Below are 56,509 nucleotides of genomic sequence, written 5' to 3' on the forward strand. Positions count from 1 at the left end.
TGACAGCAGCGCCCGCACTGCCGCTTGAGCTGCGAGGACCAGATACGGGCGGTCTGATTGCCGGCCGCTATCAGCTCCGGGAACGCCTGGGCCGGGGAGCAGCTGCCGAAGTGTTTCGTGCGGTTGACCTGGGCGGAGGTCCTGACGCCGCAGTTAAGATCGCGGCGGCCAACGGCCGGAAGCAGCACCAGCGGATCCGCACCGAAGCGGGCATGCTGGCGGCGCTCAACCACCCCTCCATCGTGCGGCTTCTTGCCCAGGGCGTCATGCCTGAGGCCGGTCCTTATTCCGGGCGTCCCTTCCTTGTGGAGGAGCTGGCTTTGGGTTCAAGCCTGGCGGAAGCCATCCGGGTACAGAGCCCCCAGCCCGGGGATGTCGCACTCTGGGCGCGCGGCCTTTTCGAGGCGCTCGCCCACATTCATTCCAGGGGCCTGGTGCACCGGGATATCAAGCCGGCCAACCTGATGCTGAGTGGCCTCCGGAGAAGCCCGGTCCGGATCATCGATTTTGGCATCGCCGCCGCAACGGGGTCGGCACCGGAGCCCGGAATTTCTTCCGGTACCGTGCATTACATGAGCCCGGAGCAGGCATCCGGCGGAGCGGCCCACCCCTCCTGGGATCTCTACGCCATGGGGTTGGTCCTGCTGGAGCTTCTTACCGGGTCCAAGGCATTTCCGGGCACTGCGATCGAATCCCTCGTGGCCCGGACCCTGCGGTCCCCGGAGGTCCCGGACCACCTCGGCGGCTGGGCCGTTCTGTTGCGTTCCCTGACGGCCATGGATCCGAGGGAACGGCCGACGGCGGCAGGCGCGGCAGCGCTGGCGGCGCGCCTTGTCCCCGCCCCGGTGGTCAGCAAGGCCAGTCCATGCAGGACGATGCAGGTTTTTCCGCACCGACGGCACCGGCAGCAGGCCTAGAAAGCCGAAACGTCCCGTCCAGTCGGATCCTCTGCGGTGGGATCCGCCAGGGCAAGCCCGCCCACCGGGCTTCCGTCCCAGTGGATCAGGTTCCAGCCCGTATGGAGGTTGCCCTCCACTGCCACGATCCCGGTATTGGCCAAAGTATGGCGGGCGGCGAATTCGTGGTCCGCGCCATCGGCCCGGCGCCCCGCCCAGGTGCGGATGGCGGCACCATGGCTGACTACCGCCACGGTGCCGTGCTGTCGCTGTTCGGCCCGCTCCACCACGTGCGTGATGGCAGCGTCGAACCGTTCAAAGAAGGCGTGGCCGTTCGGTCCTGCCGGCATGCGGCGTTCCAGGTCGCCGGCAGCCCACGAGATGACCGTTTCCATGTAGCGCTTGTGGGCTTCGTGGTCTGTGAGCTTCTCCAGCGATCCCGCCTCGATTTCGTGCAACCCGTCCAGCACCTCAACGTCAAGGGTGTGCAGGCGCGCCAGCGGGGCGGCGGTGATCTGGGTCCTGATCAGGGTGGAGGCATAGAGAGCGCCGATGCGCTCGTGGGCCAGCGCCCGCGCCATGGCCTCTGCCTGGCGCTCGCCGAGTTCGGTGAGTCCGGGGCCGGGGTGGTCGGTATCCAGCTGGCCCAGCACATTGCCGGGGGTTTCGCCGTGGCGGATCAGGAGCAACTTCATGTTTCCAGTTTCCCACCCCCGAAGGTCGCACGCGTACGGCGGAACAAGGCGTTGCGCTGCCGGGGCGCAGGAAGGCGCCGGGCCCCTGGGGAGCCCGGCGCCGTCGTCCGTTCCTGTCCTGCCGCTGGCTTTACTTCAGGTGGTCCACCAGCTGGTCCGCGATGCCGGTGTACTTGCCGGGCGTGAGGGCCAGCAGCCGGGCCTCGGCCTCCGGGGAAAGGCCCAGGCCCTGCACGAACTCCTGCATGCGCGCCGAGTCCACGCGCTGGCCGCGGGTGAGGTCCTTGAGGCGCTCGTAGGGGTTCTCCATGCCTTCGACGCCGGCGATCGCCTCAGCGCGCATGACCATTTGGATTGCCTCGCCCAGGACCTCCCAGTTGGTGTCCAGGTCCGCTGCCAGAACGTCCTCAGCGACGTCCAGGCGCTCCAGGCCCTTGGCCACGTTGGAGATGGCCAGGAGGGAGTGGCCGAATGCCACGCCGATGTTGCGCTGGCTGGAGGAGTCGGTCAGGTCGCGCTGCCAGCGTGAGGTGACCAGGGTGGAACCAAGGACATCCAGCAGGCCGGAGGAGATCTCCAGGTTGGCCTCGGCATTCTCGAAGCGGATGGGGTTGACCTTGTGCGGCATGGTGGAGGAGCCCGTTGCGCCCGCCACGGGGATCTGTGCGAAGTAGCCGATGGAAATGTAGCTCCAGATGTCCGTGCAGACGTTGTGCAGGATGCGGTTGAAGCGGGCCACGTCGGCGTAGAGTTCAGCCTGCCAGTCGTGGCTTTCGATCTGCGTGGTCAGGGGGTTCCAGGTCAGGCCCAGTCCCTCCACGAATGACTTGGACACCTGCTGCCAGTCGGCGCCCGGGACCGAGGCCACGTGGGCCGCGTAGGTGCCGGTGGCACCGTTGATCTTGCCCAGGAACTCTGTCTTTGCGACCCGGTCCAGCTGGCGGGTCAGGCGGTGGGCAATGACTGCCAGCTCCTTGCCCAGGGTGGTGGGGGTGGCGGGCTGGCCGTGGGTGCGGGACAACATGGGGACGGCGCGGTTCTCTTCCGCCATTTTGCTGATCTGACCTACCAAGGCGCGGGCCGCCGGCAGCCACACGTCCTCCACAGCTCCCTTGATGCCGAGTGCGTAGGAAAGGTTGTTGATGTCCTCGGAGGTGCAGCCGAAGTGGACCATGGCGGTCAGGTTTTCGATGCCGATCCCGGGCAGGCGGCGGCCGATGTAGTACTCCACGGCCTTCACATCGTGGACGGTGACGGCTTCGATTTCGGCGAGTTCAGCCACGGAACCGGCGTCGAATTCGGTGACGATGGCGCGAAGCTGGTCCTGCTGCGCCGGGCTCAGGGGCCCGGCGCCGGGAAGGACGTTGTTGCTGGTCAGGTGGATGAGCCATTCAACTTCGACAGCCACGCGGTCGCGGTTCAGGGCGGCCTCGGACAAGTAGTCAACGAGGGGTGCGACGGCGGACTGGTAGCGGCCGTCCAGGGGTCCGAGCGCGATTTTTTCCGGTGACGCGGCGAGGGCCAGGCGTCCAGATGGCGTACGGGTATCGGCTGTGGCGGCAGTTTCAGGCATGTGCTGATTCTTTCATGAAGTCCGGCGACGCCTTAAGCGGGCCATCCACGTTACTTGTCCACATAGCCGACGACGGCGCTTACCTGGGGAGGGCCGCCTCCCTAGCGTTGGAAGCGGCAAGGTTGTGGCGAATCATCCGGCCCGGGAGGCCGCGACGGGAAGCTGGCATGGGAGACGATGTGACGGACGGGATATGGGGCAACGGGCTGGGTGTGAGCCTTGAAGTCCAGGCGCTGGGCAGAAGGGTGGCGCAGTGCTCTGACAGGGCGGAAGAGGTGCTTGCGGGATTCCACGAGATCCAGTTGGTGAACTGGGAATCGCCCGCTGGCCAGGCTTACCGCAACTCCGTGGGCTTGCAGGCCGCGGCCGTGCGAAGGGCCCTGGACCGGATCCGGGAGGCTTCAGCCGCGGTGGATGCCCATGCGCGTGCGGCGCTTACTTCCGAGTGTTCACCCGACGGACGGTTCTGATGGCGGATCCCACCCCCTCCGGTCCAGGGGATCCCATCCATGTTTCACCACCGCGCCCGGACGGGATTCTGACGGTCTCCGGGGGTGTGGGCGGCATTACCGTTCAATTGGAGGAGCTGGACGTGGGCGCCGGAAAGCTCGATGCACTCGCCCACCGGCTCGCCGCCATCGAGGCTGAGCTTTTCGGCGCCTGGCAGGGACTTGGTTCCTACCAGAACCGGCCGCGCGGCACGGGAACGGCCGCGCTCATTGCTGTGGGGGAGGCAAGGGATGCGTGCCAAAGAGTCCGGCTGGAGTTGCAGCGGATCGGCAGCCAGGTTCGCAGTTGCAGGCGGGATTACGACATGGCCGAAGCGGTTGCCCATATGCAGTGGATGCTTGGCGTGCCGGATCCGCAGGTGGAACTTCAGAAGCACGTGGACTTCTGGCGCACAGGATTCCTCAACGGTGATGCCACTGAAATGCTGCTGACAAATGCCGTTACCGTCCTCCCTGTGACCAGGTCCGCGGTTGAAGCGGCCATCCCGGGGCTGCGTACGGGCCCGGTCAAAACCAGGCAGGAGGAAAGCCTGCGCATCGATCTCGATGCCACACCCGCCGGGTTGTTGGAGCGGGTCAGGCTGCTTGAGGAACGCGGCAGCGGCTTCATCGAGGTTATTGAGGTGGAGAACAAGGGTGGGAAGGCTTACGTGGTGGCCGTTCCCGGAACGCAGGTAAAGGAAGAAGACGGCGGAACCAATCCCTTTGATCTGGGCGGCATCGTCGATGGCATGGGTAATGATTCCGCGCAGGTGAACGCCGCTGTCCTTCAGGCGCTGCATGCTGCCGGTGCGGAACCGGGAGCGGACGTAGTGGCGGTGGGTTACAGCCAAGGTGGCATCCACGCCATGAATCTGGCGGGTGACGAGGACTTCCTGAAGGAGTACCGCCTGAAATACGTACTGACCGCCGGCTCGCCGATCTCACGAATAATTCCTCCGGACGATGTCAGTACGCTCCACCTGGAACACCGCACGGACTGGGTGCCCGGCAGTGACGGCCTGCCGAACCGGGACACCAGGAACCAGGTCACCGTAACCGTGACCAACGATCTGTATGTGCGCGGGGGAGAAGATGCCGGCCTGGGACCCGGGCACCGGCTCGGCGGATATGAGGAGGCCGGCCGTCTGGTGGCGGCGAGCAAGGACCCGTCCCTGGCGCAGTCCGCGGGGGTGCTGGGCGCAGTGTTGGGAGCCGGCGGAGCTGCCACTGCCACCCGCTTCTCCTTGACGAAGAGGCCGCCGCCCCCTCCAGCCATGGACCGCAGGGATCCCTTTTCCAGCCGGCCGCAACCGGGCGCCAAGTAGGAGCGTGCAGCCAGGCAGGGTCATGAGATCTGGGCGGCGTGCAGTTCAGCGTACGCATCACCGCGCGACCTGGCGGGCGTTGGGGCTGGTTGTGGAGCGGGCTGGGAAGCCGGTGCCGGTGCGGCGGCGGGGCACCGGTAGTTGTAGTCGAGGTCGCCTTCCGTGAACTGGGTCAGCGTGACCATCCCTCCGGAAGTGAGGGGCGCAGCCGCACAATACTCCCGGGCCGTCGATGTGGACACGGCACCCGCCAGCCAGTTCTTGAGCCTGTGCAGGTTGCTGCCGGGACCCACTTCGCCCACAATTTCGCCGAACTGATACCCAGTCGAGTAAATACCCACTTCTGCGCCCGCGCTCTCCAGGTATGCGGTCATGCCTTCCAGCTCGGCAGCATTGGCGGCCTTGTCCCAAAGCCAGCTGTTTCCGGTTTCAACATCCAGCCACCACATGCGCCGCACCACGCCGTCGCCGGCTTCCTTCAGGATCGCGACGTCATTGACGGCCATGGCATACCCGTGGACGAACGCGCAGGCCGGAGCCTCCGTGCCATCGCACACGCCGTAGGGGTTGCTGACGTCCACGCCACGATGGTTGTTGTCTGTTGGCCACCATTGGGATGCCACAGGCCCCGTTGCGGCGGTGTTAACGTACACCGCTGCCGGAGTTCCCCCTGCGGCATCTGAACTCCGGTCCGCCCAGGCCAGTTGGGCAGCCAGGCATGGGTTGACTGTGTCAGGCCGGCCGCCGTTCACACCAATAACCGCAAAAGCCGGGGGTGCGGGGAGGTCAACACCGCACTGGGGCCAGGAAATGTCGTTGCCCAGAGCAGGGGCGTTCTGCAGTGCGGACCCTGTCTCGGCGTCTGCGTGTACCGGGCCGGGCTGCCATGCGAAAAGCAAGCAGGCGGCGAGCAGGATCCTTCTGGGCTTCATTCTTCGGCCCCCGTCTTTCGGAACTGGCAGCAACAGGCCCTCCGGGGCCCGATTTGCAGCCTAAGCGGACCGCCCCCCAGGGGTCATCGGTGGCCGGTACTAAAGTTTTGAAGGCTCCCCGGCGAAAAGGCACCTGTTGCGTACCTGTTTTCGCCCGCCCCGACTACTTGGCGGTCAAATCCCGGACAGGGAGTCAGCGCCGGCCGCCCGGCAGCAAACCCGCCACCAGTGAGACCAGGGAGATGATGATCGCGGCCAGGACCGCAGTCCAGAAGAACGAATCGATGGTGAGTTGCACCGGCGTGTAGGTGCTGATCCATGCCGTCAGGTACAGCATGGCGGCATTGATGACGATCGCGAACAGGCCAAGCGTCAGGATGGTGATGGGAAGCGCCAGCAGTCTCACCAGTGGCCGCACGAAGGCGTTCACCACGCCGAAGATGAGGCCAATAAAGAGGTAGGCCAGGACAATCCCGATGGTTTCCGTGTCCTGCGAAACGCCGGTCCTGGCCACGGCATCGGATGCCGCGGTGCTCGAGATGTCCATTCCCGGCAGGATCCAGCTGGCCACCCAAAGAGCCGCGGCGTTGACGATGACCCGGAGGATAAGTGAACCCATGCCACCATGCTTCCATACGGTCCTGTAATGCGGCGGGGAGCGAACCCCTGAATTTCAGGGGTTCCCTCCCCGGATTCCCGCAGGGGCTTGGACGTAGGCTAGGAGCCATGACTTCATCTGAGACCAGGGCCGGCGGCATCGCACCCCGCCCGGTGCTGGACCGGCTGCCCCGCTATGCTGCAGGAAAGCCGCCGGCCACCGTCAGTGGACTGGCCAGCTACAAGCTGTCCTCCAACGAAAATCCCCTTCCGCCGATTCCTGCCGTGCTCGACGCCATCGCCAGCCAGACGGACTTCAACCGCTACCCGGATCCGCTGAGCAGCAAGCTCCGCGCCGCGCTCGCAGAATTCCTTGGCGTACCGGCCGAGGACATTGTCACCGGAGCGGGAAGCCTGGGTGCCTTGAACCAGATCCTTGCGGCCTTTGCGGGCCAGAACGAGGACGGCAAGGCGGACGAAGTCATCTATGCATGGCGCTCCTTTGAGGCGTACCCCATCAGCGTGGGCCTGGCAGGGGCCGAGAGTGTGCGCATCCCCGTGACCGCGGACGGTCGGCATGACCTGGAAGCGATGGCGGCCGCCGTGACTGCACGCACCAAGGTCGTCCTTCTCTGCACGCCCAACAACCCCACCGGCCCTGCCTTAACTGCAGCTGAAACCGAAGCCTTTATCCGGTCCGTTCCCGGGGACGTCGTGGTGGTCATTGACGAGGCGTACCAGGAGTTCGTCCGGGCGGAGGACGCCGTGGACGGGCTTGGGCTCTACCGCAAATACCCCAACGTGGTTGTGCTCCGGACCTTTTCCAAAGCACACGGCCTGGCCGGCCTCCGCGTTGGTTACAGCGTCTCGGGCCCCGAACTGACCCAGTACCTTCGGGTTGCCGCCACACCATTCGCCGTCTCCCAGATAGCCGAAAAAGCAGCAATTGTTTCCCTTGAGAATTACGCCCAAGTTGTCGAAAGGGTACAAAAACTCGTGGACGAGCGGGCGCGGGTAACGGCCGGTCTGCGCGAGCTCGGATGGGCCGTCCCCAACGCCCAAGGCAACTTCGTTTGGCTCGCACTTGGTGCTGAGAGTGCCGCCTTCGCTGAGCTGGCCGGGACGCGCGCCCTCTCGGTGCGGGCATTCCCCGGCGAGGGCGTCAGGGTCAGCATCGGGGAACCCGAGGCCAACACCCGCTTCCTCCAGCTGTGTGCCGACTATACAAAGGCGCCGTCAACTTCCTAGCACTTAACATGTAGCCCTCCCGCTACTTACCGAAGATAAAGTTAGGATCAGTAAGCCAATGTATATGCCGTAAAGGGAATGTATTCCTTTAGCGGCATATATCCCAGCGACATTTTGCATTGCATCCGCATGCGGCAAGCAAGGAGACGGTATGGGCACTCATCTGCCTTCCACCGAGTTCGATGGAACAGCGGTAGACGACCAGCGTGAGGCGGAAGCCGAGGCGGTCCTCGGCGCGCCCGCAGAGCCGATGGTCCAACTGCTGGGTCCCGACGGAGTGATGGGGCGGGATCCCGTGTTCTCCGAATATGCCGATCGGATCGACGCCGGGAAGCTGCGCGGGTTCTACGCGGACATGGCAGCCATCCGGCGCTTCGACGTCGAGGCCACCGCACTCCAGCGCCAGGGCCAACTGGCGCTGTGGGTACCGCTGACGGGGCAGGAAGCGGCCCAGATCGGCTCGGGGCGTGCCAGCCAGCCGCAGGACTACATCTTTCCCACCTACCGCGAGCACGGCGTCGCCCTGACGCGGAACGTTGACCTGGCGGAACTGCTTCGCCAGTTCCGTGGAGTTTCCAACGGAGGATGGAACCCCAAGGACACCAACTTCCACCTCTACACCCTTGTTCTTGCCGCGCAGACTCCGCATGCCGTGGGCTACGCCATGGGCCTGCAGCGGGACCAGAAGCTGGCTGCGGCCAACGCAGCCCCGGACCAGCCGCAGGAACCCAAGGCCGCCGTCATGGTCTACTTTGGCGACGGCGCCAGTTCTGAAGGCGACGTCCACGAATCCATGGTCTTCGCCTCGTCCTACAACGCGCCGGTGGTGTTCTTCTGCCAAAACAACCACTGGGCCATTTCGGTGCCCAGCACCGTGCAGACCCGGGTGCCGCTGGCCGACCGTGCCAAGGGCTACGGTTTCCCGGGAATCCGGGTGGACGGAAACGACGTCGTCGCGGTCCACGCCGTCACCGAATGGGCCCTCGAACGTGCCCGGCAGGGCCGGGGACCCGTGCTGATCGAGGCCTTCACCTACCGGGTGGGGGCGCACACTACCGCGGACGACCCCACGAAATACCGGGGCTCGGATGAGGAGGATCAATGGCGCGCCAAAGACCCCCTCGAACGCCTCGAAAAGTACCTCCGCTCCCAGGACCTGGCCGATGACGCCTTCTTCGCGAAGGTCAAGGCCGACGGCGACGAGCTCGCCGCGTACGTCCGCCGCACCGCCCATGACCTTGAAAGCCCGGATATCCGGACGGCGTTCGCCAACACCTATGCCGAAGCCCATCCGCTGGTGGCAGAGGAACTGGCCTGGTTCGAGGAGTACAGCGCAGGATTTGCCGACCAGCCACCCGCCGGCGGGGCAGGTAGCCACCAGGCAGCGACAGACGGGGCAGCCAACTGATGACCACCATGACCATTGCCAAGGCCATCAACGAAGGCCTCCGTGCGACGCTCGGCAACAATCCCCGCACGCTCCTCATGGGTGAGGACATCGGCCCCCTGGGCGGCGTCTACCGGGTCACTGACGGCCTGATCGCCGAGTTCGGCCCCGACCGGGTGGTGGATACCCCGCTGGCGGAATCGGGGATCGTGGGGACGGCCATCGGGCTTGCCCTCAGCGGCTACCTTCCGGTGTGCGAGATCCAGTTCGACGGCTTCGTTTTTCCGGGCTTCAACCAGATCACCACCCAGCTGGCCAAGATGCACTCGCGAAGCAACGGCAACCTCACCGTGCCCGTCGTCATCCGCATCCCGTACGGCGGCGGCATCGGCTCGATCGAGCACCACTCCGAATCCCCGGAGGCGCTCTTCGCGCATACCGCCGGTTTGCGGATCATCACCCCGTCCAACGCGCACGACGCCTACTGGATGATCCAGCAGGCGGTGGACTGCCAGGATCCCGTGATTGTCTTCGAACCGAAGCGCCGCTACTGGCTCAAGGGCGACGTGGACACGGAGTCGCCCGGCGCTTCGGCGGACCCGTTCAAGGCCCATGTCCTGCGGGAGGGCACGGACGCCACCATCGTCGCGTACGGTCCCCTGGTTCCGGTTGCCCTCGCCGCGGCCAATGCCGCAGCGGAAGACGGCAGGAAGGTTGAGGTCATCGACCTGCGGTCAATTTCGCCGATCGACTTCGACACCGTCACCGCCTCCGTCCGGAAGACCGGACGCCTGATCGTGGCACACGAGGCCCCAACGTTCGGCGGGATCGGCGGCGAGATCGCCGCACGCATCAGCGAACGCGCCTTCCATTCGCTCGAGGCACCCGTGATCCGCGTCGGCGGATTCCACATGCCGTACCCCGTTGCCAAGGTGGAGGAAGACTATCTTCCGGACATCGACCGCATCCTGGAGGCGCTGGACCGCGCCCTCTCCTACTGAGGACACCATGACCCTGAACAAGTTCAACCTGCCCGACGTCGGCGAGGGCCTCACGGAGGCGGAGATCGTCTCGTGGAAGGTCAAGCCGGGTGACGCCGTCGCCATCAATGACGTCCTTTGTGAAATCGAAACCGCCAAGTCCATCGTGGAACTGCCCTCCCCGTTTGCCGGAACGGTCACCGAACTGCTCGTGGAGGAAGGGGTGACCGTCGACGTCGGCACCGCCATCATCAGCGTCAGCGACCAGGTTTCCGGTGATCCCACGCCCGCGGACGTCCGCGCGCCTGAAGTCCGGGCCCCTGAGGCACCGGCGCAGCCGCTCTACGGCAAGCTTCCGGAGGATGCGGCACAGGGCGCCACGCACGACGGCGGCGCCGGCGGCAGTGCGCTGCCCGGCGGTCCGCTGGTGGGCTCCGGTCCCAAGGCCGACGCCGTCAAGCGCCGCCCCCGGAAGGCAGCCCCGGCCGCCGCTGTAACGTTCAACGCTCCCGCAGTTGAACCTGTCCAGCCCCACACGCCCGCCGCCGTGTCCGGCAACGAACCTGCCGCCGTCGACGCCCGGCAAACCTTTGGCGGCACCATCACGGGCCTGGTCAACCGGGTGCTGGCCAAGCCCCCGGTCCGCAAGATCGCCCGCGACCTGGGCATCGACCTGGCGGACGTGGTTGCCACGGGTTCGCGCGGCGAGGTGACGCGCGAGGACCTGGTCAGCTACCAGGCCCAGCGGGACGCGGAACTGGATAAGGCAGACGGCTTCTGGGGCAAGGCCGGAAAGCCGCAGGACCAGCGCGTGGAGCGCATCCCGGTTAAGGGCGTCCGCAAGGCCACGGCCAAGGCAATGGTGGAGTCGGCATTCGCAGCGCCGCATGTCAGCATCTTCGTGGATGTCGACGCGAGCCGCACCATGGAGTTCGTCAAGCGGCTCAAGGCCTCCCGGGACTTCGAGGGAATCAAGGTCTCGCCGCTTCTCATCCTGGCCAAGGCCGTCATCTGGGCTGCCGCCCGGAACCCCAGCGTGAATGCGTCATGGGTGGACAACGAAGGCTCCGATACCGCGGAAATCCACGTCAAGCACTTCATGAACCTGGGCATCGCCGCAGCCACCCCCCGCGGCCTGATGGTCCCCAACATCAAGAACGCGCAGGACCTGTCGCTGAAGGAGCTGGCCCTGGCGCTGAACAACCTGGCCACCACCGCCAGGGCCGGGAAGACCCAGCCGGCGCAGATGCAGGGCGGCACGCTCACCATCACCAACATCGGCGCCCTGGGCATCGATACGGGTACGCCCATCATCAACCCGGGCGAGGTGGCCATCGTTGCCTTCGGAACCATCAAGCAGAAGCCCTGGGTCCTGGACGGTGAGGTGATTCCGCGCTGGATCACCACGCTGGGCGGATCCTTTGACCACCGCGTGGTGGATGGTGACCTGTCCGCCCGCTTCATGGCCGACGTCGCGGCCATCCTTGAAGAGCCCGCGCTGCTCCTGGACTAGGCCGTTTGGAACAGGGCGTGACGGTAAGCAGCGGGTCAATCCGGGTCAGGAACCGCACGGCCAGTTGGCTGACGGAGGTTTTCCAGCCTCCCGTGGTGGTGAGCATCCAGCTGTTGATCAGCCCGCTGGCGGAGGACGGATTTCCGGGATCGATTGGCTACGGCGCGCTGGCGGCCCTCTTTGTGTGCGTGCTTCCGCTGTTGGTGCTGCTGGTCCTGGTCAGGCTGGGGAAGGTCACGGACCACCACGTCAGTGACCGGAAACAGCGCGCACCCGTGCTCCTGATGGCACTGGGCTGCATCGCTGTTGGACTGCTGGTGCTGAGGGCCGTGGACGCACCACTGAGCGTGATCGCCATGGTCCTGGCGGTGGTGGGCGGCGTGGCCGTGCTGGCCGCCGTCAGCCCGTTCTGGAAGATGAGCGGACATGCCGCTGCCGTCTCCTGCGCCGCCGTCGTATCGGTGCTGATGCTCGGCGCCGCGTGGGCTCCGGCTCTGCTCCTTATTCCGGCGGTCAGCTGGTCACGGGTGGTCCTGCGGGCGCATTCCCTGGCCCAGGTGGTGGCCGGGTCGCTCTTCGGCGGTGTGGTGATGGCCGGGATCTGGTGGCTGTTGCAGGGCTGGCTGCTCGGCTGAACAGCCCAGCCCGGCCGCGGGGTATTAGTACGCGGAGTACGCGGTGAAGGCCTCAAGCATGGCCGGATCGGCCGTGGTTCCCAGGACCACCGCTGCTGCGGTCATCAGGCCGCCCATCAGGGCAGCTGCGCCGGCCCAGGCTCCCAGGAGCTTCCAGTCCTCGCGCAGTACGCTGCGCACGGTCTGGGGAAGCTGGAGTCCCGGCGCGATCAGGTTGGGGGCGCTGTCCAGGCTGCCATCATCAAGCAGTGCAACAACCCGGCCGTTGCTGCGGTCCACCCGCATGGAGGAGATGTGGTTTCCGTGGCGGGCCAGCAGGATGTCGTGGCCTACGAGGTGGCGGCGCTGCAAGGTGATCAAGGGGAGCCCTTCGCTGGGGGTGGATGCGTCGATGTCCACGCCTTTGGGGCCTCTTCAATTTTATCGTTGGCGACTGGGGCGAAACCCGTTCCGGCCGGTGAGAACGGACACCCCCCGCAGCGATATCCGCCACCACGGGGAGTGTCCGGCGTTACGCCGCCAGCGGGATCCGGGTGCTCAGTCGGCGTCGTAGGTGTTGGCGATGTACACGTCGCAGGGCGCGTTGTGGGCCACGCTGTTGGCCACGCTGCCAAGGACCCGCCCGATGCCCTGCATGCGGCGGTTGCCAACCACGATGATGCGGGCGTCCATGCGCAAGGCTTCCTTGATCAGGGCGTCCGCGGGCCGTCCCCGGGCGGCCGAGTAGGTCACCGTGATGTCCCGGCCCAGGGATTCCGCCACCGTCCGCGCAACCTGCTCGGCGGCGTCCGCGTCGGATACGATCCACCGGTCGCTGCCGCTGCCGAACACTTCGGTCCGGTCGCTGTCGAAGGCGGACACGACGTGCAGGGAAGCGCCCAGGGCCGCAGCCAGGTCCTTGGCCGATTCCGCCGCCCTCTTCGCGGTCTCGCTGCCGTCGACCCCTACAACGATGATTCCACCCATATGCATGCTCCTTTGCTCGGTTTTCGGCACTCGTGTGGCTTACGCTACAGCGCGGCGATGGCTTCCTGCAGCACCGGCGCCAGCCGGCGCACTCCCTCGGCGATGGCGTCCGGAGGTACGGCGCTGAAGGCGAGCCTCAGCTTGTTGGACGGCTCGTCCGACGGCGTGAAGGCAGCGCCGGGGATAAACACGACGCCGGCGTCGATCGCCTTGTGCAGCAGCGGGTAGGTGTCCACGCCCTCGGGCAGCGTCACCCAGACGAAGAAGCCGCCCTGCGGGCTGGTCCAGCTGGTTCCCGGGGGCATGTATTCCTTGAGGGCGGCCAGCATGGCGCGGCAGCGTTCGGCGTACAGTCCGCGGTAGGTCTCGATCTGGCCTTTCCAGTCGTATTCGCGCAGGTAGGCCGAGACCAGCATCTGGTTCAGGGCGGGCGGGCAGAGCGTTACCGATTCCGCGGCCAGGTAATAGCGGCGCTGCAGATGCTCCGGCACAAGGGCCCAGCCGATCCGGAGGCCGGGCGCGAAGATCTTGGAAAAGGAGCCCAGGTAGATGACGTCATCGGGGTTTGCGGCCCGCAACGGAGCCAGGGGCTCGCCCTCGAAGCGGAGCAGGCCATACGGGTTGTCCTCGAGGACCAGGATATTGGCCCTGCGGCATATATCCACGACCTGCTGCCGGCGTTCCCTGGCCAAGGTGATGCCGGAGGGATTGTTGAAGTTCGGGATGGTGTAGAGGAACTTGATGTTCCTGCCGCCGAGCTGCAGGGCTGCAATTCGGGCCTCCAGCAGTTCCGGTACCAGGCCGTACTGGTCCATCTCCACGGTTTCCACCTGGACCTGATAGGCCTCGAACGTGTTCAGTGCACCCACATAGGTGGGGTCCTCCACCAGCACCACGTCGCCCGGGTTGCAGAACAGCTTGGTGGCCACGTCCTGGGCCGACTGGGAACCTGCGGTGATGACCACGTTGTGCGGGCGGGCATCCAGGATGCCTTCGGCGGCCATGACTTCGCAGATCTGCGTCCGGAGCTCCTCGGTTCCCTGCCCTGCCCCGTATTGGAGTGCAGTCAGCCCGTCCTCAGAAATGATCTTCGCTGCCGTTGCTGCCAGCCGGTCCAGGGGAAGTGACTGGAGGTAGGGGCTTCCCCCGGCCAGGGACACCAGGCCCGGCCGCATGGAGATGTCGAAGACATCCCTGACGGCCGACTGGCGGATGTTGGCCGCCCGCTCGGAAAACAGCTCCTCGTGGCGGTGTGCCGAGGTGGCGGCACGCTCTATCGCGTCAATGGCCTCCGCCGGCAGCGTGCCTGCGGAAGCGTCGAGTGTTTCGTGGGTCACAGAGTCAGGATACAGCCAGCTGTTGCCCGCAAAGCAACAGTTGTTTATCTACGATTTAACGGCCACGAACCTGCTCCAGCTTCAGGTAGTCCGCGAGCGTCTCTCCATTGATGTAGATGTCAGCCCTGACGGCACCCACGGCCTGGAGGGCGGTCTGGGTGAGTTGGGCCTCTATGCGGGAAAGGTCGCAGGTTCCGCCGGGCTTCAGGTGTCCCGCCAGGTAAACCGTGACCGTGGTGCCATCAAAACTTCCCGACAGGAACTTCAGCCGGTGGCCGCCCAGCGCGTTGTACATGCCACCGGGCTGCTGTTCCTCACCGAGCAGGGCGCCGATCGCCGCTTTGAGCCGCGCATCCCCGGTGCTGCCTGTCCGCGCGGAGCCAACCAGGCTGTCGTTGCAGCCGAAGCGGACGCCCTGCCGCCCGCCGTCGTCCACCAGCACGAAGTACACCGTAACGGGCGGGGCCGCAGCTCCGGCACTGCTGCCCTCAATTGTGGCGGGAAGGAGGGCCAGTGGGGCTGCGCTGGTTCCGGTGTTGCCGCCGGTTGCGGGGAGGGAAGGCCCTTCGGGCTGGGGGAGAGGGAGGCTGCAACCAGCGAGCAGCAGTGCCAGGCAGCCCGCCGCCAGGGTGCTGCGCCCACAGCCGTCCCAACTCCATCTTTTTGCCATGCGGCACCGTCATCCGATCGAGGAGGTCCAGTGGATTAACGCTACGGCGGCCCGTGCCCGGTGCAGATGTCCGGGAGGTACCGGTTGGGACAAGAGTTGGTCACGGCGGCACCGGAGTGACAAAACGCGGCAGCGCCCGGCACGCGAACTGCGTGCCGGGCGCTGCTTGGTTGCGGGGGGGTGGCTAGGCGGCCGGGGCTGCTGCGGCCAGGGCGTCGAAGATGCCCTTGATCTGCTCCACTACCTCAGCGTCGTCCTTGGGGTGGACTTCGGCGAAGCGCACCATGGAGCCGGGGACGGCGAGCTTGACGTCTTCCAGGATCTGCGCGCCTGCGATGCCGGCGGCCTTGCGGGCCTCATCCTGGGCCCAGACACCGCCGTACTGGCCAAACGCAGTACCGACGACGGCGGTGGGCTTTCCTGCCAGGGCGCCGGCGCCGAAGGGGCGGGACAGCCAGTCGATGGCGTTCTTCAGGGCAGCGGGGACGGTGCCGTTGTGTTCGGGGGTGACCAGCAGGAGGGTGTCAGCCTTTTCAGCTGCGGCACGCAGTGCTGCGGCGGCAGCCGGGACCTGGCCTTCGACGTCGAGGTCCTCGTTGTAGAACGGAATATTGCCCAGGCTCTCGTGGATCACCACGTCCACCTGCTCGGGGGCGTTGAGCTGGATGGCTTCCGCCAGCTTCTGGTTGGTGGACTCGGCACGGAGGCTGCCGACGAGGGTAAGGACTGTGCTCTTGGTCATGGGAACTCCTGGCTAGCGGGCGGCGGGGGCCGCGTTCGGATAAACAGAGGCTCAAAGAGCCTTCATCAGACTAAAACGGACCATGGTCCGCTTCTATTCCCCACCGCTAGACTGTCCTTGTGAGCTTCATCCCAGTGCAGCCGGGAACCGCGCCGGTAACGGCTGCCGAACGCCGCGACGCAGCCCGCAACCGGGAGCGCCTCCTGGTGGCTGCCCGGGAACTGATCGAACAGTGCGGGGCCGCGGCGCTGACCATGGACCGGCTGGCGGAGCATGCCGGGGTGGGCAAGGGTACGGTCTTCCGCCGTTTCGGCAGCCGGGCAGGCCTGATGCTGACGCTCCTGGACGACTCCGAGGCGGCTTTCCAGTCCCGCTTCCTGTTCGGGCCGCCGCCCCTGGGCCCCGGCGCGCCGGCCCTGGACCGGCTTGTGGCCTTCGGAGCGGAGCGGATTGCCTACGTGATGGAGTATGGAGACCTGGTCCTTGCCGCCGGAACCGGCCCCCACGGCGGGTTCGACGTCCCGGCTGCCGCCCTCTGGAACCGGCACGTTGAAATGCTGCTGCGGGAGGGCGGCCCCGGACTTGGGGAGCCGTGGCTTATGGCGAGTTCCCTTACCGCCACGCTGGACCCGGAAAGGCTCATGCACCTCATCCGGGTACACGGCGTCACGCCTGAGCGGCTCTCATCATCATGGCGCGAGCTTGTGACAAGGGTGGTATTGGGCGCGTAGGTTAGCCCCCATTGTCGGTTCCGTCCAGTCAAACGAACTTCACAGAACTATTCATAACGATCTGATACGGCGCGGTGGAATTCCGGGGATTCCGGCACTTTCAGGGATGGGGCTTGTGATAGTTTCCTCTGGAATGTGACCCGCGACATAGTCCACCAGGACCTGCCCATGGGGCTGCGGGAGGCCAGCTACCCGCTGGTGCAGGACCCGGTGAGGCGGCACGAACCGTGCTTGTCCGGGGGAGACGGAAGGATCCAGCAGAGATGGTTGTTTTGTCCGGCAGCACGGCACACCAGTGGACACCGGAGTGTCCCTCCGTCCACTACCCGGTGGCGCCCGCGAAGATATAGCCGGCCATGCTCAAGTACCTCGCCAAGCGCGCCATCACCTACGTGGTGATGATCTTCCTGACCACATCAGCCGGATATTTCCTCGCCGTAAGCTCGCTCAAGCCCGCGCTGCTCGAACAGGAGCGCATTCCCCGGCCCACGCCTGAACAGGTTGCCAACTCGATGCGGCTCAAAGGCCTCGATCCGGACCTCAGCCCGTGGGAGCGGTACGTTGACTGGCTGACTGCCATCGTGACGCGGTGGGACTGGGGCAGGAGCCCCAACGGCGCCTTCATTAACGCCGAGTTTGGGGACCGCGTGTGGATCTCCACCCGGCTCTTCCTGGCATCCATCATCCTGACGCTGGTTATCGGCGTGGCACTTGGGGTTTATTCAGCAGCGCGGCAGTACAAGTTCCAGGACAGGGCCATCACGTCCTACAGCTACCTCGCCTACATTGTTCCGGCTCCCATTGCCTACTTCCTGGTGCAGCTGGGCGCCATCAGCATCAACGAGTCAGTTGGTGACCGCATCTTCTTTGTCACCGGAATTTCCACCCCTGGCCTCCAGCCGGGCTGGCCGCAGTTTGTGGACATGCTGGCGCATTATGTGGTGCCCACGGTGGCGATCACCCTCGTGGGGTGGGGTGCGTACCAGATCGCGCAGCGGCAGTACCTGCTGGACAACGTGAACGCTGATTTCGTCCGCACGGCCCGGGCCAAAGGCCTGACCAGGAACAAGGCGATCTCCCGGCACGCGCTTAGGGTTTCGTTCATCCCCGTGGCGCAGAGTATCGCGTTCACCATTCCGGCAATCTTCGCCGGCGGGTTCTTCGCTGAAAAGATCTTCGCCTGGCCCGGTGTCGGCTCCTGGAGCATCGACGCCATCTCGCTCCAGGACGTCAACGCCGCCACGGCCACGCTGGCTTACGGCTCCGTGATTTTCGCCCTGGGGGCTGTCCTGGCGGACTTCGCCACCACGCTTGCCGACCCGAGAGTGCGGGTGCAGTAGCCGTGACCAACCTGAACGCCGTTGACCCGGCAGCTGTAGCGCAGGACGCGCACCTGGAAAACGCCGACGTCGTCATCGGCAAATCCACCATCATCTTCCGCCGCTTCCTGCGCAACAAGACCGCCGTCGCGGGCCTGGCCGTCTTCCTGGCCCTGACTGTTTTCTCGTTCGTCGGCGGTTTCCTCACCCAGTGGGACAAGGAAACCATCGACCCCTTCAACATCGGGATGCCGCCGTCGGCGGAGCACTTCCTGGGCACGTCCCAGGCCGGAATCGACCTCTATGCCATGACCGTGGAGGGCACCAGGATCTCCATCCTGATCGGCCTGGTGGTGGGCTTGGTATCGGTCCTGGTCGCCGCCGTCTACGGCTGCACCATGGCCTACTTCGGCGGCAAGGTGGACAAGGTCATGTTGTTCGTCCTGGAGGCGCTGATCATGATGCCGGCGCTCCTGGTGGTGGCCGTCGCAACCAGCGGCGGAGGCGCAGGGCTTAAACGCAACCTTCCCTCGTGGCTGCTGCTCATCATCGTCCTGCTGGTGTTCAGCTGGATGGGAACGGCCCGCCTGATCCGCTCCATGTCCATGTCCCTCATGCAGCGTGACTTCGTCAAGGCGGCCCAGTACATGGGGGTGCCGCCGCGCCGTATCGTGTGGCGGCACCTGGTGCCAAACATCGGCTCGCTGCTGATCCTGGACATCACCCGCGGTGTCACGGCAGCCATCCTCGCCGAGGTGGCGTTTTCCTTCATCGGCATCGGCATCAAGGTCCCGGATGTGAGCCTCGGCGTGCTGATCGGCGGTGCCACGTCCCAGGTGCAGACCTTCCCGTGGATGTTCTGGGTGCCGCTTACCGTGATGTTCCTGCTGACCGGATCCCTGGCCATGATGAACGACGGCCTGCGTGACGCTTTTGACCCCAGCTCCAGTTCCACCGGCAAGGCCAAGAAGGCCAAGGCCAAGGCCCGGAAAATCCCCGCGGAAAAGAAGATGGCATGAGCAGCGAAATCACCACCGGAGCCATGGACTCGGCGCGCTCGGACGTGGAGCGCCTGCACGTGGCAGGACTGCACGCCCCTACCGACGCAGTCCTCTCGGTCCGTGACCTGAATGTCCGCTTCGACTCTGAGAACGGCGTGGTCCACGCGGTCAGGGGTGTCGACTTCGACCTGATGCCCGGCAAGACGCTGGGAATCGTGGGTGAATCGGGTTCCGGCAAATCGGTCACGTCCCTTGCCATCATGGGACTTCTCCCGCCCGCGGCCCAGGTCTCCGGTTCCGTCCGGCTCAAGGGCCGGGAACTGCTGGGACTGAGCGACAAGGCCATGTGCGAGTACCGCGGGAACGACATTGCCATGGTCTTCCAGGACCCGCTCTCCTCCCTCACACCCGTGTTCACGGTGGGCACCCAGATCGTCGAGGCGCTGACCATCCACAACCCCACCATGAGCCGGGCAGCCAAGGAAGCGCGCGCCGTCGAACTTCTGGCCATGGTGGGAATCCCCAGCCCCAAGGAACGGCTGAAAGCCTTCCCGCACGAGTTCTCCGGCGGCATGCGGCAGCGCGTCATGATCGCCATTGCCATCGCGAACAACCCGCGCGTCCTGATCGCGGATGAGCCGACGACGGCCCTGGACGTCACCATCCAGGCCCAGGTCCTCGAGGTGCTCCACGCGGCACAGGAGGAGACCGGTGCCGCCGTCGTGATGATCACGCACGATCTCGGCGTCGTGGCCGGGATGGCGGACGACATCATGGTCATGTACGCGGGAAAGCCCGTGGAAACCGGCGCCGTGGACGACATCTACTACAACCCGCGGATGCCGTACACCATGGGCCTGCTCGGCGCTGTGCCCCGCGTGGATGTGGCGGAGAAATCCTCACTCGTTCCCATCGAGGGAATGCCGCCCAACCTGATCCACGCCCCCACCGGGTGCTCGTTCGCCCCCCGCTGCCCCCTGGCCTCGGACGCATGCCTTGACGGCGAGCCCGCCCTGGCCCCTGTCAACGGCGGGGCGCTGCACCGGGCGGCCTGCATCAAGTCCGATTCGTTGGGCCGAACGGTGGATGTCCACGACGTGTTCGCCGCCCCGCCGGTGGCAGTGTCCCGCTTCGATGCGATCCCCCGTACTGAACGGCCCGCCGTGCTGCGGCTCACGGACGTGCGGAAGCATTTCCCGCTGACCCGGGGAGCCCTGATCAAGCGCAGGATCGGCACCGTAAAGGCCGTGGACGGCCTGAGCTTCGACATCCGCGAAGGTGAATGCTTCTCCATCGTGGGGGAGTCGGGATCGGGAAAGACCACCACTCTCCTGGAAATCATGGAGTTCCACCCGGACCAGGACGGCGAGGTGGTGATCGGGGGCCTCAGCAACAAGCAGGCGGCGGACGCGAAGACCAAAGCCAAGATGCGCCGCGAGCTCCAAATGGTGTTCCAGGACCCCACCGGCGCCCTGGATCCCCGGTTCACGGTATACGAAGTCCTGGCCGAGCCCTTGCAGAACGCGGGTATGGACCGGGTGGCCATCAAGAAGCGGATCATGGAGCTGATGAAGCTCGTGGGCCTGCAGCCGGACCACGTCAACCGGTTCCCCAACCAGTTCTCCGGTGGGCAGCGGCAGCGGATCGGGATCGCCCGCGCGCTGGCCGTGAACCCCAAGCTGGTGGTCCTGGACGAACCCGTCTCCGCCCTCGACGTTTCAGTCCAGGCCGGGGTGATTAACCTCCTGGACCACCTTCGCGCGGAACTTGGCCTGAGCTACCTGCTGGTGGCGCACGATCTGTCCGTGGTGCGCCACATCTCCAACCGGGTGGCGGTCATGTACCTGGGCAAGATTGTGGAGATCGGCGCCGTGGACCGGGTGTTCGACAACCCCCGGCACCCGTACACCCGTGCGCTGCTCTCCGCCATCCCCGTGCCGGACCCGCAACTGGAACGCACCCGCGAACGGATCATTCTCCAGGGCGACCTGCCCTCGCCGCTGCAAGCCCCCAAAGGCTGCAACTTCGCCACCCGCTGTCCTGTCTTCGCGGCGCTGCCGCCGGCCAAGCAGGAAAAATGCCTCACCCTGGAACCGCCCCTGGAAGCCGCGGCCTCCGCGGCGGACCAGCAGTTCGCCTGCTTTTTCCCCGACGGCGAACTGGATGAGGACATGCTGGTGGTCCACGAACCGGCGGACCACCATGCGCCCTAAGACTTCTCGACCCACAAGCACCACCACTCGCACCAATGAAGGGAAAACCATGAGGAAACTGAACAGGATCGGCGGAGCTGCAGCCGTTGCTGCGGCCCTGGCGCTGACGGCCTGCGGCGGTGGCGGTGCCAGCGGCCCCGAAACAGCCAAGGGACAGGAATCGGGAAGCGACCTGTCCAAGCTGATCAGCATAAACGAGAAGCCGGCAGCCGATCTTCAGCAGGGCGGCAAGATCACCCTTCCGCTGGGGAACATCGGTCCCGACTTCAATGGGTTCTCCAACAACGGCAACAGCGCGGACAACTCTGCCCTGCAGGTTCCCATGAACCCGGTCGCCATGAACAGCGGCGGCATGGGTGGCTGCTGGAAGGTGGACTTCAAGGGCAAGATCACGCCCAACACGGATTTCTGTGAGTCGGTGGACAGCGAGGTCAAGGACGGCAAGCAGACCATCACCATCAAGGTGAACCCCAAAGCCACCTACAACGACGGCACGCCGATCGACGTCAAGGCCTTCAAGAACACCTGGAACATCCTCAAGAGCCCGGATGCCGGCTACGACATCGTCAGTTCGGGCGCCTACGAGTTCGTCGAGTCTGTCGAGGCAGGCAGCAGCGACAAGGAAGTCATCGTCAAGACCAGCCGGCCGGTCTTCCCGGTGGATTCGCTCTTCTTCGGTCTCATCCACCCCGCCGTGAACAGCCCCGAGGTCTTCAACGAGGGCTTCAACGGCAACCTTCATCCCGAATGGATGGCCGGGCCCTTCAAGCTCGACCAGTACGACACCGCCGCCAAGACAGTCACGCTGGTGCCGAACGACAAGTGGTGGGGCCAGAAGCCCGTCCTGGCCAACGTGACCTTCCGCCAGCTGGAAACCAGCGCACAGATCGCCGCGTTCAAGAACGGTGAAATTGACGCCATGTCCGCCAACACCATTTCGCTCTACAAGCAGCTGGACGGCACCAAGGACTCCGACATTCGTCGCGGCCAGCGCCTTTTTGCCGGCGGCCTGAACCTGAACGCCCAGCGCATCACCGACGTCAATGTCCGCAAGGCCATCTTCGCCGCCGTCGACCGCGAAGCCCTGCGCAAGGTCCGCTTCAACGGCCTGAACTGGGAGGAGCCCAGCTCCGGTTCCATGATGCTCCTGCCGTTCTCCGAGTACTACCAGGACAACTACCCGGTCAAGGAAACCGGCGCGGACGCGGCCAAGAAGGTCCTCACCGACGCCGGCTACACGGCCAACGCCAACGGCATCATGGAGAAGGACGGCAAGCCCGCCGCCTTCAAGATCAGCAACTTCGGTGACGATCCCACCACCCTGGCCGTCGCCCAGACCCTCCAGAAGCAGCTCCAGGCCGGCGGCATGGACGTGGGAATTGACCAGCGCGCCTCTGCCGACTTCGGCAAGGTCCTGGGCAGCCGTGAGTTCGACCTGAGCATCTCCGGCTACACCGTTGGTCCGGATGCCACCGATGCCGTGAAGCAGTACTACGACTCCAAGACCAACGAAAACCAGTTGGGCGACGCCGAGCTGGACAAGAAGATCGCCGACCTCGCTTCCATCGAGGACAACGCCGCCCGCAACAAGGCAGCCATGGAGGTAGAAAAGGAGCACATGGCGAAGTACTTCTCCATGGGTGTGGTCTTCAACGGACCGCAGATCTCCTTCGTCCGCACCGGCCTGGCCAACTACGGGCCGTCCCTCTTCCAGAGCCTCTCGCAGGTTCCGGACTGGACCACCATCGGTTGGGAAAAGAAGTAACTTTCCTCCTGCGGGTCCAGCCGCATAACGAGAGCCGGCATCCCTGGTTACCAGGGTGCCGGCTTCTTGTTTGCCGGGTCTTGTTTGTCGACGCCAAGTCAGCGGTAGCGTAGCTTCCATGACCGGAACTGAAGGCGACCCCCGCACCATCCGCACTGCCGTCGTTGGCTACGGGCTCGCCGGCAGCGTGTTCCATGTGCCCTTGCTTGACGCCAACAGCAGCTACTCGCTCGACTGCATTGCCACGTCCGACGCCGGGCGGAAGGCGGCTGCCTCATCACGGCTTCCGGGGGCGGAAGTGGTGCGCGACGCCGCCGCCGTCCTCGAACGGGCAGCTGACCTTGACCTTGTGGTGCTGGCCACGCCGCCCGCGACGCACCTTCCGCTGGCCAGGGCAGCGCTGGAGGCGGGGCTGGACGTGGTGGTGGACAAGCCGTTCGCGGTCACCAGCGACCAGGGGCAGGAGCTCATTGATGCGGCGCGGCAGCTGGGCCGGGTGCTGACGGTGTTCCACAACCGGCGGTGGGACGGGGACTTCCTCACCCTGCGGAAGCTGCTGGCCGCCCAGGCCCTTGGTCACGTGACCAGGTTCGAGTCCCGGTTCGAGCGCTGGTCTCCTTCCATCGCCAAAGCCTGGAAGGCACGGGCCACGGCTGCCGACGGCGGAGGCACCCTGTTCGACCTCGGCAGCCACCTGATCGACCAGGCGCTGCAGCTTTTTGGTCCTGCCGCCGTGCTCCACACCGAACTTAAGGCCCGGCGGTCCGACGAGCGGGCGGATGATGACGTCTTCCTGGTTCTCCGGCACGATTCCGGTGTGTTCAGCCACCTGAGTATGAACATGCTGTGCGCCCAGCAGGGGCCGCGCTTCCGGGTGCTGGGCTCGGTGGGCGGGTTCACCAAGAACGGTACGGATCCGCAGGAGCCCTACATCGCCGCCGGCGGCAGCCCGCTGGATCCTGCTTATGGCCAGGAAGCCCCGGAGTGGGCAGGCCTCCTGGGCCGTGACGGCCACCTGGATGCCCTGCCCACGGAGCGGGGCGCGTACCCGGAGTTCTACCGGATCCTGGCGGACAAGATCCTCGACGGCGGCACGGCGTCTGCCCTGCCCCTCCCGGTAGACCCGGAAGACGCCGTCGAGGTCCTCAAAATCATAGAAAAAGCACGCGAACTGGCCACCGGAATGTCTTAATCCGGAACGCTGGACGAACTACGACTTACGCAGAGACCAGTTCGTGCCAGTCCTTTACAAGGGGCAGGTCGTGGGCCTCGGACACGGAGTGGTGTGCCACGTGGCCTGCGGCAATGTTCAGGCCGGCGGCGAGGGCGGGGTCGCGGTCGAAGGCTGCCTTCACGCCCAGGTTTGCCAGGGACACGGCGTAGCGCAGGGTGACGTTGGTCAGCGCGTAGGTGGAGGTGTTGGGCACGGCGCCGGGCATGTTGGCCACGCAGTAGAAGATGGTGTTGTGCACCTTGTACGTGGGTTCCTGGTGCGTGGTGGGGTGGGTGTCCTCGAAGCAGCCGCCCTGGTCCACAGCGATGTCCACCAGGACGGAGCCGGGCTTCATCCGGGCCACGAGGTCGTTGGTGACCAGCTTCGGAGCCTTGGCGCCCGGGATCAAGACGGAACCGATCACCAGGTCGGCGTCCACCACGGACTTCTCAATCTCGTATTTGTTGGACGCGACGGTCTTCAGCCGGCCCTGGTACTGGGCGTCCAGTTCACGCAGGCGGTGGATGTTGATGTCCAGGATGGTGACGTCCGCACCCAGGCCCAGGGCCATGGCTGCGGCGTTGGTGCCGGCAACACCGGCGCCCAGGACAACCACCTTGGCGGGGCGCACGCCGGGCACGCCGCCCAGCAGGACGCCCTTGCCGCCGGCCGGAGCCATCAGCGAGGTGGCACCCACCTGGACTGACAGGCGGCCGGCAACTTCGGACATGGGGGCGAGCAGCGGCAGCGACCGGCCTTCCTGCACGGTTTCGTAGGCGATGGCGGTGACGCCGGAGTTGATGAGCTCCTTGGTCAGCTCCGGCTCGGCGGCCAGGTGCAGGTAGGTGAAGAGGATCAGGCCCTTGCGGAAGCGGTGGTACTCGGACTTGATGGGCTCCTTGACCTTCATCACCATGTCCGCGCGGGCCCAGACGTCATCGGCTTCGTTGACGATCTCGGCGCCGGCGATTGAATATTCCTCGTCGGTGATGCCTGAACCCAGGCCGGCCCCGCGCTCCACCAGGACGGTGTGTCCGTGGGTCCGGAACTCGTGGACTCCGGCCGCGGTGATGGCCACGCGGAATTCGTTGTTCTTGATTTCTTTGGGGACGCCGATGATCATCGTCTGCTCCATTGTGTGGGCCCGGTAGGCCGTAAAGACGGAAAGGATTTCGTGGTTAAACGATAAATCCCGCTGTGAGCCAGACGACATGTATGCCGCCTGAAGCATGAGACAAAAACCGCGTCAGAAAGCGGATTTTGCCCTGCGCAGCGCGACACGTGTCGAGTTCCAGAGCGTCAGGTGTCGCCTCGTGTCCGTTCGTCCGGGGTGCTTGCCAGGCAGTAGTGTTGGCCCATGCAGCAGCAGGGTGTGGAACAGCTCGTGGAAGAGGTGGCGCAGAAGCTTGGACGCGGGCTGTCCCTGGAGGACCTGGACGGCCTGCTGCTCGCCTACAGCTCCAACCAGTCCCACGCTGACCGCGTGCGCGTGAATTTCCTCCTGAGCAAGAAGGTCCCTGCGGACGTGAGCGCATGGCAGCTTTCACACGGGATCGCCACCGCCGTGCGGCCGGTTGTGGTTCCGGCCAACCCGGACCTGGGCATGCTGGGCCGGGTCTGCGTCCCGCTTATGGTGCGGGGTTTCCGCGTGGGCTACCTCTGGGTGCAGCAGGACTCCGCGGAAGAAAGCCCGACGGCGATCCTCACCCAGCTGCCGGCCGTCAACCACGAGCTTGAGCTGCTGAGCGGTCTCCTGCTCGACTCGAACACGGCGGAATCTGAATTCCGGAGGGGCCGGGAGCGGGAGTTTCTCGCCGCCTGCGCAGGAGAACCCAACGCCGTGGCCGCCGTGGCAGGCTGGAAGGAAGTCCAGGGGCGGGGCCCGTGGCAGATGGTCACGGTACTCGATGCGGACGGCTGGGCCAGCGGCCCGGACCCCATTGCGTCCACCCTCATCCACCGCTCAACCGCGCTCCAGGCAACGGTGGGAGTGGACGCTGCGCTGTTCAGCGCCGGCACGGAAACCCATTCCGTGGTGCTGTTCCGCGAATCGACGGGCCGGGCCAACCATGCCCAGGTCCTGGTCCACTACCAGCTGGAGCTGGCCAAGCGCTCCGGCCGGCCGGTCCACCGGATCATCCTGGGCATCAGCGAGGGCTTCTCAAAGACCCGCCAGCTCTCCGAGGCATACCGGCAGTCACGGGTGGCAGCCCAGGCGGCAGCAGTGGACCCGCAGCTCGGCGAACTGGTGGACTGCCGCGCAACGGGCGTGTACCAGCTTCTGGCCTCGGCCGGGGGAGGGGTGGGGGCGTGGGCGGACTCCGCTTCGGTGTACTTCCGGATGCTTGAGGACCACGACCGCAACGGCGAGCTCATTCCCGTCCTGGAGCTGCTCTACGACAATGACGGATCAGTCCAGGACGTGGCGGGCAAGCTCCACCTGCACCGCAGCAGCATTTACAACAGGCTGGGCCGGATCCGGCAGCTTTTGGGGGTGGACCCCCTGAAGGGGCTGCCCCGACTGGAACTGCATGCCGCACTGAAGATGCGGCGCTGGGCGGCGAGGCCCAGGATTTAGGGCTGGGCGGACTGGGGTGCAGTGAACGACCTGATGGCTTCGGCCACGGCGTCGGGGCGCAGGTGCTGTGCCACATGGCCGGTCCTGGGGATTTCCACGAAGGTCCCCTGGGACGCAGCCCGGGAGAGCTCCAATGACCATTCCGGTCCGGCCACGGGGTCGTGGCTGCCACGGAGGACCAGCACGGGGACATCGATTCCCGGCAGCCTTTTCTCGGTGGGGTAAGCCATCATGACGGGCAGCTGGGCGAAGTACCACCGCGGCCCGCACCGGAAGTAGTCGGTGATGACAATCCAGTTGGACGATGGGCTCTCGCGGAGCAGGAAGTCAAGGAACAGCGCCAGGCCCTGGCGCCGGACGGTGCGGTGCCGGGCGTCCACCACGGGTCCCATCAGTACCAGCTGCCGGGCCTGCCCGGGTGCATAAAGCGCCGCCTCGATGGCGAACTGCACACCCATGGAGTGTCCCACCAGGATGTAGGCGCCAATGCCGCTTGATTTCAGCGCCTGGGCGATGAAGGCGCCGTAGTCCTCGACGGACAGCTGCCGCCCGGGTTTGGGCGTTCCAGCAAAGCCGGGCAGGTCCAGCGAATAGGTGGGGGCAGAATTGGCAAGCTCGCCGTGCAGGCGCCGAAGGTAGCGGTGGGAAACGCCGATGCCGTGGACGAGGATATAGGCGGGTGTTGCCGAACCGGCCGCAGCGTCCCCCGGGGCAGGCGTTCCGTCAGCCCAGAGGATCCGCCCCCGGAGCCCGTGGGCGTCCACGTCGCCTGACCGGAGCCTGGGGTCTTTCCTGCCCCACGGCCAGGCCACGCGGGCCGGCACTATGCTCCCACGCCGGCGTCGTCCCCGGCGTTCTTGTCATGCTTGCGCTTCTGCTCGGCAAGTTTCTGGTTTTCAAGCCAGGCCATGATGGCCGCCTGCCGGATCCGGCGGTGCGAGCCGCGGTACTCGACCGGGATCTCACCGCGGTCCGTCATGTTGCGCAGGTACGTGTGCGAAATCCCCGCCAGCTCCGCGGCCTGGGAGGTGGTGAGCATTTCCTCCACGCTGGTCACGGTCACGGTTTCGCCGCGGCTGAGCCGGGCCAGGAGATCCACGACGGCGTCCCGGGCCTGGCCGGGCAGGCGGTGGACCGTGCCGTCCACGAAGACGGTGATGTCATTGCTGTCCTCGAGGGCGCGTGCGAGGGCCGCTGCCTCGTCTGCGGGCAGGCCGGCTGTCACGCGGGGGGCTATCAGTGCCATACAGGAAGCCTAGCGCGGCAAAAGAACGCCGGCCTGACCGCGAACGCGTCAGAGGCCCAGCTCCTCCAATACCGGCAGCTTCTCCCGGACCCACGCCCGTGCCTCGGTGGCGCTCGGCGCGGACAGGGCCAGCTTGGCCAGCTCCTGGGCTTCGGAGAGGGTGACGGTCTTCAGGACTGCTGCCACGGCGGCGAGTGAGCGCGCCGTCATGGACAGGGTGCTGACGCCAAGGCCGGTGAGGACGACGGCGAGGGCGGGATCGGCGGCAGCCTCACCGCAGACGCCCACGGGCTTGTTGTGTCCCTCCGCCCGGGATCCTTCGACAGTGAGGCCCACGAGGCGCAGGACGGCAGGCTGCCAGGGGGTGTTCAGGTTGGCCAGCGGGCCAAGCTGGCGGTCAGCGGCCATGGCGTACTGCGTCAGGTCATTGGTGCCCAGGCTGGCGAAGCTGACCTCGCGGAGGATGGCCTCTGCGGTGAGGGCCGCAGAGGGGACCTCCACCATTACGCCGGGAGTCCTGATGCCGGCATCTGCGCACATGGAAGCGAACCGGGAGGCTTCTTCGGCGGTGGAGATCATGGGCGCCATGACCCAGACGTCGGCCTCGGACTGCTTTTGCGCCAGGGCGATGGCTTCCAGCTGCCGGTCCAGGACGCCGGGGGTGGTGAAGTCGGTGCGGTAGCCGCGGACGCCGAGGGCCGGGTTGGGCTCCGTGGAGTCGGTCAGGAAGGGAAGGGGCTTGTCGGCGCCGGCATCGAGCGTGCGCAGGACCACCTTCTTGCCGGGGAAGGCATCAAAGACACTCTTATAGGCTGCGGCCTGTTCCTCCACGCTGGGCTCGGTGTCCCGCTCCAGGAAGCAGAACTCGGTGCGGAACAGGCCCACGCCCTGGGCGCCCAGCTTGGCGGCAGCTTCGGCATCCTTGCCGCCACCGACGTTGGCGAGCAGCGGCACTTCGTGGCCGTCCGCCGTCGCGCCCGTGCCGGTGAAGTCGGCCAGCAGCGACGCCGTGGCAGCCCACGCTTCCGCCGTTGCGCGGAGGGTTTCGTCAGGCTCGGCGGTGATGAGGCCACCGGCGCCGTCAACGTACACCTCGGTGCCGTCCGGGAGCTCGTCCACGCCCAGGGCGGCAACCACGGCAGGCAGGCCGAGGGAGCGGGCGATGATGGCGGTGTGGGACTGGGGGCCGCCGCCTGCGGTGACCAGCGCCAGGACCTTGTTCGGGTCAAGTGTTGCGGTGTCGGCGGGGGCCAGGTCCTCCGCCACCAGGACGAACGGGGTGTTGGAGGCGGGAATGCCGGGCGCGGGCACCCCCCGGAGTTCGGCGACGATCCGGGCGCGTACATCCAGGACGTCCGTGGCGCGTTCGGCCATGTAGCCACCCAGGTTGTGCAGCATTTCGGATACTGAGGAACCGGATTCCCAGATGGCGCGTTCGGCGGAGGTTCCCCGGGCCACCAGCTTGGCTGCCCCCTTGATGAGCATGGTGTCCTTGGCCATCAGCGCAGTGGCCTCCAGGACGGCCTTGCCGTCGCCGGTGGCGTGGGTGGCGCGGTCCTTCAATTCGTCGTGCACGGCCTGCGCGGCTGCCTTCAGTGCTGCGGTGGCGTCGTCGACAGTGGTGTCCGGGGCCAGCTGTTCACCGGCAGGAGGCTCACTGATCGGTTTGGGCATCTGCCGGATGGTGCCGATGACGCGGCCGGGGCTGACGCCTACTCCTGGGAAGTTCTGCACTGAAGGTCCTCATTCTCTGCCGGTAGACAGGCCCGCCAAGTTCTCCGGCGCCGTGCCGGGTCCGCCGGAGGACTGCTACGTCCAGGGGCGGGAAACGTGCCTGAAAAAAGTGTATGTGATTCAGTTCATATAGCAACGCTATAGGTGCTAGGGTAGCGGTTATGAGTTTGGATGGCCAGCTTCCCCCCAAAATGCGGCTGCTCCGTGCTGCCGCGGAACTGCTGGCAAAATCCGCGGGAGCTCCCGTTTCCACCCGGCAGATCACCCAGCTGGCGGGGGTATCGGCTCCCACGCTGTACCACCACTTCGGTGACAAGGAAGGTTTGTTCGACGCCGTCGTCGCCGCAGGGTTTGAAGAATATGTCGCGGGCGAAAGGGATTTCGCCCCCTCCGGACAGCCGATCGAGGACATCCGGAGAATGTGGGACAACCACGTCCAGTTCGGTCTGAACCAGCCCGAGCTGTACCTGGTGATGTTCGGCAATATCCGCCCGGAGAGCAGGCCTGCCATTGTGGCAGACGCCGAGGCGCTGATGGAGGAGATGCTGAACAAGGCAGCGGTGGCGGGCCAGCTGAACGTCCAGCCCCGGGAAGCGGCCAGGTCCATCCTGGCGGCCAACGTGGGCGTGACGCTGATGCTGATTGCGGAACCCGTCTCCGAACGCAACCTTGAATTGTCCACCATGACCCGGGACGCCATGATCTTCGCGGTGTCTGCCGAGCCCGCCAGCGGCCCGGCCCCGGGCGGCACCGGAAAGTCTTCGGTGGTGGTGGCAGCGATCGCCCTGAACGCCGCACTTCAGGCCTCGCACTCTGACCAGCTCTCCAGCTCGGAACTCAAGCTCTTCCTCGAGTGGCTTCACCGGATCTCCACCAGCCCGGCCGGTTGAGCCCCGCAACCCCGTAATACCAGCAGTACGTCGTCGTAATCATCGGACCACTCCTGCGGAGCAGCAGGAATGAGGTTAGGAAAACACATGGCAACAGAGACAGTTGCAAAACCCCGCACCAGCGCGCGCGTGCACGTCCAAAAGTTCGGGACATTCCTGTCCGGCATGATCATGCCCAATATCGGTGCGTTTATCGCCTGGGGCCTCATTACGGCCCTCTTCATTGAGAAGGGCTGGTTGCCGGTTCCGGAGCTTGGCGGCTTCGGCACCAACGCGGCGGGGGTGAAGAACCTGGGCCTCGTTGACCCGATGATCAAGTACCTCCTGCCCCTTCTCATTGCCTACACGGGCGGCAAGAACGTCTATGACGTCCGCGGCGGCGTGGTGGGAGCCATCGGCACCATGGGTGTGATCGTGGGCGCCGGCATCCCCATGTTCATAGGGGCCATGATCATGGGCCCGCTGGGCGGCTGGACCATGAAGAAGATCGACATGTTGTGGGACGGCAAGATCCGCCCCGGCTTTGAGATGCTGGTCAACAACTTCTCCGCCGGCATCTGGGGGGCATTGCTGGCCATGCTGGGCTTCTTCGGCATTTCACCGCTGGTGACGGCCTTCAGTGAAGGTGCCGGAAGGGTGGTCCAGTTCCTGGTCAACAACGGCCTCCTGCCGCTGACCAGCATTTTCATCGAACCCGCCAAGGTGCTGTTCCTCAACAACGCCATCAACCACGGCGTGCTCACCCCGCTGGGCGTCCAGCAGTCACTGGACCAGGGCAAGTCCATCCTGTTCCTGCTTGAAGCCAACCCCGGCCCGGGCCTGGGCATCCTGCTCGCCTACATGTTCTTCGGCCGCGGTGCCGCCAAGGCTTCCGCCCCCGGTGCTGCGATCATCCACTTCCTGGGCGGCATCCACGAGATCTACTTCCCGTACGTGCTGATGCGCCCGCTGCTGATCCTGGCAGCCATCGCAGGCGGCATGACCGGCATCGCCACTCTCGCCGTGACCGGCGCAGGCCTGGTGGCTCCGGCTGCCCCGGGGTCCATCCTCGCGGTCCTGGCCCAGACCTCCCGTGACAGCTACCTCGGGGTCATCCTGGCCGTCCTGCTGGCCACCGCGGCGTCCTTCCTGGTGGCCTCCGTCATCATGAAGACCACCAAGCACAGTGACGATGACGACCTCAACGCGGCCACGTCCCGGATGGAGGGCATGAAGGGCAAAAAGAGCTCGGTGGCCTCCACCCTCACCGGTGCCGGCGCCGGAACTGCTGCAGGTGCGGCGGCCGGTGGCCACGGCAGCGTGGGCGTGCTGGCTGGCCCTGTGCGGAACATCGTGTTCGCGTGCGACGCCGGCATGGGCTCCAGTGCCATGGGCGCCTCGGTGCTGCGCAATAAGATCAAGGCGGCCGGCTTCCCGGACGTCAAGGTCACCAACGCCTCCATCGCCAACCTCAGCGACACCTACGACGTTGTGGTCACCCACCAGGACCTTACCGAACGCGCCAAGCCGGCCACGTCCAGCGCCGTCCACTACTCGGTGGACAACTTCATGAGCAGCCCGAGCTATGACGAGATCGTCGACCTGGTCCGCGAGAGCAACACCGGGGGCGGAACGTCCGACGCCGGCACCAGCCACGGTGCCCACGCCGCCGACGCCCCGGTGGACGCAGCGCCTGCCGCAGCAGGTGCAGCCGCGGCGGCGCCAGCTGCCGGTCCGTCGTCGAACGGAACCTCGGAAATCCTGGCCCGTGAGAGCGTGGTCCTGACAGGTTCGGCCACCACCCGCGACGCCGCCATTGACGAGGCCGGCCGGCTCCTGCTGGCCCGGGGCGCCGTGGATGAGGGCTACATCGCCGCGATGCACGAGCGCGAGGAATCCGTGTCCACCTACATGGGCAGCTTCCTGGCCATCCCGCACGGCACCAACGCGGCCAAGGACCACATCCGCAAGTCCGCGGTGTCCGTCATCCGCTACCCCGAAGGCATTGACTGGAACGGCAAGCAGGTGAAGTTCGTGGTGGGCGTTGCGGGCATCAACAACGAGCACCTGCACATCCTGTCCTCCATCGCCAAGGTGTTCACGAACAAGGAGCAGGTGGCCCGGCTCGAGGCCGCCACGTCCGAGGATGAAGTCCTGGACCTCTTCGGAAAGGTCAACGCATAGTGAAGGCCGTACATTTTGGGGCCGGCAACATCGGCCGCGGCTTCGTGGGACTGCTCCTGCACGACGCCGGCTACGACGTAGTCTTCGCGGACGTGGCCGAGGAACTGATCAACCGGCTGAAGGAAGCGGACAGCTACGCCGTGCACGAGGTGGGGGAGAACCCCGCCGTGCGGACCGTGGACAACTTCCGGGCGCTGAACTCCAACGCCCAGGAAGCTGAACTGGTTGCGGAGATCGCGACGGCGGATATCGTCACCACTGCGGTGGGCCCGCACATCCTGAAGTTCGTGGCGCCCGTGATCGCCAAGGGCATCGTCGCCCGGGAACCCGGCCGGGCTCCCCTGCAGGTGATGGCCTGCGAGAACGCGATCAACGCCACGGACATCCTGGCCAAAGAGGTGGCCGCCCAGCCCGGAGCCACCGCCGCAGCCCTGGACGGCAAGGCAGTGTTCGCCAATACCGCCGTGGACCGGATCGTGCCCAACCAGGAGGCAGGGCAGGGCCTGGACGTAACGGTGGAGACCTTTTACGAATGGGTCATCGACCGCACCGCCTTCGGTGATTCTGCTCCGGTGATCCCCGGTGCCACGTTCGTGGACGACCTCTCGCCCTACATTGAGCGGAAGCTCTTTACCGTGAACACGGGCCACGCCTCCGCGGCGTATTTCGGGTTCGAAGCGGGCCTGGAGAAAATCTCCGATGCCATGGCGGACCAGGACGTGGCGGAGGACGTGCGGGCGGTGCTGGAGGAAACCAAGCAGCTCCTGGTGGCCAAGCACGGCTTCAGCAATGACGAGCAGGAGGCCTACGTCCAGAAAATTCTGGTCAGGTTCTCCAACCCGTACCTGCCGGACACGGTCAACCGGGTGGGCCGGGCTCCGCTGCGGAAGCTGAGCCGGCACGAACGGTTCATCGGTCCCGCGGCGGAACTGGCTGAACGCGGCGTGATGCCGGAGGCCCTGCTGGGGGCGATCGCGGCAGCCCTCCGGTTCAACGATCCCGCTGATGCCGAGGCCACCGAGCTGGCGGAAATACTGGCCTCCTCCGGCCCGGCCGATGCCACGGCCAGGATCACCGGGCTGGCGCCCGGCCACCCGCTGTTTGCCGCCGTTGCCACCCTTGTGGAGGAACGGCAGGCGGAAATGGCCGGAACCCCCGCCTGACCAGGTCCGCCATTGGAACCAACCGACGTACTGCAGAACGGACGGCGCCGGCACTCACCCGAGTGCCGGCGTCGTCCGTTTCTTAGTACCTGTGCCAAGCTGGGCGGGTGAACCAGAACCCCGATGCCCCGCCCGCTTTGCTCACTGCCGGCGTCGACGGCGGGACGTTCCGCCTCCGCCGGGCCAACCGCGCCGACCTTCCAGCCATGGTTAGGCTCCTCGCTGACGATGCCCTTGGCGCCGGCCGCGAAGCTTTGGACGACATGGCGCCTTACGAGCGCGGCTTTGAAGCGATCGACGCCGACCCCGCCCACCTGTTGATGGTGGGTGAACTGTTGCCGTACGGGGACCAGTCCGGGCCGGTGGTTGCCACCTTCCAGCTGACGTTCCTCCCCGGCATCTCCAGGCAGGGGGCATGGCGCTCGCAGATCGAGGGCGTCCGTGTGGCAGCGGTCCTTCGCGGGCAGGGCATCGGCAAGCTGATGGTGGGATGGGCCATCGGGGAGTCCCGGAGCCGCGGCTGCAATCTCATGCAACTGACCACCCATCAAAGCCGTACGGCAGCACACCGGTTCTATGAGCAGCTGGGTTTCGAGGCCAGCCACGTCGGGATGAAGCTGACGCTCTAGCCCTTGACCGTTAGGTACCCTAAATGTTAGGGTACCTAACGATGGATGACGACGATAAGCAACTGCAGGAACTTGCCAGCGGGTTCCGCGAAGCCCTGCGCCACAGCGTTTACCTGGTCCGGCGCCTCGATGCGGACGGCGAGCTCAGCGCCGCCCAGCTCAGCACGCTCAAGATGCTGCTCGGCGAAGGCCAGCGCGTCGGCGAGATCGCCCGGAACCTCGGTGTCCGCGTGCCCAGCGCCACTGAACAGATCATCAAGCTCGAACGCGCCGGACTGGCCCGCCGCGAGCCTGATCCGGCGGACTCCCGCGCTGTCCGGGTGATCCTGACCCCTGAAGGCCGGGCCGCCGTCGACTCCGCCAACCGCCGGCGCAACCAGGTGATGGCCGAAATCCTCAGCACGCTCACCGACCAGGACCGCAAAGCCCTGGCGGACGCCCTGCCGGTCATCGACAAAATCAACGCATCCCTCCAGAACTGAACCAGCCACAAACTTAGGAGTACCCTCCATGGACGGCCAGCTCGCAGAAACCCTGCAAGCACCAGAAAACACCCTGCAGGCCGAAAAGGCCTCGTTCCTGAAGCAGCCAAAGGCAGTGTGGGCCACCGCCCTCGCCGCAGTGTTCGCCTTCATGGGCATCGGACTGGTGGACCCCATCCTTCCGGCCATCGCCACCAACCTGGACGCCAGCCCCAGCCAGGTGTCCCTGCTCTTCACCAGCTACTTCCTGGTCACCGCGCTGGCCATGCTGATTACCGGGTTTGTCTCCTCCCGGATCGGCGGCAAGCGGACCCTGCTGATCGGCCTGGCCGTCATCGTCGTCTTCGCCTCCCTCTCGGGCCTGTCCGGAAGCGTCGAAGAACTGGTGGGCTTCCGTGCGGGCTGGGGCCTCGGTAATGCCCTGTTCGTGGCCACCGCGCTCGCCGTCATCGTGGGCGTCGCCAGCGGCGGTGCCGGCACCGCCATCATCCTCTACGAAGCCGCGCTGGGCCTGGGCATCTCGCTCGGCCCGTTGCTTGGCGCCCTGCTTGGCGGCTGGCAGTGGCGCGCCCCGTTCTTCGGCACCGCCGTCCTGATGGCTGCCGCCTTCGTCGCCCTGATCGCCCTGCTCCCCCAAACGCCACTGCCCGGGCGCAAGGTGCGGCTGCGTGACCCCCTCCTGGCGCTGGGCCACAAGGGGCTGCGGACGACGGCGGCAAGCGGCTTGTTCTACAACTACGGCTTCTTCACCATCCTGGCTTTCACGCCGTTCATCCTGGGCATGGACGCTTACGGAATCGGCGGCGTCTTCTTTGGCTGGGGTGTGGCCGTGGCCGTGTTCTCCGTCTTCGTGGCACCGGTGCTGCAGCGCCGCTTCGGCGCCGTCAAGGTACTGACGGGCACGCTGTTCGTCCTCATGCTGGACCTGGCCGGGCTGGGACTGGCAGCGGGGCACTCGGTGCCGGCCGTCGTCTTACTGGTCATCGTTGCCGGCGCCCTGCTGGGCATCAACAACACCATCTACACCGAACTGGCCATGGGCGTTTCCGATTCGCCCCGCCCCGTGGCATCCTCCGGCTACAACTTTGTCCGGTGGATGGGCGGCGCCCTGGCACCGTTCGCGGCGGCGCAGCTCGGTGAGCACTTTGGCCCGCAGGTGCCGTTCTTCGCCGGGGCCGTGGCCATGGTGGCCGCCATCCTGATCGCGTTCGGCGGCCGGGCCTACCTGTCCTCGCACGAGCCGCACGTCGTGTAGGCGCTGCCCCTCGCGGTAAACAACAAACCCTCCATCACTTCAGGTGATGGAGGGTTTGTTGTTTGCTTGCGACAGCTGATGGGGCGCTACTTGGCGGAACCCTTCGGAACGAACAGCGTCTCAGCCTGTTCCAGGGACATGCCGTTGGTCTCCGGCACTTTGAACATCACGAAGAAGAACGAGGCCGCCGCGAACAGGGCGTACAGGGCATAGGTCAGCGGCAACGAGGCCGCAGCCATGGCCGGGAAGCTGAGGGTGATCGCGAAGTTGGCCACCCACTGTGCCGCCGCGGCCAGGCCCAGCGCCCGGGCACGGATCCTGGACGGGAAGATCTCGCCCAGGAGCACCCACACCAGCGGTCCCCAGGATGCACCGAAGCTGACCACGAACACGTTCGCGGCCACCAGGGCAACGGGTCCCCAGGCACCCGGCAGGCTAATGTTCTCGCCGCTGCCTGTTGCCGCGGAAAACGCCAGGGCCATGGCGCCCAGGGACACCGCCATGCCCACGGAGCCGGCCAGCAGGATGGGCCGGCGGCCCACGCGGTCCACGAGGGCGATCGCCACGAGGGTGACCAGGATGTTGGTGACGGAGGTTGCCACCGAGATGGCCAGGGAGTCCTGCTCCTGGAACCCCACAGCCTTCCACAGCGTGGTGGAGTAGTAGAAGATCACGTTGATGCCCACGAACTGCTGCAACACCGAGAGCGTGATGCCCACCCAGACCACAGGCTGCAGGCCAAAGGTTTTGCCGCGTAGGGACCCCTTCTGGCCGGCCAGTTTGTCTTCCTCGATGGCTTCCCTGATGTCCCTGATGTGGCGGTCGGTGTCCTCCGCGGGTGCGATGGAATCGAAGACCTTCCGGGCCTGGTCCTCTTTGCCCTGGAACACCAGGAACCGCGGGGACTCGGGCAGGGTGAAGGCTACCCAGCCGTATACGACGGCCGGGACGGCGGCGGCAAGGAACATCCAGCGCCATGCCTCAATGCCCAGCCAGAAGGACTGGTCCGCACCGCCGGCAGTGGTGGCCAGGAGTGCGTCGGACAGCAGCGCGGCGAAGATACCCGTGGTGATGGCCAGCTGCTGCAGCGAAGCCAGGCGGCCGCGGACCTTTCGCGGCGAAATTTCGGAGATGTAGGCGGGGGCTATGACGGACGCCAGCCCGATGCCCAGGCCGCCCACCAGGCGCCAGAACACCAGGTCCCATACGCCGAACGCGAAGCCTGTGCCCAGGGCGCTGACCAGGAAGAGCAGGGCGCCCAGCTTCATGGCCGGAATTCGGCCGTAGCGGTCTGCAACCTTGCCGGCCAGGAAGGCGCCGGCAGCACAGCCCAGCAGGGCGATGGCCACGGCGAAACCGGTGACGGCCTCGGACAGGGCGAATTCTTCCTTCATGGCGTCCACCGCGCCGTTGACCACGGACGAATCGAAACCGAAGAGGAATCCGCCCACCGCCCCCGCGAGCGCCAGCCAGATCACCCGCCGCGGTATCCCGGTTGTGGTCTGCTCCTGTGCAGTGGGCATGGTTCTCCCTGGGTTTGGGGTCTTATGGATGCGGTGCGGACGTCGTCGGCTGCGGTACCGGCCAGAAGGGCCGGCGCACACGCGCTAAACAGTGTGGCACGTCACCGCCCGAGGTTCCACTTGACGCCTCTTCCCCCTTAACGCAGGACGACGACGGCGGGCCGTGCCGCCGTCGTCGTCCTATCCATGCGCGTCCGGGCTAGTGCGCCGGAACCTGCATGCTGTCCTTGTCTTCCGGGGACGCTTTCTGGTCGGTCAGCTTCTTCCGGGGGAGGGCGAAGCTGATGAGGAACGCCAGCCCCGTCAGAGCCGCCGCCGTCAGCATCACTGTGTCAATGGACGTGGCGAAGCCCTCGGTGATGGGCCTGGTCAGCGTGCTGTTGGCCGTGTGCAGCCAGCTGGTGTCGTTCAGGGAGTCGTCGGAGGCGCCGTTCTTGAAGAATTCGTACAGCTTGGCGTTGGCAGGGTCTGACGCGACGGCAGGGTCCTTAAGGACGGCGAGGTAGGCGGGGTCCGTGGCGGCGGTCTTCATGCCGTCGGCAATCCGGCCGGCGGCCATGCTGAAAAGCATGGAGATGAACACGGCGGTCCCTACGGCGCCGCCCATGGAGCGGAAGAACGCGGCGGAGGAGGTTCCCACGCCCATGTCCCGCGGCGGGACGGAGGTCTGCATGGCCAGGGTGAGCGGCTGCATGCAGAAGCCCAGGCCGACGCCGAAGAACACCGCGATCAGGCCCGGAACCCAGAGTTCAGTGTCCACTGCCAACGAGAATCCCATGACCAGTGCCGCGGCGGTCAGGATGCCGGTGCCCATGATGGGGAAGATGCGGAACGTGCCGGATGCCGAGATGGTGCGGCCTGCCGTGATCGACCCGAACAGGATGCCCACGGTGAAAGTGATCATCATCAGGCCCGCCTCAGTGGGGGTGAGGCCCTTAACCAGCTGGAGGTACATGGGGAGCATGGCGATGGCACCGAACATCCCGATGCCGATGATGAAGTTCAGCAGCGATGACAGCCCGAACGTGACGTTATGGAACAGCCGCAGCGGAATGAGGGCGTAGTCGCCGGCGCGCTTTTCTGCCAGCAGGAACCAGGCAATGCCCACCACGCCCAGGCCATAGCAGAGGAAGGAGTTCACTGAGCTCCAGCCCCAGGTGCGGCCCTGTTCAGCGACCAGGAGGAGCGGGACGATGGCCACGGTGATGGCCGCGGCACCCCAGTAGTCGATCTTCTGCTTCAGGTGCTTGGCGGGCAGGTGCAGGAACAGGAACACCACCGTCAGCGCGGCAAGGCCAATGGGGATGTTGATGAAGAAGACCCAGCGCCAGCCGTCGAAGCCCAGGATGTTCGCGGAGCCGGCGAAGGCGCCGCCCACCACCGGCCCCAGAACCGAAGAGATGCCGAACACGGACATGAAGTAGCCCTGGAACTTCGCCCGGTCCTTCAACGAGACGATGTCCCCGATGATGGTCAGCGCCAGGGCCAGCAGGCCGCCGGCACCCAGGCCCTGGATGCCGCGGGCAATGGCCAGTTCGGTCATCGAGTGGACCGAGCCGGCGTAGAGCGAGCCCACCAGGAAGACCACGATCGCGGTCAGGTACAGCGGGCGGCGGCCGAAGATATCGCTCAGCTTGCCGTAAAGCGGGGTACTGACCGTAGAGGTGATCAGGTAGGCCGTGGTGGCCCATGCCTGCAGGGAGAGCCCGTCGAGATCGTTGGCAATGGTGTAGATGGATGTGGACACGATGGTCTGGTCAAGGGATGCCAGGAACATGCCCAGCATCAGGCCCACCATTACTGTGACGATCTGGCGTTGCGTCAGGGTTTCTCCGGCGCGTGGCGCGGCAGTGGCTTTGGACATGGGTGCTCCAAGGGAAAGGAAGGATACAAGCAGCGATAGTTGCTTTCAGTAACTATCTTACTCATTCTTTCTATTCCCGGCCCTGCCTGGTTTCCTGTTATGGCTCCACGAGGATGCCATCGGGATCGCACCAGATGGTGGCTCCGGGACGGAAGGTCACGCCGTCGATCACCACATCAATGTCAACCTCGCCGGCGCCCGCCTTCAGGCTCTTCCGGGGGTTGCTGCCCAGGGCCTTGACCCCGAGGTCCAGTTGAGCGATCGCCAGCCGGTCGCGGATGGCGCCGTTGATGACGACGCCGGCCCAGCCGTTCGCCACGGCGCTTTCGGCGATCATGTCCCCCATCAGCGCCGTGCCCAGCGATCCGCCGCCGTCCACCACCAGTACCGCCCCGTTACCCGGCGAACCGAGCGTGGACTTCACCAGGGCGTTGTCCTGGAAGCAGCGGATGGTCCGGACCGGGCCGCTGAAGTGGGAGCGGCCGCCCAGGGACTGGAACTGCAGGGAGACGGACGCCAGTTGGTCACCGCGCTCGTCGTAGAGGTCGGCGGTGTTGACCGCTGTGCCTTCAGCCGGGGTTGGCGCGCTCATCTGGTTCTCCTTGGTACTCAGGCAACGTTGTGGCCGGCCACCGGGTGCCGGGGGCCGGGTATCGCCCACGATAGTCTGATTCCACCGCCAAACCGGCCGCACCAGGGGGAGCACGCCAATGAGTCTGTCCAACACACCCGCGCCGCCGGATGGCACGTCCGCAGGCCAAACCGCGACGCCGGCGCTCGCCGAGCCGGCCGAAAAGGTCACCGCCCGGTGGGTCACCGGCCTGGTGCTGGTGAACGTAGGCATCAATGCCGCGTTCTTCGGTCCCATCAACGTGTTCATCGGCCAGCAGGCCATCAGCATCGACGCGCCGGGCAAGGAAGCCATCCTCTCGCTGGTCACCGCCTGCGGGGCAGCTGTCTCACTGGTGGCCAATCCCCTCTTCGGCGCGCTTTCGGACCGGACAACCTCCCGTTTGGGCCGGCGTGCACCGTGGGTGCTGGCCGGGGCAGTCCTGGCCACTGCGGCGCTGCTGGCCATGTCCTTTTCGGGTGCTGTGGCGCTGATGGTGCTGTTTTGGTGCCTGGTGCAGCTCGGCGCAAACGCTGCCTATGCCGCCATCACCGCCGCGGTCCCGGACCGGGTGCCCGTCGTCCAACGCGGGGGAGTGGGTGGCCTGGCGGCCATGGGCCAGACCCTTGGCATCCTTGCCGGGGCCGTCTTCGGCGCGGCGGTGTCGGGAAACTTCATGGTGGGCTACTGGCTGTGCGCGGCGGCCCTCCTGCTCTCGGTCCTGCCGTACCTGTTCCACCCGAACGATCCCGCGTTGCCGAAAGGGGCCCCCGGAGGATTCCGGATCGGCGGGTTCCTGCGGGGCTTCTGGATCAGCCCCCGGCGTTACCCGGACTTCGCGTGGGCCTGGCTTACCCGCTTCCTGGTCAATGTGGGAAACCAGTTGACCATCGTCTACCTGCTCTTCTTCCTGCGTGACGTCGTCGGCCATGAGGATCCCGCCGCGGGAGTGCTGGTCCTCACAGGTATCTACGCGGTGATGGTGATGATCACCGCCGTGCTGGCCGGACCGTGGAGTGACCGCGTTGGCAGGCGGAAGCCGTTCGTCATCGGATCTTCCGCCACCATCGCCATGGCCGGCGCCATCATGGCGTTCTTTCCCGTCTGGCCCGGTGCGCTGGCAGGGGCCGCCGTCCTGGGCATTGGGTTCGGCGCCTACCTGGCCGTGGACTTTGCGCTGCTGACCCAAGTCCTGCCGTTTGCCGTGAGCCGGGGCAAGGACATGGGGGTCATCAACGTCGCCAACTCGCTGCCGCAGGTGGTTGCTCCGGCCCTGGCGCTCCTGGCAGTAACACACTGGGGCGGCTACCGGACACTGTTCCTCACCGCGGCCGCCATCGGGCTGCTGGGTGCCGTTTTCGTCGTGAAAATCAAGGGTGTCGACTGACCCGGAGGTCCCCAAAACTAAGGCCGCTGACTAAATAGGTCACACGCGTGTGCCGTATAGTTGAACCGGGCTGCAGGGCGGTACGGAAGTGGGGGCGCTCCTGGCCGCAGCCCCTAAAAACACAACCCGGAATGCTGATGCCCGAGACTTTTTCAGACCATCCGCCCATGGCCGCCCGGCCTTCCGCTCCACGCCAGCGCCTCCGCTACACACGGATCCTCGATGCCGCTGCAGGGTTTGCCCGCATGGGACTTGATGCCGTGGAACTCTCCCAGGTCGCGGAGAAGGCAGACGTGCCGCTGGGAACCCTTTACCGTTACTTTCCGTCGCCCACCCACCTGATGCTGGCGCTGTACCGGCAGCAGCTGGACGAGCTGCAGGCCGGCACCCGCGGCTCTTCCCCACGCTTCCGCGGCCGCGCACTCTCCGGCCTGCTGATGGAGATCTTCCATATGCGCGTGATGCAGCCTGCCGTAGAGCAATGCCTCAGCCGGGGCGTGTACCTCCCGGAAAAGGACACCACGGAACTCCTGCGCGAGATTGATGCGCTCAGTGAGAAGCTTGTTGCCGGCGCCTGCGGCGACGCCGTGGGTGCGAGGGTCCTCCTCCTGACGGTCACTGGTCTGGTCCAGTCAGTGCGGAACCGCCGGCTATCCCTCTTCGAGGCGGAAGAGGACCTGAAAAAGGCGTGTGGCAGGCTGTCCCCCAAGGCGGATTGAGCCTTCACAGTGAACAAGTCCGCGTAACTGGTCTAGACCAAAAGCGCTTTAAATACGCCATATTGCCGTGATGTGGATCACTAAAGCGGGCGATTAAACGTTTTGGCAGTCACAAACGATGTCAAGGAGCCCCCAGCGGCCTCTCCGGGGCTGCCTACCATGGGGACATTGGAGCGGCGGGGCGGAAACATCCCCGGCGTTCCCGCGGACCCGCCACCCCTGGGTTTCCCGCCGCACCACTTTCCACTGCTTGGGCCCGGCCGGACCCAAGCCCCATGTGCCGTGCGCCCACGGCGAGCACCAGGAGACAACGACGTGTCCATTGACGCAATCGCAGCCACCGACAATTCAGCAGCCACGGCCCTGACCGAAGACGAAATCTTCAGCGCCCACCAGGGCGGCAAGCTCTCCGTCACCAGCACCGTTCCCCTGTCCAACAAGCGGGACCTGTCCATCGCCTACACCCCGGGCGTTGCTGAGGTCAGCCGTGCCATCCACGCCAAGCCGGAACTGGCCCGCACCCTGACCTGGGCCGAACGCCTGGTAGTGGTGGTCAGCGACGGCACAGCCGTCCTGGGCCTTGGCAACATCGGGGCCAGCGCCTCCCTCCCCGTCATGGAAGGCAAGTCCGCCCTCTTCAAGACCTTCGGCGACCTTGACTCCATCCCGCTGGTCCTCAACACCACGGACGTGGACGAGATCGTGGAAACCCTGGTCCGGCTGCGCCCCAGCTTCGGCGCCGTGAACCTTGAAGACATCTCCGCGCCGCGCTGCTTCGAGCTCGAGGAAAAGCTCATCGAAGCGCTCGACTGCCCGGTCATGCATGATGACCAGCACGGAACCGCAGTGGTTGCCCTGGCCGCGCTGACCAATGCCGCCAAGGTGACGGGCCGGGCCCTGGAAGGGCTCAAGGTAGTGGTGTCCGGTGCCGGCGCCGCCGGCATCGCCGTCGCCGAAATCCTGCTCGCGGCCGGCATCACCGACGTTGTCCTGCTCGACTCCCGGGGCGTCATCAACAGCGGCCGTGCCGACCTCGCCGCCAGCCCTGCCAGCAAGAAGGCGGACATTGCCGGCCGCAGCAACCCCCGCGGCATTGACGGCGGTCCGGCTGAAGCGCTGGCCGGTGCCGACGTCTTCATCGGCGTCTCCTCCTCCAAGCTGGACGAGGCCCACCTGGCCTCGATGAACCAGGACGCCATCGTGTTCGCCCTCTCCAACCCGGACCCCGAAGTCCTGCCCGAGGTCGCCGTCAAGTACGCGGCAGTGGTGGCCACCGGCCGCAGCGACTTCCCCAACCAGATCAACAACGTCCTGGCATTCCCGGGCATCTTCCGCGGCGCCCTGGACGCCGGTGCCCGCCGCATCACCCCGGCCATGAAGCTTGCAGCGGCGCGCGCCATCGCCGAGCTCGCGGCCGAGGACCTTTCCGCCGACTACATCGTCCCCAGCCCGCTGGACCCGCGCGTGGCGCCCGCTGTCACCGCGGCCGTCGCCGCGGCGGTGGAAGCGGAGTAGGTTCCTCCGGCAGGAACCACGACGGCGGTGCCTCCTTCCCGGAAGGAGGCACCGCCGTCGGGCGCTAAGAAGTGGCCCCTAGACTGGGGTTCATGAGTTCCGAGACCGTGGTGACCATCCTGTGCGGCCTGGCCATCCTGGTGGGGGTGGCCGGCACCATCATTCCTGTCCTGCCCGGCAGCGTCCTCATTGGCATCAGCCTGTTGGCCTGGGCCATCTGGGGCGGTGCGGGGACGGCGGGGTGGATCGTCTTCGCGGTGGCCATGATCTTTGTGGCCGCGGGGATGACGGCCGGCGCTGTCCTTACCGGCAGGAAGCTCAAGCAGCATGCCATTCCCAGCCGCAGCGTCGTGGTGGCCCTGGTAGCGGGTGTGGCAGGGATGTTCATCATCCCGGTGGTGGGCCTCTTTGTTGGCTTCGCCGCCGGCCTGCTGGTCAGCGAGTTCCTCCGGACCCGGAACTTTTCGACGGCGGCGAGGTCCAGCTGGGCCGGGCTGAAGGCCACCGGGCTGGGGATGCTTGCCGAGTTCGGGCTCGCCTGCCTTGCCGCCAGTACCTGGGTCATCGGGGTGTGGATAGCCGCCGCGAACGGCTGAGTCCGCAACGGCGCAGACGAACAGCCCGAATTTAGAGCCCCAGGCCGCCGAGCTTGTCCCCGAGGCCGCCCGGCAGTTTGTCTCCGAGTCCGCCGGGAAGCCTGGACAGCAGTTCGGCCGGATTGATGCCGAATTTCGACAGCAGGCCTGCGTGCTGTTCGGTGTCCACCTGGTCCGGCAACTCCGATTCCGCCTGCGAGGCCTTGTCCTGGTCTCCCTGGGACCGGAGGAGTTCAAGGATCTGGTTCTTATCGATCTGCATAGCAATCTCCTTGCCAAGATTCATTTACTAAGGGTGCTTACTACCCTTCCTGAAAATGGCGCCGCGGACAAGACCCCCTGCGCCATCACGCGTCCGACGGCCAGCGCATCGAGCACTGAACGCCGCCCGGCTAGCATGGAAAGATGAGCGCCGGGGACACCGCACCGATCTACTGGGACAGCCGTGACCTCACCCCCTACGGGCAGGCCCAGCTGCGCACACCGGTCCACGACCTTGCCGGGGGAGTGGGCGGGCTGCTGACCGGCGTCCTGGGCGGACGCAACCCCGCCCTGCTGTCCATCGACGGCGAGGTGCCCCGGCTCAAGCGCCTGGTGCCCAAACCTGCAAAGGCGGTGCATGAAGCTGTCTTCACCAGCCGCGAACCGGAACCCCTGATCGCCCTGGCACGGGCCTACCCGGGGTGGGCTGGCCTCTGTTACCTCATGGCCGGGCTGCTGGCGTACAAGCACGGCGGCTACCTGCGCGCTTCCGAGCTCCTCCAGCGCGGGCTGACCACCAGGAATGACGACGAAGCGAACCGTTACTCATCCACCTACCTCACCAGGATCGTCACCCGGATTGAACTGGCCGAGCGGGTGGAGATCCCCGTGCTGTTCAGCGAGGAATCGGTGTTCCTGGCCCTGGCCCACTCGCTGCGCGAGACCGGCCGCACCGAAGCCGCGCTCGACGCGCTGACCGGGCTGCCGCCGTCACTCCCCATGGCCTTGGCCCGCTGTTCACTGGCTCTCACGCTGGGCCGCAGCCGCACCGTGATCGACTGGACGGAGGGGCTGCTGAACGCTGACGATCTCTCTGCAGCCCTGCTGCTGGTCCGCGCCCGCGCCCTGCGAAGGGAAGGCCGGCTGGATGCTGCGCACCAGGCAATCGCCGAAGTCCTGCGCCGCCGCAAGACACACCTTGCGCTCCGCAATGACGCGCTGACGGACCGGGCTTTGCTCGTGCTGGAATCGGGGCGGCGGTCACTGAATCCCCGCGACTGGGGACGCCGGCGCGGGGACCCGGAACCGCAGCGCGAGCTGGAGGGGCCGGCGCCAATTCGCAAGGACGAGGAAATGCGGCGGATCTGGGAGCAGGACTGGAAGGAACTCAGCGGAGACTAGGAACCCGGCCGGCTAGTGGAAGCGGGTGGCCAGGAGCGGCACCAGCTGTTCGCCGAGCAGCACGGCTCCCAGCGCCACCATGATGATGCCGCTGGCAAGCGTTACTGCCCGCGCAGCGCCCGGCCTGCTCTGCAGCAGTGTGCGCGAGAGCAGGGCCACCACCGTGTAGACCAGGCCTGCCAGCGCCACGAACGTCATGCCCAGCAGCCCGGACTGCACCGGCACGGGGAACGGGGCCTCGGAGCTGACGAACTGGGGAATGAGGGCCACGTAGAAGAGCAGGCCCTTGGGGTTAATCCCGCTGGTGCCCATCCCCTGCAGGAAGGTGCGCAGTTGCGTCCCCGAACCCCCGCCGGCTGCATCCGCGCTGAAGCTGGCGCCGCGCCAGGACCGGAGGGTCCCCACCCCGAGCCACAGCAGGTAGCCCGCGCCGGCCAGGGTGATCCACCCCAGGAGGCCGGGCATGCCTGCCAGCACGGCGGCCAAGCCGGCTACCAGCAGGACGGTGTGGAGGACGTAGCCGCCGCAAAGCCCGGCAACCGCCGGGACGAAACTGCGCTGCCGGAGGCCCGCCGCGATGGTGTAGGCCCAGTCCACTCCCGGCGTGCAGGCCAAGGCTGCGGCCACCACCAGGAAGGCCAGGAACAGCTGCGGGTTCATCGGGTTTCTCCTGTCGACGGGCTCTCAGGAGCAACCATAGGGAGAATCCGGCCAAAAGTGCTGTCCTGTTTTCGCTCGCCCCGCGGTCCACGCAGTATGTTTATTGCGTGTTAGATAAGATCGACAGGAATATCTTGCGCCACCTCCAGGAGGACGGCCGCATGACTGCCACCGCGCTTGCAGCGAAGGTGGGCCTTACGGTGGCGCCGTGCCACCGGCGGCTGCGCGATCTGGAGCAGTCCGGAGTGATCCGCGGGTACAAGGCAGACGTTGACCCTGCGGCTGTGGGCCTGGGGTTTGAGGCGATCGTTTTTGTCACCCTCCGCCAGGTGGACCGGCCCACCATGGAGATCTTCGAGAACCGGGTGGCGGACAACCCGAACATTGTGGAGGCCCAGCGGCTGTTTGGTTCACCGGACTACCTCTTGAAGGTCATTGCCGAGGACCTGCCGGCCTACCAGCGCTTCTACGACACGGAACTGACGTCCCTGCCCGGCGTGGAGCGGCTGACGTCAACACTGGTCATGAAGAACCTCAAATCCAACGCGGGCCCGCCCGTCTAGACCTGTTCCCACGTCAGCCTGCAGGCAGGATGTGGACGATGATCACCTGCGTGTCCTTGCCGCCGTCGTAGCGAAGATCGTAGTTCACCGTCAGCCCGGTGTCTGTTCCGGGCGTGATGGAGAAATCGCTCTTGGAGGCAGGGTCCGCTTGCGTGCTGCTGATCCATTCTTCAGCCGATTCCGCGGAGATCCCGTAGCGCCGGACGCCGTCCCTGATCAGCTCGAAGTACTCGTCCGCGGAGCTTGCGGTGAGGAAGTAGGTGACCTCGCTGAAGTCCGTCCTCTTGTCCGTGGTGTTGAAGCGGATCCGGTCCGTTTCGGCGGTGATTTCACCGTTGGGTGCCAGGATGCTGAGGTTGATCTTGCCCGAGTCGCGGGTGTTGATCTCGGGGCCATAGCTGTCCTTGGTGACACGGACGGCGTCCTTTTCCAGCCGGCCCGAGCTCATATCCAGCCGGGCGGTTTTGGTGTTGCGGATGCTTTCCACGCCGGCGGCGTCAAGGGTGGAGAAAGAGGAGGTTTTCACGGTGCTCCCTGCAGAAGGTGAAGTGGCGGTAGTCGGATCGGCCGGGGCCGGTGCGGCGGCCTGGCACGCCGGTCAGGACAAGGAGTGAGCTGAGGGCAACGACGACGGCGGTACGTCCGCCGCGTGCGGCGGCCCGCCGGGGCGCAATCACTGGTGGACCTCCGCATCAAACCCGTCAAGGAACCGGTCCATGATGCCCGGAATGTTGTTGGTGGGACGGTACTGGTCCACCCGGCCGTCGAAGTCGGAGCCGATGATCTGGGCTGCCCGGTCCGGGTCCGTGGCCAGAAGGTGCTGGTAGGCGGGGAGGGTGTCCTGCTTGATGAGGTTCCAGCGCTGGTCCGCATCGGCGATGTTGCCGTCGGGGAATCCGGTGGTGAAGTCGGTGCGGAACTGTGCGGGGTTGTCCCAGCTGGTGAAGGGAATGTTCTCCGGGCCGGGGCTTTCCACGCTGAAGGTGTACGGAAACACCTCGGGGTAGCTCTTGGCACCCGGGATGGAGGGCTCGCCGGCGAGCGTCACCATGTAGGTCACAGCTTCGCCTCCGGGATGACTGCGCATGTCGTCGTAGTCGTCCGCGATGATCTCGTTCTGCTCGCGGTACAGGAGCGCTGTGTTGCCCTCCCTGACCTGCTCCGGGTTTCCCGAATCGATCTGCGCCCACGCGTTGGCCGTGGCCTCGTCGATGGCGCCAGAGTCGCGGAGACGGTTGATCTCATCGATGCCGCCGTTCATGTACGCCTGGTGTTGCCGGGCCTGGTCCAGGAAGATTTCCTTGTTCATGTCCAGCATGCTGGTTTCGTAGAAGCGGATTTCCTGGTCCGTCATCCCTGCGAGCTGTTCAAGCTGGTCCAGGACCGGCAGCGGTATGTCCGAGGCAGGATTGTCGGAAATCTGCTGGGCCAGATCCCGCAGCATGGCCATGTCCCGGAACCCGCCGGCAAAGGATGGACCGATCATGTTGGCCATGCCAGCCCACTGCAGGTCAGGATTGGCAAGGTAGGCCTGGCCGTAGAAGTCGTAGACCTTGGCGATGGTCTCCCAGTTGTATTCGGTACCCTTTGACGTGTCCCAGTCAGCAGGATCAATGCCCATCTCCAGCATCGCCTGCCGGTTCCAGTAGGAATTGAGGAAGTCCTGGTACCCCTTGGAGTTCTTGCTGATCAGGCCTGAGTCTGCGGCGGCATCCATGGCGGCCTTGGCTGCGTCCGGGTTGGCCTCGGCCCACTGGCGGAACTCGTCGCTTTTCAGGTAGGCACGCCGCTCGGCAGGGGTCATGGCGTTCAGTGTGTCCGTCAGGTCCTGGGCGGTTCCGCTGCCAGACGCTCCCGCTCCGGAACCACCCGCACCGGCGCCGCCCGATCCGCTGGTGCTGGCCTTCTCCTGTTCGTCCGCATTGGCCAGAAGTGTCCTGGCTGCCGACTCCAGCCCTGCCGTTGCCGATCTCAGCAGCTTGGCGTGTGATGACGTCCACTCGCTCCGGAACCTGTCGCCGTCGCGGCCTTTCCAAAGGCCGGAACCAATGCTGCCGCTGAGCTGCTGCCCCAAGGCAGTGAGCCGGTTGGCGCCGGCAGAAAGGTCTTTGGCCAGTTGCCGCAGCTGCGCCACATCGCCGCCGTAAAAGTGCCCCGCCATGTTGTCCCCCTGTTGGCTCCTCCGTGCCAGCCTAGCCGGGCATCCTCCGTGCGGCGATGGGGAGAGCTATCCTCCGAGCAAGCCGGTGGTCCGGTACGGGATGACTTCGCGGAGGAACATGCTGGTGGACGTGCGGACGATGCCGGGGCAGAGGCGGATCTCCTCCGACACCCGGTAGAGGTCGTCCGGGCTGGTGGCCACCACCCGGATCAGCAGGTCGGTATCGCCGGCCGGCGCATGGCACTCCAGGACTTCGGGGATTTTACGCAGGGCAGCGATGGCCTCGTTGAGGTGGCTCTGGTCCAGCTCTGCGCTGACCGCAGCGGCCACGCCCCGTCCAAGGGCCGCGGGAAGCACCCGGCTGCTGTTGGGCCGGAGGGCACCGGACGCCGTCATCCGCTCCAGCCGGCTCTGGACAGTTCCGCGGGCCAGGCCCAGCCGCTGCGCGAGCACCATGATGGGGACGCGGGGATCCTCGTCCAGAGCCTTCAGGATCCGCCGGTCGGTGGCGTCCAGTTCCTGCAATTTGATCATTTCCTGTCGCCGGGAACTTTGAGTATTGATCAGAGTGATCAATCGAAGTTCTGCTTGTTGTCCCAACTGTATGTTCTCTGCTGGAATAGTGGCAACAAGGACAAAAGCTACCGCTGGTCCGCGCAGGCTACAGGTTCCCCGGCACACCACCCGGCAACTGGACACCGCTTCCCGCAAGGAGGCCGCCGCTGATTGACGCTTGTTCACACCACGCTCATTCTGTAAACACGGCAAGAGCCCCTGAGCTACCGACGCCCGATTCCCGGAGTCATCGGTAGCTGAGGGGCTCTTGTGTGCTTCCGTCTAGGGTTAGTCCATGACCTCCGCCGGACGCTTTGCCCCCAGCCCGTCCGGTGAGCTGCATGTAGGAAACCTCCGGACGGCAATGCTTGCCTGGCTTTTTGCCCGCTCCACCGGACGCGGCTTCCTTTTGCGGGTGGAGGACCTGGACCGTGCCCGCGCAGGAGCGGAGGAGGTGCAGCTGCGGGATCTGGCGGCGGTGGGCGTCACCTGGGATGGCGACGTTGTCCGGCAGACGGACCGCGGGCCCCTGTACGCAGAGGCGATCACCCGGCTTGAAGAGGCCGGCCTGACCTACGAATGCTTTTGTACACGGCGCGAGATCCAGGAGGCGCCATCCGCCCCGCATGCTCCCCAGGGAGCCTACCCCGGCACCTGCCGCAACCTGGACCGGGCAGAATTGGAGTACAGGAGGTCCATCCGTCCGGCCGCCATCCGGTTGCGGGCCGACGTTGTGGAGTACGCCGTGCAGGACGTCCTTCACGGCACGTTCACCGGAGCGGTGGACGATTTCGTGCTTCGCAGGAATGACGGGGTGACTGCCTACAACCTTGCCGTGGTGGTGGATGATGCCGACCAGGGTATAGACCAGGTGGTCCGCGGTGACGACCTGCTCCCCTCCACGCCCCGGCAGGCCTACCTCGCCTCGCTCCTGGATATTCCCGTCCCGGAATATGTGCATGTCCCGTTGGTGGTGAACCGCGACGGCGTGAGGCTGGCAAAGCGTGATGGAGCGGTCACTCTGGCGGACCTCGCCCACGCCGGCGTGGCCGCACACGAGGTGCGGAGCCTGCTGCTTGAGTCCCTGGGATTGCCCGGCGGAACGTTGGACCAGGCCCTGCCGGCCCTCGACCCTGCACGGCTGCCACGCCAACCCTGGGTGTGGACCGGCATGGACGGCGCGTCCGCTGGCTAAGCTTGGTAGATGGCAGATGAGCACACGCCGGACCAGGTCCGGACGTCCACGTTTACGGTGGAGACCGCCAAAGTCCTGGCCGAGGTGGCCCACAACCGGCAGAAGGACAAGCTGAAGCGGCCCTACACGGACCATGTCCTTGCCGTCGGAGACGCCCTGGCGGACTTCGACGACGAGATCCGGATCGCAGGCTACCTGCACGATATCGCCGAGGACACACCAATGACACGGCAGGCCCTGCTGGACATGGGTGTCCCGGAGCGCTCCGTGGACATCATCGAGCGTGTCACCAACCGCCTGCACAGTAACCCGGACGATTATCAGTCCGGCATCCATGAGATCGCCGAGGACCATGACGCCGCCCTGGTCAAGATCGCCGACAACGCGCACAACTCGCTGCCCGAGCGGGTCCGGGCGCTGGCGGAGAAGTGGCCGGACAAGCCCCCGGTGACCAAGTACCGGGATGCCCGGCCCGTGCTCTACGCCGCCGTGGAGGTGGAGGAGATTCGGAAGATCCTGGCACGGGTCAACCCCTGGCTGCTGGAGGAGTTCGACGCGCAGCTGGACGAGGCCGACGACACCGACTACGAGAACCTCCGCTACGACGCCGGCCCGGGGTTCCTGTCCACGTAGACCAGGAACTCCTCCGCAAACCGCCGCACCCCGTCCCATTCCGTGTAGATGTAGTCACGGCCGGTATCGGTATCAGTGCTGCCCTGGCCGCTGACGATTCTCTTCATCATCAAGCGCTTCAGGAAGCCGTACTGGGTGTACAGGAGGGCGCCGCCGAACATCGCCACTTTGTCAGGGTGCCAGCCGGTACTGTCCTCGAACTCTGCTACGTACTTCTCCGCGTCCTCGGGATCGCCGTGGGCCGCAAGGCTGACCGAGAACAGGGCGGCCGGAAGGTTCGCCAGGGCGGACCGGTTCCTGCGGACAAAATCGGCCACGTAGCCTTCGTGCTTCCCGGCATGGATGGAAGCGCCCACAATGACGCCGTCATAGCCGTCCGGCAGGTCGTGGTCTGCGTGCTTGAGGTCCAACAGGTCGGCCTGGTGGCCGTGGGCCTGCAGCACATCAGAGATGTAGTCGCCGATCCGGGCCGTCTGGCCCTCCGACGTTCCATAGGGGATCAGGATTCTTGCCATGACCACCACTCTGGCGTCCCGCAGGGACTGGGCAAAGGGGCAAAGGTCCCTGCATAAATCCCTTGGAAGACCGTCAGCTAGACCCGTCCCAGCGCCTCAATGTCCTCCAGGAAGTCCGCCTGCACCTCAGCGCTGACGGTGGTACGGGTGTCACCAATGGCGTCGAGGTAGTCCTGCGTGGAGGGCCCCTTCCTGACCGCCTCGCGGACGGAAACCTCGCCCCCGGAGGCCAGCCCGCCGTCGTCGTACACTGCTTTTTCCAGCGCCCGCTGGGAGGCGCTGCGGGCCGCGTACTCGATGTCTGCCGGGGAAAAGCCCTCAGTACGTTCCACCAGGAGTTCCACATCCACGGCGTCCACCACGGCCGCGGGGATGAACCGCTGCCACATCGCCTCGCGCGCCTGACGGTCCGGCAGCCCGATGGGGATCACGTAGTCGAACCGCCCGTGGCGCAGGAAAGCCGAGTCCAGGGCGCGGATGAAGTTGGTGGCGCAGACCAGGAGCCGGCCCGGCTGTTCGCGGAAAGCGGGGATGATCTTCAGCAGCTCATTGGTCACGCCCTGAAGCGGCGACGGCGGGTCACCGGCGCGCTGGGAAGCGATCTCCTCCACCTCGTCGATGAACACCACGGCGTGCTCCAGTTCGGCGATTTCCAGGAAGGTCTCGCGCAGCGCACCGGCCAGGCCCTGCGGGTCGCCGGCCAGGCGGGACGGGAACACCTCCACGAACGGCCACTCCAGCCGGGATGCGATCGCTTTGGCAAAGGTGGTCTTGCCGGTGCCGGGAGGGCCGAAAAGGACGACGGCGCGCGGCGGCACCACGCCGAACTCATCGGCCAGGTCCGCCTCGGCGAGCGGCAGCACCAGGCGCCGTTCGAGCAGCTCCTTCTCCCTGCGCATGCCGGCCACGTTTTCCCACAGGTCACGGGCCAGGACGCGGCCGCCCAGCTGGCCCAGGGCGCCGAGTTCCTGGCGCTGGACGGGGATGGTCCGCTCGAAGTAGCGCAGGTTCTTCTTGAGCGCGAAGCCGCGGCCCAGGAAGGCCTCCACGCGGGTCTCGGACTCCGGCATCAGGGCCGAGAGCTTGTTCAGGCCGTGCGGGGCCATCCGGTTTTCGACGGCGGCCAGCAGCGAGGTGCCGATGCCCCTGCCGCGGTACTCGGGAAGGGTGGCCAGGAAAACGATCCAGCCCTGGTCGTGGGCCGCCCGCCCGACGGCGGCACCCACCACCTGCTCGCCCTGCACTGCAACAACCGCATGGTCTTTCTCGCAGGACGCGAGGACCTCGGAGAGGGCGTAGACGGGTTCGACGTTGTGTGCCTTCAGCGTTTCCCAGAGGTGCAGGATTCCGTCAAGGTCGGCCGAATGGAAATCCCTGATCCGCCAGTTGGTCATGCGTTACTCCTGTTGGTTCGTCGTTGAGCCTCCAGAAGAGCATATGTGCTGGCTCAGATCCCCAGCGCCTCCATGGTGCTCCGCAGGGTGTCCGCGGAATGCCGCAGGGCTGCCAGTTCGCCGTCGTCCATGGGCGTTTCCAGGACCCGGTGCACCCCGCCCCTCCCCACCACGCTGGGGAGGGAGAGTGCCGCGCCGGAGATACCGTAAAGCCCTGACATCACGGTGGAGACAGGAAGGACGGCGTTGTCGTCGCGGAGCAGCGCCTCCACAATGCGGGCACCGGAGAGGCCGATCGCGTAGTTCGTGGCACCCTTCCCGGCGATGACCTTGTAGGCGGCCTGGACCACTTCCCGGGCAGTGGTGGCGAGGGATTCGGGCGTAAAAATCCGCTCCCCGCCAACCGTCCAGTCGCGGATCGGGACCGGGCCAATCGTCGCGCCAGACCACAACGGGAACTCGGTGTCCCCGTGCTCTCCCACCATGCTGGCGTGGACGCTGGTAACGGAAACCCCGGCCTCGCGGGCCAGGAGCCACCGCAGCCGGGAGGTGTCCAGTACCGTGCCCGAGGAAAAAATCCGTTCGGAGGGCAGGCCGGAGATGCGCTGGGCGGCCACGGTCAGGACGTCACAGGGGTTGGTCACCAGGACATAGACGGCGTCCGGCGCGCGCTCAAGCAGCGGCGGCATCAGCTGTTCCAGGATCCGCACGTTCGTGCCGGCAAGGTCCAGGCGGCTCTGGCCGGGGTTCTGCTTGGCACCTGCCGTGATGACCACGACGTCGGCGCCTTCCGTCACGGCGATGTCCCCGCCGCCGGTCACGGTGGCCGAGGCCGCCGCGAACTGGCTGCCATGGGCAAGGTCCAGCGCTTCGGCCTCCGCCTTGGGCGTGTTGACGTCATACAACGCGATGTTGCTGGCCGAGCCGCGGATCAGCGCGGCGTACGCCAGCGAGGTGCCGACGCTCCCGGCGCCCACCACTGCGAGCTTGGATCCTGCCATGGTGCACTCCCATTCCGAAGCCGTTGAGTGTGTCCTACCCGAAGAGTAGCGTGGCCCACATCACTCGACCCCCACTTAGGAGCCACCATGCCACATCTTGGACGCCGGCTCGCAGCTGTAACTGCAGCGCTGGCCATGAGCGTGACCACCGGGGCCATCAGCCCCGCTGCCGCCGATACCCGGCAAACCGATAAGAACCCCACGGCCACCGGCTATGGCGGCGCGGTCAGCACCGTGGACCCGGAAGCATCAGCGGCAGCCATTGAAGTCCTCCGCAAGGGCGGAAACGCAGTGGATGCCGCCGTCGCCGCGGCAGCCACCCTTGGAGTCACCGAGCCCTACAGTGCCGGAATCGGCGGTGGCGGCTATTTCGTCTATTACGACGCGAAGTCCGGAAAGATCAGGACCATCGACGGACGCGAGACGGCGCCGGCGGGGATCAAGCCGGATGCGTTCATCGATCCCGCCACCGGCAAGCCCTACAACTTCACCCCCGAGCTCGTCACCAGCGGCGTCTCCGTGGGTGTCCCCGGTACTCCGGCGACCTGGGAGCGCGCGCTGAAGCGCTGGGGCAGCATCAGCCTGGGGGACGCGCTGGAGCCGGCGATTGACGTCGCAGAAGACGGCTTTGTCGTTGATGAGACGTTCCGCCAGCAGACGGCGGACAACCAGAAGCGCTTCGAAGCCTTCACCTCTACCAAGGACCTGTACCTGCACGGCGGGAAGCTCCCGGAGGTGGGGTCGGTATTCAAGAACCCTGACCTCGCAGACACCTACCGGCTTCTGGCAAACAAGGGCATGGACGCGTTCTACGACGGACCGCTGGCCAAGGAAATCGCGCACACCGTGCAGAACCCGCCCAAGTCTAAGACCACCGAGCTGCCCGTCCCGGCGGGTTCCATGACGGAGGAGGATTTGAAGAAATACAAGGCCCTGGAGCAGAAGCCCACCCACGTGAACTACCGCGGTTACGACGTCTACGGGATGGCCCCTTCCAGCAGCGGCGGTACCACGGTGGGTGAATCGCTGAACATCCTGGACGTGTTTGACCTGCCGTCCCTGAAGGCTGACCAGCCGGCGGTGCTGCACCACTACCTCGAGGCCAGCGCCCTGGCGTTCGCGGACCGCGCGAAATACGTGGGTGACCCCGCCTTTGTGAAAGTGCCAACCACGGCCCTGACGGATCCCATCTTCGGCAAGGAACGCGCCTGCGAACTCGATCCAATGCATGCGGCAGCCAAGCCCCTAAAGACGGCCGGCGACGTCACGTCCTACGACGGCACCTGCCCGGTTGAACCGGCCGCTGCCGCCGATGAGAAGGACACGGAAAACATCTCCACCACCAACATGACCGTCTCAGACAAGTGGGGAAACGTGGTGGAGTACACGCTGACCATTGAGCAGACCGGCGGCTCCGGCATTGTGGTTCCCGGCCGCGGGTTCCTGCTCAACAACGAACTGACGGACTTCTCCACCGTCTACAGCGCCACGGACCCCAACCGGATTGAGCCGGGCAAGCGGCCGCGTTCGTCCATGTCGCCCACCATCCTGCTGGAGGACGGCAAGCCGTTCCTGGCCCTGGGCTCCCCGGGCGGCTCCACCATCATCACCACCGTCCTGCAGACCCTGGTGAACCGCATCGACCTGGGCATGAGCACGCCGGACGCCATTGCGGCTCCCCGTGCTTCCCAGCGGAACACGGAGAAGGTGACAGCTGAGCCGGCCTTCATCGACAAGTACGGCAAGGCCCTCACGTCGCGCTTCGGCCACATCCTGACCCCGTCGGGTGACTCGTTTACGTCCGCCTCGGAGATCGGTGCAGCCACCGCCATCGAGTTCCTTGAGGACGGGCGGACCCTGGCGGCA

53 protein-coding genes and 1 pseudogene (2 of these 54 running past the window's edge) are annotated in these 56,509 nt (G+C 66.0%); 30 read left to right on the forward strand and 24 right to left on the reverse strand.

Features of this window, described 5'->3' with window-relative positions:
• Positions 1–917, forward strand: partial view of a serine/threonine-protein kinase gene (locus tag QFZ57_RS05580; protein ID WP_306898616.1) — the 3' portion only. 13 nt of this gene lie to the left of the window's left edge; only the last 917 of its 930 coding nucleotides appear in the window; the start codon falls outside the window, past its left edge; it ends in the stop codon at positions 915–917.
• Here QFZ57_RS05580 and QFZ57_RS05585 read toward each other — a convergent pair.
• Positions 914–1,591: a histidine phosphatase family protein gene (locus tag QFZ57_RS05585; RefSeq protein ID WP_306898618.1), complete on the reverse strand. Its 678-nt coding sequence runs from the start codon at positions 1,589–1,591 to the stop codon at positions 914–916. The genes QFZ57_RS05580 and QFZ57_RS05585 overlap by 4 nt on opposite strands.
• Before the next feature lie 130 nt (positions 1,592–1,721).
• Positions 1,722–3,164: an adenylosuccinate lyase gene (gene purB, locus QFZ57_RS05590; protein ID WP_306898620.1), complete on the reverse strand. Its 1,443-nt coding sequence runs from the start codon at positions 3,162–3,164 to the stop codon at positions 1,722–1,724.
• Positions 3,165–3,331: 167 nt separating this feature from the next.
• Between purB and QFZ57_RS05595 the strand changes: the two genes are divergently transcribed.
• Together QFZ57_RS05595 and QFZ57_RS05600 are read left to right on the forward strand one after the other, a co-directional pair.
• A complete protein-coding gene (locus QFZ57_RS05595; RefSeq protein WP_306898621.1) occupies positions 3,332–3,634 on the forward strand; it encodes a hypothetical protein in 303 nt (100 codons plus the stop codon).
• Positions 3,634–4,980 carry a hypothetical protein gene (locus QFZ57_RS05600; RefSeq protein ID WP_306898623.1) on the forward strand — a complete coding sequence of 449 codons (1,347 nt, stop codon included), beginning with the start codon at positions 3,634–3,636 and terminating at the stop codon, positions 4,978–4,980. The genes QFZ57_RS05595 and QFZ57_RS05600 overlap by 1 nt, the downstream gene beginning before the upstream one ends.
• A gap of 20 nt (positions 4,981–5,000) precedes the next feature.
• Here QFZ57_RS05600 and QFZ57_RS05605 read toward each other — a convergent pair whose 3' ends face one another.
• Together QFZ57_RS05605 and QFZ57_RS05610 are read right to left on the reverse strand one after the other, a co-directional pair.
• Positions 5,001–5,561 carry a hypothetical protein gene (locus QFZ57_RS05605; RefSeq protein WP_306898625.1) on the reverse strand — a complete coding sequence of 187 codons (561 nt, stop codon included), beginning with the start codon at positions 5,559–5,561 and terminating at the stop codon, positions 5,001–5,003.
• 544 nt (positions 5,562–6,105) lie between these two features.
• A complete protein-coding gene (locus QFZ57_RS05610; protein ID WP_306629450.1) occupies positions 6,106–6,531 on the reverse strand; it encodes a phage holin family protein in 426 nt (141 codons plus the stop codon).
• 107 nt (positions 6,532–6,638) lie between these two features.
• Between QFZ57_RS05610 and QFZ57_RS05615 the strand changes: the two genes are divergently transcribed.
• The 5 genes from QFZ57_RS05615 (at position 6,639) to QFZ57_RS05635 (ending at position 12,272) form a co-directional block, all read left to right on the forward strand.
• Entirely contained in the window at positions 6,639–7,757 is a 1,119-nt protein-coding gene (locus tag QFZ57_RS05615) for a histidinol-phosphate transaminase (RefSeq protein WP_306898629.1), read from the forward strand.
• Between the two features lie 151 nt (positions 7,758–7,908).
• Complete coding sequence (gene pdhA / locus QFZ57_RS05620; protein WP_306629452.1) at positions 7,909–9,165, forward strand: pyruvate dehydrogenase (acetyl-transferring) E1 component subunit alpha; 1,257 nt, start codon at positions 7,909–7,911, stop codon at positions 9,163–9,165.
• Positions 9,165–10,145 (forward strand): alpha-ketoacid dehydrogenase subunit beta, encoded by a 981-nt coding sequence (locus QFZ57_RS05625; protein WP_306629453.1) that lies wholly within the window; start codon positions 9,165–9,167, stop codon positions 10,143–10,145. Before pdhA ends, QFZ57_RS05625 begins: the two co-directional genes overlap by 1 nt.
• Positions 10,146–10,152: 7 nt before the next feature.
• Positions 10,153–11,637 (forward strand): dihydrolipoamide acetyltransferase family protein, encoded by a 1,485-nt coding sequence (locus tag QFZ57_RS05630; protein ID WP_306898634.1) that lies wholly within the window; start codon positions 10,153–10,155, stop codon positions 11,635–11,637.
• Positions 11,638–11,654: 17 nt separating this feature from the next.
• Entirely contained in the window at positions 11,655–12,272 is a 618-nt protein-coding gene (locus tag QFZ57_RS05635; RefSeq protein WP_306629455.1) for a phosphatase PAP2 family protein, read from the forward strand.
• A gap of 24 nt (positions 12,273–12,296) precedes the next feature.
• On the opposite strand, the gene QFZ57_RS05640 is transcribed toward QFZ57_RS05635, so the two are convergent.
• The 5 genes from QFZ57_RS05640 to QFZ57_RS05660 form a co-directional block, all read right to left on the reverse strand.
• Complete coding sequence (locus QFZ57_RS05640; RefSeq protein ID WP_306632436.1) at positions 12,297–12,632, reverse strand: hypothetical protein; 336 nt, start codon at positions 12,630–12,632, stop codon at positions 12,297–12,299.
• A 177-nt stretch (positions 12,633–12,809) separates the two neighbouring features.
• Positions 12,810–13,238 (reverse strand): universal stress protein, encoded by a 429-nt coding sequence (locus QFZ57_RS05645; protein WP_306629456.1) that lies wholly within the window; start codon positions 13,236–13,238, stop codon positions 12,810–12,812.
• A gap of 44 nt (positions 13,239–13,282) precedes the next feature.
• Positions 13,283–14,575, reverse strand: a complete 1,293-nt coding sequence (locus QFZ57_RS05650; RefSeq protein ID WP_306898639.1) for an aminotransferase-like domain-containing protein — start codon at positions 14,573–14,575, stop codon at positions 13,283–13,285.
• A gap of 55 nt (positions 14,576–14,630) precedes the next feature.
• Positions 14,631–15,245, reverse strand: a complete 615-nt coding sequence (locus tag QFZ57_RS05655; RefSeq protein ID WP_306629458.1) for a GerMN domain-containing protein — start codon at positions 15,243–15,245, stop codon at positions 14,631–14,633.
• A gap of 184 nt (positions 15,246–15,429) precedes the next feature.
• The gene (locus QFZ57_RS05660) at positions 15,430–15,987 is read right to left on the reverse strand and encodes an NAD(P)H-dependent oxidoreductase (protein WP_306629459.1); all 558 of its coding nucleotides are present in this window, start codon (positions 15,985–15,987) and stop codon (positions 15,430–15,432) included.
• Positions 15,988–16,106: 119 nt separating this feature from the next.
• On the opposite strand from QFZ57_RS05660, the gene QFZ57_RS05665 reads away from it, so the two are divergent.
• The 6 genes from QFZ57_RS05665 (at position 16,107) to QFZ57_RS05690 (ending at position 24,208) form a co-directional block, all read left to right on the forward strand.
• Positions 16,107–16,718, forward strand: coding sequence for a TetR/AcrR family transcriptional regulator (locus QFZ57_RS05665; RefSeq protein WP_306898642.1), 612 nt, complete (start codon positions 16,107–16,109; stop codon positions 16,716–16,718).
• A gap of 356 nt (positions 16,719–17,074) precedes the next feature.
• On the forward strand, positions 17,075–18,058 hold the full coding sequence (locus tag QFZ57_RS05670; protein ID WP_306898644.1) for an ABC transporter permease: 984 nt from the start codon (positions 17,075–17,077) through the stop codon (positions 18,056–18,058).
• Positions 18,059–18,060: 2 nt separating this feature from the next.
• Positions 18,061–19,056: an ABC transporter permease gene (locus QFZ57_RS05675; RefSeq protein ID WP_306898646.1), complete on the forward strand. Its 996-nt coding sequence runs from the start codon at positions 18,061–18,063 to the stop codon at positions 19,054–19,056.
• Positions 19,053–21,251 carry a dipeptide ABC transporter ATP-binding protein gene (locus QFZ57_RS05680; RefSeq protein WP_306898648.1) on the forward strand — a complete coding sequence of 733 codons (2,199 nt, stop codon included), beginning with the start codon at positions 19,053–19,055 and terminating at the stop codon, positions 21,249–21,251. Before QFZ57_RS05675 ends, QFZ57_RS05680 begins: the two co-directional genes overlap by 4 nt.
• Before the next feature lie 49 nt (positions 21,252–21,300).
• Complete coding sequence (locus QFZ57_RS05685; RefSeq protein ID WP_306898650.1) at positions 21,301–23,016, forward strand: ABC transporter family substrate-binding protein; 1,716 nt, start codon at positions 21,301–21,303, stop codon at positions 23,014–23,016.
• A gap of 118 nt (positions 23,017–23,134) precedes the next feature.
• Positions 23,135–24,208 (forward strand): Gfo/Idh/MocA family protein, encoded by a 1,074-nt coding sequence (locus QFZ57_RS05690; protein ID WP_306898652.1) that lies wholly within the window; start codon positions 23,135–23,137, stop codon positions 24,206–24,208.
• 25 nt (positions 24,209–24,233) lie between these two features.
• On the opposite strand, the gene ald is transcribed toward QFZ57_RS05690, so the two are convergent.
• Positions 24,234–25,352, reverse strand: coding sequence for an alanine dehydrogenase (gene ald / locus QFZ57_RS05695; protein ID WP_306629465.1), 1,119 nt, complete (start codon positions 25,350–25,352; stop codon positions 24,234–24,236).
• Between the two features lie 134 nt (positions 25,353–25,486).
• Between ald and QFZ57_RS05700 the strand changes: the two are divergent.
• A pseudogene (locus QFZ57_RS05700) lies at positions 25,487–26,807 on the forward strand (PucR family transcriptional regulator).
• Here the strand turns inward: QFZ57_RS05700 and QFZ57_RS05705 are convergent.
• Genes QFZ57_RS05705 through ptsP form a run of 3 tightly spaced genes read right to left on the reverse strand, consistent with a single transcriptional unit; the run spans position 26,804 to position 29,787 of the window.
• Positions 26,804–27,631 (reverse strand): alpha/beta fold hydrolase, encoded by an 828-nt coding sequence (locus QFZ57_RS05705; protein WP_306898655.1) that lies wholly within the window; start codon positions 27,629–27,631, stop codon positions 26,804–26,806. The pseudogene QFZ57_RS05700 and the gene QFZ57_RS05705 sit on opposite strands and share 4 nt — an antisense overlap.
• On the reverse strand, positions 27,631–28,053 hold the full coding sequence (locus tag QFZ57_RS05710; RefSeq protein WP_306629467.1) for a helix-turn-helix domain-containing protein: 423 nt from the start codon (positions 28,051–28,053) through the stop codon (positions 27,631–27,633). Before QFZ57_RS05710 ends, QFZ57_RS05705 begins: the two co-directional genes overlap by 1 nt.
• Before the next feature lie 48 nt (positions 28,054–28,101).
• Complete coding sequence (ptsP, locus tag QFZ57_RS05715) at positions 28,102–29,787, reverse strand: phosphoenolpyruvate--protein phosphotransferase (protein ID WP_306629468.1); 1,686 nt, start codon at positions 29,785–29,787, stop codon at positions 28,102–28,104.
• Positions 29,788–29,948: 161 nt separating this feature from the next.
• Here ptsP and QFZ57_RS05720 point away from each other — a divergent pair, with 161 nt between their 5' ends.
• The 6 genes from QFZ57_RS05720 to QFZ57_RS05745 all read left to right on the forward strand — a co-directional run bounded on the left by QFZ57_RS05720 (position 29,949) and on the right by QFZ57_RS05745 (position 36,369).
• Positions 29,949–30,677, forward strand: a complete 729-nt coding sequence (locus QFZ57_RS05720; protein WP_306629469.1) for a TetR/AcrR family transcriptional regulator — start codon at positions 29,949–29,951, stop codon at positions 30,675–30,677.
• Positions 30,678–30,764: 87 nt separating this feature from the next.
• Positions 30,765–32,840 carry a PTS mannitol transporter subunit IICBA gene (locus QFZ57_RS05725; RefSeq protein ID WP_306898658.1) on the forward strand — a complete coding sequence of 692 codons (2,076 nt, stop codon included), beginning with the start codon at positions 30,765–30,767 and terminating at the stop codon, positions 32,838–32,840.
• Positions 32,840–34,003, forward strand: a complete 1,164-nt coding sequence (locus QFZ57_RS05730; RefSeq protein ID WP_306898660.1) for a mannitol-1-phosphate 5-dehydrogenase — start codon at positions 32,840–32,842, stop codon at positions 34,001–34,003. Before QFZ57_RS05725 ends, QFZ57_RS05730 begins: the two co-directional genes overlap by 1 nt.
• Positions 34,004–34,110: 107 nt before the next feature.
• On the forward strand, positions 34,111–34,632 hold the full coding sequence (locus tag QFZ57_RS05735) for a GNAT family N-acetyltransferase (RefSeq protein WP_441296737.1): 522 nt from the start codon (positions 34,111–34,113) through the stop codon (positions 34,630–34,632).
• A gap of 41 nt (positions 34,633–34,673) precedes the next feature.
• On the forward strand, positions 34,674–35,114 hold the full coding sequence (locus QFZ57_RS05740; RefSeq protein WP_306629472.1) for a MarR family winged helix-turn-helix transcriptional regulator: 441 nt from the start codon (positions 34,674–34,676) through the stop codon (positions 35,112–35,114).
• Between the two features lie 28 nt (positions 35,115–35,142).
• Positions 35,143–36,369, forward strand: coding sequence for an MFS transporter (locus QFZ57_RS05745; RefSeq protein ID WP_306898662.1), 1,227 nt, complete (start codon positions 35,143–35,145; stop codon positions 36,367–36,369).
• 86 nt (positions 36,370–36,455) lie between these two features.
• On the opposite strand, the gene QFZ57_RS05750 is transcribed toward QFZ57_RS05745, so the two are convergent.
• From QFZ57_RS05750 to rraA, 3 genes are all read right to left on the reverse strand, one after another.
• Positions 36,456–37,892 carry a sugar porter family MFS transporter gene (locus tag QFZ57_RS05750; RefSeq protein ID WP_306629474.1) on the reverse strand — a complete coding sequence of 479 codons (1,437 nt, stop codon included), beginning with the start codon at positions 37,890–37,892 and terminating at the stop codon, positions 36,456–36,458.
• A 199-nt stretch (positions 37,893–38,091) separates the two neighbouring features.
• Entirely contained in the window at positions 38,092–39,756 is a 1,665-nt protein-coding gene (locus QFZ57_RS05755) for an MDR family MFS transporter (RefSeq protein ID WP_306898665.1), read from the reverse strand.
• A gap of 97 nt (positions 39,757–39,853) precedes the next feature.
• On the reverse strand, positions 39,854–40,348 hold the full coding sequence (gene rraA / locus QFZ57_RS05760) for a ribonuclease E activity regulator RraA (RefSeq protein WP_306629476.1): 495 nt from the start codon (positions 40,346–40,348) through the stop codon (positions 39,854–39,856).
• Positions 40,349–40,466: 118 nt separating this feature from the next.
• On the opposite strand from rraA, the gene QFZ57_RS05765 reads away from it, so the two are divergent.
• The 4 genes from QFZ57_RS05765 (at position 40,467) to QFZ57_RS05780 (ending at position 44,583) form a co-directional block, all read left to right on the forward strand.
• Positions 40,467–41,753: an MFS transporter gene (locus QFZ57_RS05765; protein ID WP_306898667.1), complete on the forward strand. Its 1,287-nt coding sequence runs from the start codon at positions 40,467–40,469 to the stop codon at positions 41,751–41,753.
• Between the two features lie 137 nt (positions 41,754–41,890).
• Positions 41,891–42,472, forward strand: coding sequence for a TetR/AcrR family transcriptional regulator (locus QFZ57_RS05770; RefSeq protein WP_306898669.1), 582 nt, complete (start codon positions 41,891–41,893; stop codon positions 42,470–42,472).
• 315 nt (positions 42,473–42,787) lie between these two features.
• Positions 42,788–43,987 (forward strand): NAD(P)-dependent malic enzyme, encoded by a 1,200-nt coding sequence (locus QFZ57_RS05775; protein ID WP_306898671.1) that lies wholly within the window; start codon positions 42,788–42,790, stop codon positions 43,985–43,987.
• A 92-nt stretch (positions 43,988–44,079) separates the two neighbouring features.
• Entirely contained in the window at positions 44,080–44,583 is a 504-nt protein-coding gene (locus QFZ57_RS05780; RefSeq protein ID WP_306898673.1) for a DUF456 domain-containing protein, read from the forward strand.
• Positions 44,584–44,614: 31 nt separating this feature from the next.
• Here QFZ57_RS05780 and QFZ57_RS05785 read toward each other — a convergent pair whose 3' ends face one another.
• Positions 44,615–44,845 carry a hypothetical protein gene (locus tag QFZ57_RS05785; protein ID WP_306629481.1) on the reverse strand — a complete coding sequence of 77 codons (231 nt, stop codon included), beginning with the start codon at positions 44,843–44,845 and terminating at the stop codon, positions 44,615–44,617.
• Between the two features lie 143 nt (positions 44,846–44,988).
• Between QFZ57_RS05785 and QFZ57_RS05790 the strand changes: the two genes are divergently transcribed.
• The gene (locus QFZ57_RS05790) at positions 44,989–45,966 is read left to right on the forward strand and encodes a hypothetical protein (RefSeq protein ID WP_306898676.1); all 978 of its coding nucleotides are present in this window, start codon (positions 44,989–44,991) and stop codon (positions 45,964–45,966) included.
• Positions 45,967–45,978: 12 nt separating this feature from the next.
• Here the strand turns inward: QFZ57_RS05790 and QFZ57_RS05795 are convergent, their stop codons facing one another.
• The gene (locus QFZ57_RS05795) at positions 45,979–46,626 is read right to left on the reverse strand and encodes a LysE family translocator (protein ID WP_306898678.1); all 648 of its coding nucleotides are present in this window, start codon (positions 46,624–46,626) and stop codon (positions 45,979–45,981) included.
• 107 nt (positions 46,627–46,733) lie between these two features.
• Here QFZ57_RS05795 and QFZ57_RS05800 point away from each other — a divergent pair, with 107 nt between their 5' ends.
• Positions 46,734–47,189, forward strand: a complete 456-nt coding sequence (locus tag QFZ57_RS05800) for an Lrp/AsnC family transcriptional regulator (RefSeq protein ID WP_373461187.1) — start codon at positions 46,734–46,736, stop codon at positions 47,187–47,189.
• A gap of 13 nt (positions 47,190–47,202) precedes the next feature.
• On the opposite strand, the gene QFZ57_RS05805 is transcribed toward QFZ57_RS05800, so the two are convergent.
• The 3 genes from QFZ57_RS05805 to QFZ57_RS05815 form a co-directional block, all read right to left on the reverse strand.
• Positions 47,203–47,715 carry a hypothetical protein gene (locus QFZ57_RS05805; RefSeq protein ID WP_306898680.1) on the reverse strand — a complete coding sequence of 171 codons (513 nt, stop codon included), beginning with the start codon at positions 47,713–47,715 and terminating at the stop codon, positions 47,203–47,205.
• A gap of 147 nt (positions 47,716–47,862) precedes the next feature.
• Entirely contained in the window at positions 47,863–49,350 is a 1,488-nt protein-coding gene (locus QFZ57_RS05810) for a WXG100 family type VII secretion target (protein WP_306898681.1), read from the reverse strand.
• A 66-nt stretch (positions 49,351–49,416) separates the two neighbouring features.
• Positions 49,417–49,884: an Lrp/AsnC family transcriptional regulator gene (locus tag QFZ57_RS05815; protein ID WP_306629486.1), complete on the reverse strand. Its 468-nt coding sequence runs from the start codon at positions 49,882–49,884 to the stop codon at positions 49,417–49,419.
• Positions 49,885–50,200: 316 nt separating this feature from the next.
• On the opposite strand from QFZ57_RS05815, the gene gluQRS reads away from it, so the two are divergent.
• Together gluQRS and QFZ57_RS05825 are read left to right on the forward strand one after the other, a co-directional pair.
• Positions 50,201–51,100: a tRNA glutamyl-Q(34) synthetase GluQRS gene (gene gluQRS, locus QFZ57_RS05820; RefSeq protein ID WP_306898683.1), complete on the forward strand. Its 900-nt coding sequence runs from the start codon at positions 50,201–50,203 to the stop codon at positions 51,098–51,100.
• Between the two features lie 9 nt (positions 51,101–51,109).
• Positions 51,110–51,733 carry a phosphohydrolase gene (locus QFZ57_RS05825; protein WP_306629488.1) on the forward strand — a complete coding sequence of 208 codons (624 nt, stop codon included), beginning with the start codon at positions 51,110–51,112 and terminating at the stop codon, positions 51,731–51,733.
• On the opposite strand, the gene QFZ57_RS05830 is transcribed toward QFZ57_RS05825, so the two are convergent.
• The 3 genes from QFZ57_RS05830 to QFZ57_RS05840 form a co-directional block, all read right to left on the reverse strand.
• Positions 51,700–52,248, reverse strand: coding sequence for a flavodoxin domain-containing protein (locus QFZ57_RS05830; protein WP_306629489.1), 549 nt, complete (start codon positions 52,246–52,248; stop codon positions 51,700–51,702). The genes QFZ57_RS05825 and QFZ57_RS05830 overlap by 34 nt on opposite strands.
• Positions 52,249–52,325: 77 nt before the next feature.
• Complete coding sequence (locus tag QFZ57_RS05835) at positions 52,326–53,642, reverse strand: ATP-binding protein (RefSeq protein WP_306629490.1); 1,317 nt, start codon at positions 53,640–53,642, stop codon at positions 52,326–52,328.
• A gap of 53 nt (positions 53,643–53,695) precedes the next feature.
• Complete coding sequence (locus tag QFZ57_RS05840; RefSeq protein ID WP_306898688.1) at positions 53,696–54,643, reverse strand: L-lactate dehydrogenase; 948 nt, start codon at positions 54,641–54,643, stop codon at positions 53,696–53,698.
• Between the two features lie 87 nt (positions 54,644–54,730).
• Between QFZ57_RS05840 and ggt the strand changes: the two genes are divergently transcribed.
• A protein-coding gene (ggt, locus tag QFZ57_RS05845) for a gamma-glutamyltransferase (protein ID WP_306898690.1) crosses the window boundary here: on the forward strand, positions 54,731–56,509 show its 5' portion. Its footprint extends 57 nt past the window's final position; 1,779 of the gene's 1,836 nt are visible here — the first part of the coding sequence; it begins with the start codon at positions 54,731–54,733; the stop codon falls past the right edge of the window.

The sequence above is a fragment of the Arthrobacter sp. B1I2 genome (genome assembly GCF_030816485.1).
Taxonomy (GTDB): Bacteria; Actinomycetota; Actinomycetes; order Actinomycetales; family Micrococcaceae; genus Arthrobacter.

Coding starts and splice junctions, on each gene's coding strand:
- QFZ57_RS05670 (WP_306898644.1), top strand. CDS start 17,075: ATGCTCAAGTACCTCGCCAAGCGCGCCATCACCTACGTGGTGATGATC.
- pdhA (WP_306629452.1), top strand. CDS start 7,909: ATGGGCACTCATCTGCCTTCCACCGAGTTCGATGGAACAGCGGTAGAC.
- QFZ57_RS05825 (WP_306629488.1), top strand. CDS start 51,110: ATGGCAGATGAGCACACGCCGGACCAGGTCCGGACGTCCACGTTTACG.
- QFZ57_RS05710 (WP_306629467.1), bottom strand. CDS start 28,053: ATGGCACTGATAGCCCCCCGCGTGACAGCCGGCCTGCCCGCAGACGAG.
- QFZ57_RS05755 (WP_306898665.1), bottom strand. CDS start 39,756: ATGTCCAAAGCCACTGCCGCGCCACGCGCCGGAGAAACCCTGACGCAA.
- QFZ57_RS05585 (WP_306898618.1), bottom strand. CDS start 1,591: ATGAAGTTGCTCCTGATCCGCCACGGCGAAACCCCCGGCAATGTGCTG.
- QFZ57_RS05770 (WP_306898669.1), top strand. CDS start 41,891: ATGCCCGAGACTTTTTCAGACCATCCGCCCATGGCCGCCCGGCCTTCC.
- rraA (WP_306629476.1), bottom strand. CDS start 40,348: ATGAGCGCGCCAACCCCGGCTGAAGGCACAGCGGTCAACACCGCCGAC.
- QFZ57_RS05835 (WP_306629490.1), bottom strand. CDS start 53,642: ATGACCAACTGGCGGATCAGGGATTTCCATTCGGCCGACCTTGACGGA.
- purB (WP_306898620.1), bottom strand. CDS start 3,164: ATGCCTGAAACTGCCGCCACAGCCGATACCCGTACGCCATCTGGACGC.
- QFZ57_RS05630 (WP_306898634.1), top strand. CDS start 10,153: ATGACCCTGAACAAGTTCAACCTGCCCGACGTCGGCGAGGGCCTCACG.
- QFZ57_RS05830 (WP_306629489.1), bottom strand. CDS start 52,248: ATGGCAAGAATCCTGATCCCCTATGGAACGTCGGAGGGCCAGACGGCC.
- QFZ57_RS05785 (WP_306629481.1), bottom strand. CDS start 44,845: ATGCAGATCGATAAGAACCAGATCCTTGAACTCCTCCGGTCCCAGGGA.
- QFZ57_RS05765 (WP_306898667.1), top strand. CDS start 40,467: ATGAGTCTGTCCAACACACCCGCGCCGCCGGATGGCACGTCCGCAGGC.
- QFZ57_RS05840 (WP_306898688.1), bottom strand. CDS start 54,643: ATGGCAGGATCCAAGCTCGCAGTGGTGGGCGCCGGGAGCGTCGGCACC.
- gluQRS (WP_306898683.1), top strand. CDS start 50,201: ATGACCTCCGCCGGACGCTTTGCCCCCAGCCCGTCCGGTGAGCTGCAT.
- ald (WP_306629465.1), bottom strand. CDS start 25,352: ATGATCATCGGCGTCCCCAAAGAAATCAAGAACAACGAATTCCGCGTG.
- QFZ57_RS05745 (WP_306898662.1), top strand. CDS start 35,143: ATGGACGGCCAGCTCGCAGAAACCCTGCAAGCACCAGAAAACACCCTG.
- QFZ57_RS05815 (WP_306629486.1), bottom strand. CDS start 49,884: ATGATCAAATTGCAGGAACTGGACGCCACCGACCGGCGGATCCTGAAG.
- QFZ57_RS05750 (WP_306629474.1), bottom strand. CDS start 37,892: ATGCCCACTGCACAGGAGCAGACCACAACCGGGATACCGCGGCGGGTG.
- QFZ57_RS05795 (WP_306898678.1), bottom strand. CDS start 46,626: ATGAACCCGCAGCTGTTCCTGGCCTTCCTGGTGGTGGCCGCAGCCTTG.
- QFZ57_RS05790 (WP_306898676.1), top strand. CDS start 44,989: ATGAGCGCCGGGGACACCGCACCGATCTACTGGGACAGCCGTGACCTC.
- QFZ57_RS05600 (WP_306898623.1), top strand. CDS start 3,634: ATGGCGGATCCCACCCCCTCCGGTCCAGGGGATCCCATCCATGTTTCA.
- QFZ57_RS05660 (WP_306629459.1), bottom strand. CDS start 15,987: ATGACCAAGAGCACAGTCCTTACCCTCGTCGGCAGCCTCCGTGCCGAG.
- QFZ57_RS05655 (WP_306629458.1), bottom strand. CDS start 15,245: ATGGCAAAAAGATGGAGTTGGGACGGCTGTGGGCGCAGCACCCTGGCG.
- QFZ57_RS05690 (WP_306898652.1), top strand. CDS start 23,135: ATGACCGGAACTGAAGGCGACCCCCGCACCATCCGCACTGCCGTCGTT.
- QFZ57_RS05615 (WP_306898629.1), top strand. CDS start 6,639: ATGACTTCATCTGAGACCAGGGCCGGCGGCATCGCACCCCGCCCGGTG.
- QFZ57_RS05595 (WP_306898621.1), top strand. CDS start 3,332: ATGGGAGACGATGTGACGGACGGGATATGGGGCAACGGGCTGGGTGTG.
- QFZ57_RS05740 (WP_306629472.1), top strand. CDS start 34,674: ATGGATGACGACGATAAGCAACTGCAGGAACTTGCCAGCGGGTTCCGC.
- QFZ57_RS05720 (WP_306629469.1), top strand. CDS start 29,949: ATGAGTTTGGATGGCCAGCTTCCCCCCAAAATGCGGCTGCTCCGTGCT.
- QFZ57_RS05780 (WP_306898673.1), top strand. CDS start 44,080: ATGAGTTCCGAGACCGTGGTGACCATCCTGTGCGGCCTGGCCATCCTG.
- QFZ57_RS05725 (WP_306898658.1), top strand. CDS start 30,765: ATGGCAACAGAGACAGTTGCAAAACCCCGCACCAGCGCGCGCGTGCAC.
- QFZ57_RS05685 (WP_306898650.1), top strand. CDS start 21,301: ATGAGGAAACTGAACAGGATCGGCGGAGCTGCAGCCGTTGCTGCGGCC.
- QFZ57_RS05625 (WP_306629453.1), top strand. CDS start 9,165: ATGACCACCATGACCATTGCCAAGGCCATCAACGAAGGCCTCCGTGCG.
- QFZ57_RS05680 (WP_306898648.1), top strand. CDS start 19,053: ATGAGCAGCGAAATCACCACCGGAGCCATGGACTCGGCGCGCTCGGAC.
- QFZ57_RS05610 (WP_306629450.1), bottom strand. CDS start 6,531: ATGGGTTCACTTATCCTCCGGGTCATCGTCAACGCCGCGGCTCTTTGG.
- QFZ57_RS05645 (WP_306629456.1), bottom strand. CDS start 13,238: ATGGGTGGAATCATCGTTGTAGGGGTCGACGGCAGCGAGACCGCGAAG.
- QFZ57_RS05810 (WP_306898681.1), bottom strand. CDS start 49,350: ATGGCGGGGCACTTTTACGGCGGCGATGTGGCGCAGCTGCGGCAACTG.